This window comes from Bradyrhizobium sp. WSM4874, assembly GCF_055811835.1.
The window spans coordinates 180,233-234,650 of the sequence record NZ_JBVVPR010000006.1; the positions used below are offsets into that span (position 1 = coordinate 180,233).

Annotated in this window: 59 protein-coding genes (2 of these 59 cut by a window edge); 27 read left to right on the top strand and 32 right to left on the bottom strand. The window is 63.8% G+C overall.

Going from position 1 to position 54,418, the window contains the following annotated elements; genetic code table 11:
- Positions 1-41, bottom strand: partial view of a hypothetical protein gene (locus AC0L3P_RS08930; RefSeq protein ID WP_354208469.1) — the beginning only. It extends 214 nt beyond the left edge of the window; the window shows 41 of its 255 coding nt (coding positions 1-41); the start codon lies at positions 39-41; its stop codon lies beyond the left edge, outside the window.
- A gap of 104 nt (positions 42-145) precedes the next feature.
- On the bottom strand, positions 146-457 hold the full coding sequence (locus AC0L3P_RS08935; protein WP_473301634.1) for a hypothetical protein: 312 nt from the start codon (positions 455-457) through the stop codon (positions 146-148).
- 361 nt (positions 458-818) lie between these two features.
- On the opposite strand from AC0L3P_RS08935, the gene AC0L3P_RS08940 reads away from it, so the two are divergent.
- Entirely contained in the window at positions 819-1,283 is a 465-nt protein-coding gene (locus AC0L3P_RS08940) for a PaaI family thioesterase (RefSeq protein WP_007612196.1), read from the top strand.
- Positions 1,284-1,395: 112 nt separating this feature from the next.
- On the opposite strand, the gene AC0L3P_RS08945 is transcribed toward AC0L3P_RS08940, so the two are convergent.
- Positions 1,396-1,689 carry an HdeA/HdeB family chaperone gene (locus AC0L3P_RS08945; RefSeq protein ID WP_354058200.1) on the bottom strand — a complete coding sequence of 98 codons (294 nt, stop codon included), beginning with the start codon at positions 1,687-1,689 and terminating at the stop codon, positions 1,396-1,398.
- A 180-nt stretch (positions 1,690-1,869) separates the two neighbouring features.
- Here AC0L3P_RS08945 and AC0L3P_RS08950 point away from each other — a divergent pair, with 180 nt between their 5' ends.
- On the top strand, positions 1,870-2,112 hold the full coding sequence (locus tag AC0L3P_RS08950) for a PilZ domain-containing protein (RefSeq protein ID WP_354058198.1): 243 nt from the start codon (positions 1,870-1,872) through the stop codon (positions 2,110-2,112).
- A gap of 46 nt (positions 2,113-2,158) precedes the next feature.
- Here the strand turns inward: AC0L3P_RS08950 and AC0L3P_RS08955 are convergent, their stop codons facing one another.
- Both AC0L3P_RS08955 and AC0L3P_RS08960 read right to left on the bottom strand, forming a co-directional pair.
- The gene (locus tag AC0L3P_RS08955; protein WP_473301635.1) at positions 2,159-4,207 is read right to left on the bottom strand and encodes a pyrroloquinoline quinone-dependent dehydrogenase; all 2,049 of its coding nucleotides are present in this window, start codon (positions 4,205-4,207) and stop codon (positions 2,159-2,161) included.
- Positions 4,208-4,441: a hypothetical protein gene (locus AC0L3P_RS08960; protein ID WP_007602200.1), complete on the bottom strand. Its 234-nt coding sequence runs from the start codon at positions 4,439-4,441 to the stop codon at positions 4,208-4,210.
- Positions 4,442-4,656: 215 nt separating this feature from the next.
- Between AC0L3P_RS08960 and AC0L3P_RS08965 the strand changes: the two genes are divergently transcribed.
- Together AC0L3P_RS08965 and AC0L3P_RS08970 are read left to right on the top strand one after the other, a co-directional pair.
- On the top strand, positions 4,657-5,061 hold the full coding sequence (locus tag AC0L3P_RS08965) for a hypothetical protein (protein ID WP_275170040.1): 405 nt from the start codon (positions 4,657-4,659) through the stop codon (positions 5,059-5,061).
- A gap of 110 nt (positions 5,062-5,171) precedes the next feature.
- Complete coding sequence (locus tag AC0L3P_RS08970; RefSeq protein ID WP_275170039.1) at positions 5,172-5,501, top strand: hypothetical protein; 330 nt, start codon at positions 5,172-5,174, stop codon at positions 5,499-5,501.
- A 57-nt stretch (positions 5,502-5,558) separates the two neighbouring features.
- On the opposite strand, the gene AC0L3P_RS08975 is transcribed toward AC0L3P_RS08970, so the two are convergent.
- The gene (locus tag AC0L3P_RS08975; protein WP_473301636.1) at positions 5,559-6,026 is read right to left on the bottom strand and encodes a DUF6691 family protein; all 468 of its coding nucleotides are present in this window, start codon (positions 6,024-6,026) and stop codon (positions 5,559-5,561) included.
- A 5-nt stretch (positions 6,027-6,031) separates the two neighbouring features.
- A complete protein-coding gene (locus tag AC0L3P_RS08980; RefSeq protein WP_275170037.1) occupies positions 6,032-6,460 on the bottom strand; it encodes a YeeE/YedE family protein in 429 nt (142 codons plus the stop codon).
- Positions 6,461-6,630: 170 nt separating this feature from the next.
- Between AC0L3P_RS08980 and AC0L3P_RS08985 the strand changes: the two genes are divergently transcribed.
- Positions 6,631-7,794 (top strand): GNAT family N-acetyltransferase, encoded by a 1,164-nt coding sequence (locus AC0L3P_RS08985; protein ID WP_473301637.1) that lies wholly within the window; start codon positions 6,631-6,633, stop codon positions 7,792-7,794.
- Between the two features lie 7 nt (positions 7,795-7,801).
- On the opposite strand, the gene AC0L3P_RS08990 is transcribed toward AC0L3P_RS08985, so the two are convergent.
- A complete protein-coding gene (locus AC0L3P_RS08990; RefSeq protein WP_275170035.1) occupies positions 7,802-8,467 on the bottom strand; it encodes a DsbA family oxidoreductase in 666 nt (221 codons plus the stop codon).
- Between the two features lie 67 nt (positions 8,468-8,534).
- The gene (locus tag AC0L3P_RS08995) at positions 8,535-9,356 is read right to left on the bottom strand and encodes a helix-turn-helix domain-containing protein (RefSeq protein WP_275170034.1); all 822 of its coding nucleotides are present in this window, start codon (positions 9,354-9,356) and stop codon (positions 8,535-8,537) included.
- Between the two features lie 101 nt (positions 9,357-9,457).
- Here AC0L3P_RS08995 and AC0L3P_RS09000 point away from each other — a divergent pair, with 101 nt between their 5' ends.
- Both AC0L3P_RS09000 and AC0L3P_RS09005 read left to right on the top strand, forming a co-directional pair.
- Positions 9,458-9,688, top strand: a complete 231-nt coding sequence (locus AC0L3P_RS09000; protein WP_473301638.1) for a hypothetical protein — start codon at positions 9,458-9,460, stop codon at positions 9,686-9,688.
- A 37-nt stretch (positions 9,689-9,725) separates the two neighbouring features.
- Positions 9,726-10,124, top strand: a complete 399-nt coding sequence (locus tag AC0L3P_RS09005) for a hypothetical protein (protein ID WP_473301639.1) — start codon at positions 9,726-9,728, stop codon at positions 10,122-10,124.
- A gap of 143 nt (positions 10,125-10,267) precedes the next feature.
- On the opposite strand, the gene AC0L3P_RS09010 is transcribed toward AC0L3P_RS09005, so the two are convergent.
- Complete coding sequence (locus AC0L3P_RS09010) at positions 10,268-10,828, bottom strand: SET domain-containing protein (RefSeq protein ID WP_275170201.1); 561 nt, start codon at positions 10,826-10,828, stop codon at positions 10,268-10,270.
- A gap of 164 nt (positions 10,829-10,992) precedes the next feature.
- On the opposite strand from AC0L3P_RS09010, the gene AC0L3P_RS09015 reads away from it, so the two are divergent.
- Positions 10,993-11,613 carry a hypothetical protein gene (locus tag AC0L3P_RS09015; protein ID WP_275170033.1) on the top strand — a complete coding sequence of 207 codons (621 nt, stop codon included), beginning with the start codon at positions 10,993-10,995 and terminating at the stop codon, positions 11,611-11,613.
- A 15-nt stretch (positions 11,614-11,628) separates the two neighbouring features.
- Here the strand turns inward: AC0L3P_RS09015 and AC0L3P_RS09020 are convergent, their stop codons facing one another.
- Together AC0L3P_RS09020 and AC0L3P_RS09025 are read right to left on the bottom strand one after the other, a co-directional pair.
- Positions 11,629-11,904 (bottom strand): hypothetical protein, encoded by a 276-nt coding sequence (locus AC0L3P_RS09020; RefSeq protein WP_275170032.1) that lies wholly within the window; start codon positions 11,902-11,904, stop codon positions 11,629-11,631.
- Positions 11,905-11,953: 49 nt separating this feature from the next.
- Positions 11,954-12,679: a TetR/AcrR family transcriptional regulator gene (locus tag AC0L3P_RS09025; RefSeq protein ID WP_473301640.1), complete on the bottom strand. Its 726-nt coding sequence runs from the start codon at positions 12,677-12,679 to the stop codon at positions 11,954-11,956.
- Between the two features lie 106 nt (positions 12,680-12,785).
- Here AC0L3P_RS09025 and AC0L3P_RS09030 point away from each other — a divergent pair, with 106 nt between their 5' ends.
- The 6 genes from AC0L3P_RS09030 (at position 12,786) to AC0L3P_RS09055 (ending at position 17,042) form a co-directional block, all read left to right on the top strand.
- The gene (locus tag AC0L3P_RS09030; protein ID WP_473301641.1) at positions 12,786-14,183 is read left to right on the top strand and encodes a carotenoid oxygenase family protein; all 1,398 of its coding nucleotides are present in this window, start codon (positions 12,786-12,788) and stop codon (positions 14,181-14,183) included.
- Between the two features lie 39 nt (positions 14,184-14,222).
- Positions 14,223-14,486 (top strand): hypothetical protein, encoded by a 264-nt coding sequence (locus AC0L3P_RS09035; RefSeq protein ID WP_473301642.1) that lies wholly within the window; start codon positions 14,223-14,225, stop codon positions 14,484-14,486.
- A gap of 77 nt (positions 14,487-14,563) precedes the next feature.
- Entirely contained in the window at positions 14,564-15,139 is a 576-nt protein-coding gene (locus AC0L3P_RS09040; protein ID WP_473301643.1) for a hypothetical protein, read from the top strand.
- A gap of 12 nt (positions 15,140-15,151) precedes the next feature.
- Positions 15,152-15,706 (top strand): inner membrane-spanning protein YciB, encoded by a 555-nt coding sequence (locus tag AC0L3P_RS09045; RefSeq protein WP_354208455.1) that lies wholly within the window; start codon positions 15,152-15,154, stop codon positions 15,704-15,706.
- A gap of 103 nt (positions 15,707-15,809) precedes the next feature.
- Positions 15,810-16,106, top strand: coding sequence for a hypothetical protein (locus tag AC0L3P_RS09050; protein WP_247497827.1), 297 nt, complete (start codon positions 15,810-15,812; stop codon positions 16,104-16,106).
- Positions 16,107-16,121: 15 nt separating this feature from the next.
- Positions 16,122-17,042, top strand: coding sequence for an SH3 domain-containing protein (locus tag AC0L3P_RS09055; RefSeq protein WP_275170026.1), 921 nt, complete (start codon positions 16,122-16,124; stop codon positions 17,040-17,042).
- Between the two features lie 157 nt (positions 17,043-17,199).
- Here AC0L3P_RS09055 and AC0L3P_RS09060 read toward each other — a convergent pair whose 3' ends face one another.
- Positions 17,200-18,855 (bottom strand): fumarate hydratase, encoded by a 1,656-nt coding sequence (locus AC0L3P_RS09060; RefSeq protein WP_275170025.1) that lies wholly within the window; start codon positions 18,853-18,855, stop codon positions 17,200-17,202.
- A gap of 247 nt (positions 18,856-19,102) precedes the next feature.
- On the opposite strand from AC0L3P_RS09060, the gene AC0L3P_RS09065 reads away from it, so the two are divergent.
- From AC0L3P_RS09065 to AC0L3P_RS09075, 3 genes are all read left to right on the top strand, one after another.
- Entirely contained in the window at positions 19,103-19,576 is a 474-nt protein-coding gene (locus tag AC0L3P_RS09065) for a hypothetical protein (RefSeq protein ID WP_275170024.1), read from the top strand.
- 234 nt (positions 19,577-19,810) lie between these two features.
- Positions 19,811-19,984 (top strand): hypothetical protein, encoded by a 174-nt coding sequence (locus AC0L3P_RS09070; protein WP_007612258.1) that lies wholly within the window; start codon positions 19,811-19,813, stop codon positions 19,982-19,984.
- 115 nt (positions 19,985-20,099) lie between these two features.
- Positions 20,100-20,774, top strand: a complete 675-nt coding sequence (locus AC0L3P_RS09075) for a methyltransferase family protein (protein WP_473301644.1) — start codon at positions 20,100-20,102, stop codon at positions 20,772-20,774.
- A 40-nt stretch (positions 20,775-20,814) separates the two neighbouring features.
- On the opposite strand, the gene AC0L3P_RS09080 is transcribed toward AC0L3P_RS09075, so the two are convergent.
- Both AC0L3P_RS09080 and AC0L3P_RS09085 read right to left on the bottom strand, forming a co-directional pair.
- Positions 20,815-21,522: a glutathione S-transferase gene (locus AC0L3P_RS09080; protein WP_473301645.1), complete on the bottom strand. Its 708-nt coding sequence runs from the start codon at positions 21,520-21,522 to the stop codon at positions 20,815-20,817.
- A 185-nt stretch (positions 21,523-21,707) separates the two neighbouring features.
- A complete protein-coding gene (locus tag AC0L3P_RS09085; protein ID WP_275170021.1) occupies positions 21,708-22,385 on the bottom strand; it encodes a lectin in 678 nt (225 codons plus the stop codon).
- On the opposite strand from AC0L3P_RS09085, the gene AC0L3P_RS09090 reads away from it, so the two are divergent.
- From AC0L3P_RS09090 to AC0L3P_RS09105, 4 genes are all read left to right on the top strand, one after another.
- Positions 22,375-23,763 (top strand): NrtA/SsuA/CpmA family ABC transporter substrate-binding protein, encoded by a 1,389-nt coding sequence (locus AC0L3P_RS09090; RefSeq protein ID WP_473301646.1) that lies wholly within the window; start codon positions 22,375-22,377, stop codon positions 23,761-23,763. The two genes, AC0L3P_RS09085 and AC0L3P_RS09090, sit on opposite strands and share 11 nt — an antisense overlap.
- On the top strand, positions 23,754-24,602 hold the full coding sequence (locus AC0L3P_RS09095; protein ID WP_473301647.1) for an ABC transporter permease: 849 nt from the start codon (positions 23,754-23,756) through the stop codon (positions 24,600-24,602). Before AC0L3P_RS09090 ends, AC0L3P_RS09095 begins: the two co-directional genes overlap by 10 nt.
- Positions 24,603-24,622: 20 nt before the next feature.
- The gene (locus AC0L3P_RS09100; RefSeq protein WP_473301674.1) at positions 24,623-25,462 is read left to right on the top strand and encodes an ABC transporter ATP-binding protein; all 840 of its coding nucleotides are present in this window, start codon (positions 24,623-24,625) and stop codon (positions 25,460-25,462) included.
- Between the two features lie 90 nt (positions 25,463-25,552).
- Positions 25,553-26,278 carry a Crp/Fnr family transcriptional regulator gene (locus tag AC0L3P_RS09105; RefSeq protein ID WP_473301648.1) on the top strand — a complete coding sequence of 242 codons (726 nt, stop codon included), beginning with the start codon at positions 25,553-25,555 and terminating at the stop codon, positions 26,276-26,278.
- 24 nt (positions 26,279-26,302) lie between these two features.
- On the opposite strand, the gene atzF is transcribed toward AC0L3P_RS09105, so the two are convergent.
- The 9 genes from atzF to flgB all read right to left on the bottom strand — a co-directional run bounded on the left by atzF (position 26,303) and on the right by flgB (position 35,256).
- The gene (gene atzF, locus AC0L3P_RS09110; RefSeq protein ID WP_473301649.1) at positions 26,303-27,790 is read right to left on the bottom strand and encodes an allophanate hydrolase; all 1,488 of its coding nucleotides are present in this window, start codon (positions 27,788-27,790) and stop codon (positions 26,303-26,305) included.
- Positions 27,791-27,841: 51 nt separating this feature from the next.
- On the bottom strand, positions 27,842-28,846 hold the full coding sequence (locus AC0L3P_RS09115) for a Tim44 domain-containing protein (RefSeq protein WP_275170016.1): 1,005 nt from the start codon (positions 28,844-28,846) through the stop codon (positions 27,842-27,844).
- Between the two features lie 205 nt (positions 28,847-29,051).
- Positions 29,052-31,634 (bottom strand): cell cycle histidine kinase CckA, encoded by a 2,583-nt coding sequence (gene cckA / locus AC0L3P_RS09120; protein WP_275170015.1) that lies wholly within the window; start codon positions 31,632-31,634, stop codon positions 29,052-29,054.
- Between the two features lie 154 nt (positions 31,635-31,788).
- On the bottom strand, positions 31,789-32,868 hold the full coding sequence (gene flhB, locus AC0L3P_RS09125) for a flagellar biosynthesis protein FlhB (RefSeq protein WP_473301650.1): 1,080 nt from the start codon (positions 32,866-32,868) through the stop codon (positions 31,789-31,791).
- A gap of 11 nt (positions 32,869-32,879) precedes the next feature.
- On the bottom strand, positions 32,880-33,650 hold the full coding sequence (gene fliR / locus AC0L3P_RS09130) for a flagellar biosynthetic protein FliR (RefSeq protein WP_275170013.1): 771 nt from the start codon (positions 33,648-33,650) through the stop codon (positions 32,880-32,882).
- A 17-nt stretch (positions 33,651-33,667) separates the two neighbouring features.
- Positions 33,668-33,931 (bottom strand): flagellar biosynthesis protein FliQ, encoded by a 264-nt coding sequence (gene fliQ / locus AC0L3P_RS09135; RefSeq protein ID WP_007612284.1) that lies wholly within the window; start codon positions 33,929-33,931, stop codon positions 33,668-33,670.
- A 151-nt stretch (positions 33,932-34,082) separates the two neighbouring features.
- A complete protein-coding gene (gene fliE / locus AC0L3P_RS09140; protein ID WP_007612285.1) occupies positions 34,083-34,391 on the bottom strand; it encodes a flagellar hook-basal body complex protein FliE in 309 nt (102 codons plus the stop codon).
- Positions 34,392-34,407: 16 nt separating this feature from the next.
- A complete protein-coding gene (flgC, locus tag AC0L3P_RS09145) occupies positions 34,408-34,833 on the bottom strand; it encodes a flagellar basal body rod protein FlgC (protein ID WP_027567607.1) in 426 nt (141 codons plus the stop codon).
- An 18-nt stretch (positions 34,834-34,851) separates the two neighbouring features.
- Positions 34,852-35,256 carry a flagellar basal body rod protein FlgB gene (gene flgB / locus AC0L3P_RS09150; protein ID WP_354058150.1) on the bottom strand — a complete coding sequence of 135 codons (405 nt, stop codon included), beginning with the start codon at positions 35,254-35,256 and terminating at the stop codon, positions 34,852-34,854.
- 349 nt (positions 35,257-35,605) lie between these two features.
- Here flgB and AC0L3P_RS09155 point away from each other — a divergent pair, with 349 nt between their 5' ends.
- The 3 genes from AC0L3P_RS09155 to AC0L3P_RS09165 all read left to right on the top strand — a co-directional run bounded on the left by AC0L3P_RS09155 (position 35,606) and on the right by AC0L3P_RS09165 (position 38,730).
- A complete protein-coding gene (locus AC0L3P_RS09155; RefSeq protein WP_473301651.1) occupies positions 35,606-36,577 on the top strand; it encodes a flagellar biosynthetic protein FliO in 972 nt (323 codons plus the stop codon).
- A complete protein-coding gene (fliP, locus tag AC0L3P_RS09160; protein WP_035994574.1) occupies positions 36,574-37,335 on the top strand; it encodes a flagellar type III secretion system pore protein FliP in 762 nt (253 codons plus the stop codon). The genes AC0L3P_RS09155 and fliP overlap by 4 nt, the downstream gene beginning before the upstream one ends.
- A gap of 189 nt (positions 37,336-37,524) precedes the next feature.
- The gene (locus tag AC0L3P_RS09165; protein WP_473301652.1) at positions 37,525-38,730 is read left to right on the top strand and encodes a multidrug effflux MFS transporter; all 1,206 of its coding nucleotides are present in this window, start codon (positions 37,525-37,527) and stop codon (positions 38,728-38,730) included.
- A gap of 268 nt (positions 38,731-38,998) precedes the next feature.
- Here AC0L3P_RS09165 and AC0L3P_RS09170 read toward each other — a convergent pair whose 3' ends face one another.
- From AC0L3P_RS09170 to AC0L3P_RS09180, 3 genes are all read right to left on the bottom strand, one after another.
- On the bottom strand, positions 38,999-42,745 hold the full coding sequence (locus AC0L3P_RS09170) for a tetratricopeptide repeat protein (RefSeq protein WP_473301653.1): 3,747 nt from the start codon (positions 42,743-42,745) through the stop codon (positions 38,999-39,001).
- A gap of 216 nt (positions 42,746-42,961) precedes the next feature.
- On the bottom strand, positions 42,962-43,825 hold the full coding sequence (locus tag AC0L3P_RS09175) for a tetratricopeptide repeat protein (protein WP_473301675.1): 864 nt from the start codon (positions 43,823-43,825) through the stop codon (positions 42,962-42,964).
- Between the two features lie 102 nt (positions 43,826-43,927).
- Entirely contained in the window at positions 43,928-44,689 is a 762-nt protein-coding gene (locus tag AC0L3P_RS09180) for a FecR family protein (RefSeq protein WP_473301654.1), read from the bottom strand.
- Positions 44,690-44,968: 279 nt separating this feature from the next.
- Between AC0L3P_RS09180 and AC0L3P_RS09185 the strand changes: the two genes are divergently transcribed.
- On the top strand, positions 44,969-49,111 hold the full coding sequence (locus tag AC0L3P_RS09185) for a VCBS domain-containing protein (protein ID WP_473301655.1): 4,143 nt from the start codon (positions 44,969-44,971) through the stop codon (positions 49,109-49,111).
- A gap of 21 nt (positions 49,112-49,132) precedes the next feature.
- Here the strand turns inward: AC0L3P_RS09185 and AC0L3P_RS09190 are convergent, their stop codons facing one another.
- The 5 genes from AC0L3P_RS09190 to fliL form a co-directional block, all read right to left on the bottom strand.
- Positions 49,133-49,330: a hypothetical protein gene (locus AC0L3P_RS09190; protein WP_473301656.1), complete on the bottom strand. Its 198-nt coding sequence runs from the start codon at positions 49,328-49,330 to the stop codon at positions 49,133-49,135.
- A gap of 598 nt (positions 49,331-49,928) precedes the next feature.
- The gene (locus AC0L3P_RS09195) at positions 49,929-50,687 is read right to left on the bottom strand and encodes a MotE family protein (protein WP_473301658.1); all 759 of its coding nucleotides are present in this window, start codon (positions 50,685-50,687) and stop codon (positions 49,929-49,931) included.
- Between the two features lie 9 nt (positions 50,688-50,696).
- On the bottom strand, positions 50,697-51,143 hold the full coding sequence (locus AC0L3P_RS09200; RefSeq protein ID WP_473301659.1) for a DUF6468 domain-containing protein: 447 nt from the start codon (positions 51,141-51,143) through the stop codon (positions 50,697-50,699).
- Positions 51,140-52,342, bottom strand: coding sequence for a flagellar motor switch protein FliM (gene fliM / locus AC0L3P_RS09205; protein WP_027567600.1), 1,203 nt, complete (start codon positions 52,340-52,342; stop codon positions 51,140-51,142). Before fliM ends, AC0L3P_RS09200 begins: the two co-directional genes overlap by 4 nt.
- A gap of 19 nt (positions 52,343-52,361) precedes the next feature.
- Positions 52,362-52,853 carry a flagellar basal body-associated protein FliL gene (fliL, locus tag AC0L3P_RS09210; RefSeq protein ID WP_354208435.1) on the bottom strand — a complete coding sequence of 164 codons (492 nt, stop codon included), beginning with the start codon at positions 52,851-52,853 and terminating at the stop codon, positions 52,362-52,364.
- A gap of 379 nt (positions 52,854-53,232) precedes the next feature.
- On the opposite strand from fliL, the gene flgF reads away from it, so the two are divergent.
- Together flgF and flgG are read left to right on the top strand one after the other, a co-directional pair.
- On the top strand, positions 53,233-53,994 hold the full coding sequence (flgF, locus tag AC0L3P_RS09215) for a flagellar basal-body rod protein FlgF (RefSeq protein ID WP_247437369.1): 762 nt from the start codon (positions 53,233-53,235) through the stop codon (positions 53,992-53,994).
- Between the two features lie 16 nt (positions 53,995-54,010).
- Positions 54,011-54,418, top strand: partial view of a flagellar basal-body rod protein FlgG gene (gene flgG / locus AC0L3P_RS09220; protein WP_007602131.1) — the 5' portion only. It continues 381 nt past the right edge of the window; only the first 408 of its 789 coding nucleotides appear in the window; the start codon lies at positions 54,011-54,013; its stop codon lies off the right edge, out of view.

The following is a 54,418-nucleotide window of genomic DNA, read 5'->3' on the forward strand; positions in this document are numbered from 1 at the left end:
CGCGCCATCCGCTCGGCGAGATCCCGCGGACGATCGGCCATGTTCTGCCCTCCTCGACGCAATACGCTCCCGCGCAATGTAGGAAGCAGGCCGATCAAAGAGGAGTCCCGGCCGGAGGCATCAGCGGCCTCCGACGAGGAGAAGGTCAATTGGCAGTCGTGCCGGATTTCTTCTTCGGCGCACCAGTTGCGGCCGACGCCTTTGGCGCCGTCGGCTGTTTCGGCGGGTCGGAGCGCATGCCGCCCCAGGGATCGTTGGAGGCCTTGGAGTCCGGAATCTTCTTCAGCGTTTCCTTGTAGGCCTTCTCACGCTCGGCTTCCGCGGCCTTCTCCTCTGGAGTCTTGCTCGGACCGTCCTGCAGCAAGTTGATATTGGGCATTTGCGCATAGGCCGGTCCCGCCAGCACGGTCGGTCCGGCCAGGACAGCCAGCACCGCGGCCATACGGAAAAGCTTCATCATTGACTCCTTGATTATCCATGGCGGCGCGGATCGTCCGCGCCTTGTCACCCCTGTCATTACCGCAAGGGCCGCTCGACCCGCTAGAGCCGGTCCGATCTGCACGATTTCGGCGCGTGGAGCCAGTCGTCCCAGATCGGGCCGCACCTGGTGCACCCGTTCAGCAACAGGCCGAGCCCGGCCAGACAAAACACGAGGACATACCGACGCAACATCACCCACCCATACCCGCTCCATGGCATCATACCGGGCGAAGTCAGGCATTTTCAAGCCGACGGGACCCGCGGCAGACCGGGTGACTTTGCCGCGCCGGTCTGCTCGCAATGCCGAACATCCGGCAATACAGGAGGGAACGACAGCAATGCCATCGCAGCCAGAAGCCGAGTTCGGCATCACGGAAGCCCGACGCATCCTCGGCGAGGTCTTTGCGCCCTGGGTCCAGGATCTCAACCTCTCGGTCGAGCGCATCGAGCACCTGCCGCCGCCGGACGTGCCGGACTGGCAGCCCGCAGCGCTCCTGCGCATGCCGTTCTCGGAACGGCTGTGCCGCAACGGCGGCGTGGTCTGCGGCCAGGCGCTGATGGCGCTCGCCGACACCGCGATGGTGATCGCGAACCTCGCCGCCAACCGCGGCTATCGTCCGATGACGACGGTCGACCAGACCACGCATTTCATGCGCGCCGTCTCCTCGTCGGACGTGCTGGCCGACGCCCGCGTGGTGCGGCTCGGACGCACCATGAGCTTTGGCCGGGTCACGCTGCTCTCGGCCACCGACAACAAGCCGGTGGCGATGGTGTCCAGCGCGTTCGCGATGCTGCCCGGGTGAGCATCATCCGAAAACAAAAAAGCCGCGGGAGCGCAAAGCGCACCGCGGCTCTCGATGGCGTCATGTCGAGGAAACGCGATGGCGATCGCGCTTCGCACGGCCACGCGGGAAATTACTTGCCGAGCACTTCGTCGGCCGCGGTGACGATGCTGACGTTCGGATTTTTTCCGCAATAGCTGCCGAACTTCTTGGCGTTCTCTACGAACACGTCGGTGTCGAAGATCGCGTTGTCCTCGTCGCCCTTGTACCAGCCGTCCATCCAGGTCAGCACCATCTTGATGGTGTCGTCGCCACTATCGAGGAACTGCTTGCAGCTCATGGTCGCGAGATCGAGCTTGGTGGCGTGGGCGGGCATGGACGACAGCGAGAGCGCTGCGGCGAACAGAAGCGAAAACGTGGTCTTCATCAATATCTCCATCGGCGCGTAGCGCCACAAAAAGAAGGGCTCGGGGAAAGTCGGCGGACTGACCTCCGCTTCGACGTCGTAAACGAAGTCTGAAGCGCTATGCAAGTAGCGCCAGTATTGAGTTTAGTTCAACGTAATTTCTATGCACTACTTCACAAACATCATTATGGATTAACGCGGATGATCGAGAAGCGTGCGGCGCAGCGTTACCGTGTTTTCAAGGGTGGAAAGATCACCTTTGAGAATTGCGGCATCACATGCACGGTGCGAAACATGTCGGCGAACGGTGCCGCAATCGACCTCGACGCCCTCGTCACATTACCGCAATCGTTCACGCTCGCGATCGCGCGCGACAATTTCGTGCGGAAATGCCGCACCGTCTGGCGCACCGAGCGGCGCATCGGCCTCGCTTTCGTACAGTAGTGCATATGATGTGAATGATCGTTCGCATCGCGCGCGCGATGCCGTGTTATGTTCGCGCGATACGACGTCGGCGACGCCAGCGCAGGCTTGCGATCACAAGCGAGACGATCGCGAGCGCGATCATTGAAGATGCCGCAAAAAATCGTCCACCGGGGCGATCGATGGTACGCGACCACAGCGACGGCGCTTCGCCCGGCCGTGCGAGGCGAAACGCAACGACACTGTCGCCAATCGAGGTGCCTGCCTCGGAGTGGCCGCCGGCGCCGATGGCGACATACTGCTCGCCCTTCCAGAAATAGGTCATGGGATTGGCGACTCCGGGCACCGGCAGCCGGCCTTGCCACAGCTCCCTTCCGCTTCGTGCATCGAAGGCGCGCAAATAGGCGTCCATGGCTCCGGTGAAGACGAGACCGCCTGCCGTGACCGCGAGCCCGTTGACGAGCGGCGCACCCCACGGCAGCGGCACGCCGAGCGGGGCGAGATCCTCGGTGGTGCCCACTGTCGAACGCCAGAGGATCTTGCCGGCCTTCAGATCGACCGCGACCATCTCGCCCCAGGGCGGTTTGTTGCAAAGAAAACCAAGCGGCGATGTTGCCACCGCACGCGACATCGCAAACGGCGCACCATTCTGCTGGCCGAAATCATGACCGGGCGGAGGATCGAATCCGGCCGCCTCCGCCCGCGGAATCAGCTTGATGAGATGAACGGCCCGGCTGGTGTTGGCATAGAGAACCTGGTTGACGGGATCGAAGGCTGCGCTGCCCCAGTTGACGCCGCCGCCGGTGAAGGGAAACTCCAGCGTGCCTTGCGTTGAGGGTGGCGTGTACAGGCCCTCGTTACGTGCCTCCGCGAACTGCGTCTCGCAAGCTGAGCGGCGCAGGCCAGGAACAAGCGAGAGCGCATCCTCAGTCGAGATTTTTTGGGAAACCAGCGGCGGCACATGCGTCGGGAATGGCTGCGTGGGCGACAGCCGTTCACCTTCCGCTGCCGCCTGCGGAACGCTGCGCTCCTCGACCGGCCACACCGGCTTGCCGGTATCGCGATCGAGCACGAAGACAAAGCCCTGCTTGGTCGGCTGGATCACGACATCGCGCTGACCTTCGCCGGTGTCGATGCGCGTGAGCGTCGGTTGCGCCGGCAGATCGTAATCCCAGACGTCGTGGTGCACGGTCTGGAATGCCCATACGAGTTCTCCGGTCTCGATGCGCAGCGCGACCACCGAATTGGCATGTTCGTTGTTGCCCGGCCGCTTGCCGCCCCAGAAATCCGGCGACGGCGAGGACGTCGGCAGGAACACCAACCCGCGCGCGGCGTCGACCGACATCGGCGCCCAGACGTTGGCGTGACCGGCTTCGATGCCGTCGCGCTTGAGCGGCTCGAAGGTCCAGCGCGGCTGACCGCTGCGCGCATCGAACGCGCGCACCACACCGCTCGGCGCGTCGACGCGGCGGTTGTCGCCGATCGCGGAGCCGACCACGACGACCCCGCGGCCGATCGCCGGCGGCGAGGTGATCTGGAATTCGCCGGGCCATTCCAGCTTCATGCCGACGTCGGGCCTGACCTCACCGCTCTCGCCGAAGCCGGCACAGGGCATTCCCGTCTTCGCATCGAGCGCGATCAGGCGAACATCGTTCGTGCCCATGAAGATGCGCGATCGACATGCGGCATCTACAGGCGCCTCATCGTCGATCCAGTAGGTGACACCACGGCAGACGTAGCGGTTGGCGGGACGCTGGTTGATCGCGATCTTGGGATCGTAGCGCCATTTCTGCGCGCCCGTGCCGGGATCGAGCGCGATCACCTCGTTGAAAGGCGAGCAGAAGACCAGGCTGTTCTCGACGAACAACGGCGTCGCCTGGAATTTGGTTCGCCGCATCACCCCGGGCGGCCGCGCCGCGAGATCACCCGTGTGGAATTCGAAGGCCCGAACCAGGTTGCCGACATTGTCGGGCGTGATCTCCCGCAATGACGAGAACCGCGAGCCTCCGGGATCGCCACCCCAGCTCTCCCAGGCGAGGCCTGGCCGCGACGAAAACAACAGGAGCGTGATGAGAGCGGTCAAATAGCAGGAGCGGGTCGCCAACGCCCGCCTCACCTATTTCGGCTTCTTGGCAGGTTCAGGCGGACGCGCCCCGCTCCACGGATCGTACTTCTCCTTGGACTCGGGAATGCGCTCGAGTGCGGCCTTGTAGGCCTTCTCGTCGACCTTGGGCTTGTTGTCCGCCTTCTGGCCGCCCTCGTTAGGCTGACGCCTGCCGCCGCCCATCTGCGCCTGCGCGGAGGCAACCGCCAGCGCCAGCACGGCGGCCGCTATGACCAAAATCCTCATGGGCGCAATCCCCCTCGTCTGGGGTACAAACTAGCCGGCAATGATGGAATAGCCAATGCCGCGAGCTCCAAGACTTCAGGAATCCTGACTTCAGGAAATCCTGGCTCCAAGAAATTCTGGCTCCAAGAAATTCTGGCTTCAGCAAATCTTGATCGGCCGGGTCTTCGTCGGATCGCATTCGTGCCTATGTTTTGGCCCGCAGGGGACCTTCACGGATGTTACGAATTATTGCTCATGCCGCGCTGCTGGCCAGCGCGCTCGCGCTCGGGGCCTGCGGTTTTGCCGACAGCCGCGCACCGGTGCCGGAGTTCATGCGCATGAAGGAGGCCGAGCAGCCGCCGCCCGAATCGCCTCCCGACGTCAAACGCGTCGTGCGCGAGCAGATCGAATTCGTCTTCCTCAGCACCTCCTATCCGCGTGAGGTGCATGTCGCCTCACCCCATCGCGAGGTGCGGGGACCGGGCTGGACAGCTTGCGTCCGCGCCCAGCTCACCTCGGCGACCGGCTCGCCGCTCGGGCCACAGACCTACATCGTGACCATATCAAGCGGAAAGGTGGTCGATCGCCGCCGCGCAGAAGCGGACGACATCTGCGGGTCTGAAAGCTACGAGCCGATCTAGGGAACGGATCAAGCCGACATCCGATCCGGTTCCGGGAAAAACGTGTAATTTTGCCGGAACGATCATGGCCTCCCCTTCTTGTTACCGCCGAGGGCAGTTTCGAGGAGGACATGATGAGGACATTCACGATTGCGTTGCTGACTGGCGTCGGAGCCTTGGCAGCGGTGAGCGGCGCGAAGGCCGCCGACGTCTATACGACCAGCGAATACACCAGCCCCGATCTCGTCCAGGAAGTGCGGCTGGTCTGCGACGATTCCGGCAATTGCTATCGCACCCGCGGCGGCTCGCGCGTGATCGTGCGCGACTCCTACGCGACCATGCCGCGTGATCGCTACTATGAGCGCCGCACCTATCGCGACTGGGACGATGGTCCGCGCGGCGGCGTCGGCATTCGCGCGCCCGGCGTCAGTGTTGGCGTCGGTGTCGGCGATCGCTGGTAATCGATGAAGCCATGACAGGCGGACCGGACGAGACAACTCGCCCGGTCCTGTTCCATGTCAGATCTCGAGCGGCTCTCCCGGCGTGACGCTACGCGTTGCCGACGGGAGTTGCGCGATGAAGCGGGCGACCACCATGCCGGCACACATCGCGGCAACGAAGATGAAGGCGGAGGCCGAGCCAAATCCGAGCGCGGTCAACGCCGGGCCTGGACAAAAGCCTACGAGGCCCCAGCCGATACCAAAGATGGCGGGACCGGCGATAATTCTCGGATCGATATCGTTTCGCGTTGGGACGTAGAAGCGGTCGGCGAAGACAGGTCGTGCGAGTTTCAAGACGCGGCTGAAGCCGATGAAGGTCACCGCGACCGCGCCGGCCATCACGAAAGCGAGGCTTGCGTCCCACGTTCCTGCCGGGATGCCGCCAACGTCCAGGAAATTCAGGACCTTTGCCGGGTTCGACATACCTGAGACGATGAGGCCGAGGCCAAAGACCAGACCGATCCCGAATTGAATGAGAAGTGTCATCGCGGTCAGCTCCAGTGCCGCATCACGAAGACGGTCGCCATGCCTGCCGCCATGAAGGTCATCGTCGCGATCAGCGATCGCACCGACAACCGCGACAAGCCACAGACGCCGTGGCCCGAGGTGCAGCCGCTGCCCCACACCGCGCCGAAGCCGGTGAGCAATCCCGCGACGATCAGAAGCGGCGTTCCGGCGGCGATCGTTTGCGCCGGCAGGCTTCCGGTGACAAGGCGCACCAGGACGGGCGCGACGATAAGGCCCGCGACGAAGGCGAGCCGGCCGGCGAATTGCCGATCCTCGTAAGGCGGAAACAGCCGCGCCGCGATACCGCTGACCCCGGCGATCCGTCCCGTCGTCCACATCAGCAGGACGGCGGACAGGCCAATCATCGCGCCGCCAAGGAGCGACGCAATCGGCGTAAAAGGTGTGGCGACCATGATGATCCTCCGGGTCGAGAGCATTCTGGCTTATCCATCGAGACATCCGGCCGGCTCGCGGCCGGATGCTCAACGAGACGTTAATATTACCACTCGAATTGAAGCGGTGTCCCAACGGTATTTTCCAATCTTTGCGCTAAGCATGGCCTCCTGAACGGGGACGACGGGACGTGGTCGATATCGCGCACCAAGCTGCGATCAACCCGGCATCGGCAGAGCATGCCGCGGCCTCGCGCGCGCGTGTTCCGCTTACGGCGATCGAACCCGGCCAGTGGCGCGCACTCGCGCAGCGCGCCATCGAGCCGAACGGATATTACTTGCCTGGCTGGGAGCTCGCCGTCAGTGCAACCGCGCGCGGCCGCACGGATGCCTCGGCGCTTCCCGCATACGATGGATCGCGGCTGATCGGGCTGATGCCGGTGATCTCGCTCTGGCGGGCATGGAAGATTCCCCTGCCCGCGCTGGTGAGCGCGCATCCCTACGGCACGCTGTGCAGCCCCCTGATCGACCGCGATGCCCCGATCGAGGCAGCGGCGCGCCTGTTGCAGCAGGCCCGCGCGGCCGGAGCGCATGCGCTCGTGCTGAAGGACGTCGCGCTCGAGGGGGCGGCAATGACCGCCGTCAACCAGGTTCTGAATCGCGACGGCTTGAAGCCGCGCCTCCTGAGCTCCTACAGCCGCGCCAGCCTCGACGCGACGCAGGACGGCGAGGCGCTGCTTCGCGACGCGCTCGGTACCAAAAAGGTGAAGGAGCTGCGCCGCCAGCGCCATCGCCTCGAGGAACACGGCGCCGTCGTGTTCGATGTCGCGCACAGCCCCGACGAGATCGGGCCGGCGCTCGAAACATTCTTGCGGCTCGAAGCCAGTGGCTGGAAAGGCAAGCGCGGCACCGCGCTGGTCCAGCATGCCGGCGATGCAACCTTCATCCGCCGCGCCGTTCCCGCGCTGGCAGGAACCGCGCAATGCGAGATCGTCACCCTTCGCGCCGGCGCGACGCCGGTGGCCGCCGGCATCGTGCTGCGGCATCAGGACCGCGCCTTCTTCTTCAAGCTCGGCATCGACGAGCGCTTTGCAAGATATTCGCCGGGCGTGCAGCTCACGCTCGAGCTCACCCGCCGCCTCTGCGCCGATCCCGCCATCGCCAGCGCGGATTCCACCGCGAGCGCCGATCACCCCATGATCAACCCGATCTGGCGCGGGCGCTTCGCCGTCGGCGACGTGCTGATACCGCTGCGGCGGAACGACCCCATCGTGGCGCTCGTGCACGGAGCGCTCGCGGCGCACGGCATCGCCTACGCGGCGGCGCGCCGCGCAGTTCGCCTGCTTCGCAAATAGATAGCTCCTACTCCGCCGCCTGGGCGTTGATCTCCGCTGAGACCTCGCGGATGGCGCGCGCGAGCATGTTGGGATCCTGCGCGCCTGAGACGGCGTATTTTTGCGCGAACACGTAGGTCGGCACGCCGGAGATGCCCTTCTCGGCGGCTTCCTGCGCGTCCGCCGATACCCGCGCGACGTCCTCGTCGGTGGCGAGGCGCCTGCGCACGTCGTCGGCATCGAGGCCGACATCGGCAGCCGCCTGCACCAGCACGTTCACATCAGTGAGGTCGCCGCCGTCGCGGAAGTAGAGCTCCATCAGGCGCTGCTTCATCTCGGGCGCCTTGCCGATCGCCTCGGCCCAGAGGATCAGGCGGTGGCAGTCGGTGGTGTTGGGCTGACGCGCGACAAGCTCGGGCCGGTAGACGAGCCCCTCCTCGCCCGCGGCCGCAACGACGCGCCCCGCAATACCCTTGTAGGCCTCGACCGAGCCGAACTTCTTGGTGAGATACTCTTCCCGGCTGATGCCCTCGGACGGCACCCAGGGATTGAGGAAGAAGGGACGGAAATTGAGCTTGACCGGAACGTCCGGCACCAGCGCCAGCGCGCTCTCGATCCGGTGCTTGCCAATATAGCACCAGGGGCATACCACGTCGGAAACGACGTCGATCTGGAGCGGCTTTAGGGTGCTCATGAGCGCCTCCTTCGGGCATTGCGGGTTGTGCCCAAAGATAAGCCGAACCCATGCCGAGGCAAGGCCGCTAGCTCATGGCTGCTGCCATTTGTCGGAGCCGCTCGGCAGTGCGGTCGTCGGCCGGGAAGAAGGTTTCCAGAGCCAGCTCCGACAGCGTGATGTCGACGGGCGTGCCGAACACCATGGTGGTGGAGAAGAAACTGAGGATCTCCCCGTCGTGTCGCAGCTTGAAGGGGATCGCGACATTGTCGCTCGACAGCGGCGCCGCGCGCGCCGGGATCGGATAGCTCTTCAGGTCGTTGTACAGCTTGATCAGCTCGGGATCGGCGGTCGCCTCGCATTGCCGGTGCAGCCGCTCCAGGAGATGTCCGCACCATTCCGCGAGATTGACCGTTCGCGGCGCCAGCGCCTCGGGATGGAAGGCGAGCCGCAGCACGTTGAGGGGCTGGCCGAGCAGCCGCTGCGGAATGCCGGCAAGCAGCGGCGCCAGCATGCGATTGGCCGAGACCAGATTCCAGTGCCGGTCATAGGCCAGCGCCGGATTGGGCTCGTGCGCCCTGAGGACGAGGTCGATCGCCTGGCGAGCTGATTTCAAGGCGGGATCCTCCAGCGGGCGCTGCGGAAAGGCCGGGGCATAGCCGGCGGCGACCAGCAGCACGTTGCGTTCGCGCAACGGCACGTCGAGGCGCTCGGCGAGTCTGAGCACCATGTCGCGCGAGGGTGCGGCGCGGCCAGTCTCGACGAAGCTCAAATGTCGCGCCGAGATTTCGGCCTCGCCGGCGAGATCGAGCTGGCTCATGCGGCGGCGCTGCCGCCATTCGCGCAAATGGTCGCCGATATGGACCGGTTGGCTGCGTTCGGCCTGTGCCGTAGATGCATGTGCGTTCATGGTCGAAAACCTAGCACGCAGATTTCGGCGCTTCCATTACGTCAGAGGTAATCGAATTGGGCCTCGGGCCGGCGCATCTTCGGTCGTAACAGGAGACGACCATGATCGCACTGCTGCTCTACCGGACCGTCACAGACCACCTTGTCCCCTGGGCCATGGCGCTCGCAACCCGGATGCTGGCGCGCAGCCTCAACATGCCGGAGCCGCTGGTGCAATCGACCGGCGACTATGTCGTCGCACAGGTCACGGCCTTCGAGCACAGCGTCGGCAGGAGCCTCTGCCCGTTCCGCATCGCCCGCCTGCTCCGCGTCTGGTGGCGCGGATGGCACTGAGTTTATTCCCGAGCCCACCCCAACCATGGAGACCACGATGATCGACGCATCCACCTTCCTTCGCCGCGCGCTTCTTGCCGACGCGATCTTCAGCGGTATCGCCGCTCTCGGTTTCACTTTCGCCGCCAGCGCATTCGCGTCGCTGTTCAACCTGCCCGAGGCGCTGCTGCGCGAGACCGGCCTGTTCCTGATCGCCTACACCGCACTCGTCGGCTGGCTCGCTTCACGCGCCTCCGTGGCAAAGCCGCTCGTGCTGCTGGTCGTGGTCGGCAACGCGGCCTGGACGGTCGGCAGCATCGCGCTGCTGCTCTCGGGCGTGGTGTCGCCGAATCTTGCCGGCGAGCTCATGGTCGTGGCACAGGCGATCGCGACCGGCGTGTTTGCCGAACTGCAATATGTGGGCTTGCGCAGGAGCGGGAGTGTGCTGGCCGCGTGAGGCCACATCACTCGCTGTGGTCGCCCGGCTTGACCGGGCGACCCAATATTCCAGAGGCAGTCGTCGCATACGGAGAGGCCGCTGCGTACTGGATGCCCCGCTTTCGCGGAGCATGACAGTTGTGCCAGAAGCTCGAACTCAGGCTACGCCCGCGCGCGCCCGTTGGCTTTGCCAACAGCGACGCCGTTGAGCTTCTTCTTTTTGACGGGCTTCGCCCCCGCCTTCTGCGCCTTGCGCTCCGTGCGCGCCTTCACCTTGGCGCGTTCGGTCCGCGCCTCGGCGCGCAGCTTCTTGCGCTTCTTCTCGCAAGATTCGCACTTGCAGCCGATCGGCTTCAGGTAGGCTTTGAAATAATCGGTGCCGTAGTCGTAATTGATCTCGTCGCCCGGCTCGATGTTCTTGATGGCACGGATGAAGACCTTCCGCTCGCGCGGCCGGACGTCGGATTCGGCGTTGGGCCGACACGAATGGTTGATGTAGCGCGCGAGGTTCTTGCGCACCGAGCCGTCGATGGTCCAGCGGCCGTTGAGCTCGAACAGGTATTTGTTCTCGATGTCGTCGTGCTCGGGAATCCGGGAGTCCAGGATCGGTCCGTAATAACGGATGATCCGGGTGCCCTTCTTGATCGGCTTGGTTGCGAAGAGGCCGAGCCCGGTTTTCGAGCGGCCGACGCGATAAGGTTTGTTCGAAGAGGTGGCTGGCATGATCACGAAAAACGAGGACGCGGACGAGGCTGAAAGAGCCAAGCGAAGCCGCTCTTCTAGAACGATTCCGCGCCGCTGTCAGGTGTCTGTCGACCCTGTTTGAACCTTGCCCACAATCAAGACGTCTGATGGTACGGAGTTCCCGTTCGATCAAAGCCGTCGTCATGTTCCGCATCACCACCGCAGGCTTGGCCATATTGCTGTTGGCCATGTTGCTGATGTGCAGCGGTCTCGACCGCGCCGACGCCCAATCCGTGGGCAGCCAATATACCTCGACGGCGCCGAAGGATTGTCGCCAGATCGGCAAGCCCAGCGAGCTCGACGGCAGCACCGCGCGGGTATGCAAGGGCAAAGATGGCCTCGTGGTCCTGATCGCCGAGGACGATCTTCGTGAGGTCGTCTCCGTTGGCCGCAATCGCAAGGCCGCGGCCGAGGAACCGGCGGCAAAAGTCTGGTTCGCTCCGTTCAACTCGTCCGAGACCACCGTCGAATGGCGCACCGCGGCCGCCAAGCCGTTTGCGATGATCCAGCGCTGGCACATCGCCGATGGCACCGACCCCGACAAGCAGGGTCGGCCGAACACCAAGGCCATGCTCATCGTGACCCGGCTGCCACCCGGCCCCGTCTGCCACGTCGCCTATGTCGACGCGATCGCCAACCCGAACGCCAATGAGCTGGCGCGCAACGCCGCAGACGACCTTGCCCGCAGCTTCACGTGCGGCAAAGACGAGGTGAAGATCATCGGCGCACGGGGCCGTGCGGTCGAGCTGGCGACGATGCGCTAGGCTTCCGGTGCGGTGTTAGCGCGACGTCTTTGCAGCCTTCTTCGTTGCGGCCTTCTTTGTAACCTTGCGCTTGGGCGATTTCTTCGCGGATTTTTTCTTTGAAGCTTTGGCCTTGGACGTTTTCTTCGCTGCCATGCGCATGTTGTCCACGAGGTTGGGATAGCGGCGCCCGGCGCGGCGGGCACGCGCCTTGGCCGCCGATTTCTGCGCGGGCGTGAGATGCTTGGACGCCCTGCCGGCGCGCTTGCGCGGATTTTGACGTTTCCAGGGGGCGCGGGGTGCTCTTGCCATGCGGCGTCAACGCCGCATCATGGCTGGGGTTGCGTTGAGCCCGACTGAATCAGGGACCCGGCGGCTTCCCCGTCACGGGCGACATCAGCATCGCTTCGAGCAGGCGTTCGGGAGTCGTCCCCTCGGGCAGGCGGCCCAGAATATCCTCAAGCCGCCCATCGAGCAGCAGCATGGTAAAACCGTGCACCATCGACCAGGCGCGCGCGATCGCGGCGCCCTGTTGGAGCGTCAGCGCGTCGCCGCGGATCTGCTCCTGCCGCATCATGCCGACGGCATTGGCAAGCCCCGCGAAGGACGCCTCGGCGGCCTCGTGCAGCGACGGCCTGGAATAGTCGAGCCGCTCGGTGCGGAACATGATGCCGTACATGCCGGGATGAGCCTGGGCGTAGGCGACATAGGCTTTCGGCCGCGCCAGCGCGTGCTCGAGCGGGGTGGTGGCGGCGTTGGAGGACGACGCCATCGCCGCATTGAACTGGCGGAAGCCGACCGCCGCGAGCTCACTGAGAAGCCCGGTGAGGTCGCCGAAATGATGGGTGGGCGCGGCATGCGAGACGCCCGCCTCGCGCGCCACCGCGCGCAATGTCAGGCCGGCGAGCCCGTCACGCTCCAGTACCCGTTCGGCGGCCTGAAGCAGCGCCTCGCGCAGCGCGCCGTGATGATAGGGCGCCTCGGCCTTGACGCGCGCCGGCCGTGGCGCGGGACGCGCTGGCGCGCTCGCCTTCTTTGGGGTGCGCCCACCGCGCGCGGTTGCTGTCCTGATTTCGCTCTTGCCCATGGGGCAGCTATAGGACGCAATATTGACAGTGTAAAGATTTCACTTGACCAGCGCCCCTCGTACGGCTAATTGATCTTTACGATGTAAAGATAAAGAGGGACACGCTGTGCAGCAGGACGCCGTTGCCGAACGCCGCCATAACCTCGGTCCGATTCCATTCGAGGCCGACGCGCCCTTCCTGAAAATCATCGGTGAATTGCCACGCGAGCTGAACGGCACGCTGTATCGCAATGGTCCCAACCCGCAGTTCGACTCGCCTGGCGCGCACTGGTTCGTCGGCGACGGCATGCTGCACGCCTTTCATCTCGAGAACGGCCGCGCCAGCTATCGCAACCGCTGGATCCGCACGCCGAAATGGATGGCCGAGCACGATGCCGGCCGCGCGCTGTTCGGCGGCTTTGGCCGCAAGCTGCCGGATGCGCCGCAAGACCTCACCGACAGCGGCGTCGCGAATACCAACATCATCTTCCATGCCGGCAAGCTGCTGGCGCTGGAAGAAGCCCATCTGCCGACCGAGATCGAGCCGGGCACGCTCGCAACGCGCGGCTATCACAATTATCAGAGCCGCGTCGCCGGCAGTTTTACCGCGCATCCCAAGATCGATCCCGTGACGGGCGAGCTGGTGTTCTTCGGCTACAATGCCGCGGGACCGCTAACGCCCGCCCTCTCCTACGGCTCGATCGACGCGTCCGGCAAGGCGACACGCTTCGAACGTTTCGAGGCGCCCTATGCCAGCATGGTGCACGACTTCATCGTCACCGAGAACCATGTGCTGTTTCCGATCCTGCCCATCACCGGCAGCATGGAGCGCGCGATGAGCGGGCGGCCGCCCTATGCCTGGGAGCCGGACAAGGGCGCCTATGTCGGCGTGATGAAACGCAACGGCACGGCGAAGGACATCGTCTGGTTTCGCGCTGAAGCCTGTTACGTCTTCCACGTCATGAATGCGTGGGAGGACGGCAACCGCATCATCGCCGACGTCATGCAGTTCGAGGAAGCACCATTATTTACGCATCCCGACGGCCGGCCGACCGATCCGGAGAAGTCGCGCGCCCGCCATTGCCGCTGGACGTTTGATCTCTCAGGCGACACCGACCGCTTCCAACAGACCTATCTCGACGATCTCACCGGCGAATTCCCGCGCATCGACGACCGCCGCGCCGGCTTGATGAACCGTCACGGCTGGTACGCCTGCGCCAATCCGAAGCTGCCGATGTTCGGTGCGCTATCCGGCGTCGTCCATGTCGACGGCAATGGCAAGCGCCTCGGCCATTATCTGCTGCCGGCCGGCGACACCATCTCCGAGCCCGTGTTCGTCGAGCGGTCGAAGGATGCGGCGGAAGGCGATGGCTGGCTGCTGGCGGTGGTCTGGCGCGCGCGGGAGAACCGCAGCGACCTCGCCGTGTTCAACGCTGGAGATGTCGAGGCCGGCCCCGTCGCGCTGGTGCAGCTCGGCCATCGGGTGCCCGACGGCTTTCACGGCAATTGGGTCGACGCGCAGTAGCTGTTCCTCGTCATCGAGGATGTCATCAAAGGGTCTCTCATGCATATGTCTTCGCTCATCGCGGACTATCTCGTCGTCCTCGTCCTGATCTGCGCCGCGCTCACACTTCAGATGATCCGGCCGCGGCGGAGCGGCCAAACCATCTTCAACGGCGGCATCCTGCTCGCCTTCGTCCTCTCGGCCGCCTGCGCGTTACCTGTCCTCTCGCACCTGCCCTGGGCCGGATTCATCGACGAGATGGCCGCCCAAGCCCTTGCAGTCACTGAATTTTTGGAAGTCGCCTACGTCATTTTGACACTGTAAAGATTTTGCTTGACCCCGCCTTGCTCCTGACTTACTGATCTTTACACCGTAAAGATAAGGCCTGACCGAGGCGGACTATGGCGATTTTCCTGATCCTCGCGCCCTACGGCGCCTTCACCTTCCTGATGCTGATGACATCAGCCACGATCAGCGTGTTCGCGGCGTCGGCAATCTGTCTCGCGACCGTCGCGATCGATGTCGTGCGCGGCCGCTCGGTGAAGATCCTGGCCGTGGGCTCGGCGCTGCTATTCGCCGCAATCGGCCTCCACCTCGCACTGTTCAACCCCGCGCTCGGGACGCTCGGTGTCAAGCTATCGATCGACATCGGCATCTTCGTCATCTCGCTCGGCTCGATGCTGGTCCGCCGCCCCTTCACGCTGCAATACGCGCTCGAATCCGTGCCGGCCGAGACCGCGGCAATGCCCGGTTTTCTCTATGCCAACTACGTCATCACCGGCGCATGGACTGCGGCTGCGCTGCTGATGGCGGCCGCCAATCTCGTGCTGCTCTACGTCCCCGGCCTGCCGCTCTGGTCGAGCCTAGCGGTCGCCTTCGCCGCCCGCAACAGCGCGATCTACTTCACAAAATGGTATCCCGAATATCGGCAGATCAAGTACGGTGCGCCGGCCAGCGCAATGCCCAACTCCCGCTGAACAGGATCGACGATGAAGGACGTATTCGCCCGCCTCGCCTCCGACCTCTTCTCCGCCATCGTCTTCCTGGTCATCTACCTCGTTACCGACAACGTCGTCCTGGCAACGTCGGTGGCGATTGCCGGAGCGATCGCGCAGGTGATCTACGCGCGCGTCAAGGGGCAGCAGCTCAATTACATGACCTATGCGAGCGTCGCACTCGTCGTCGTGCTCGGCACGGTCACGCTGCTCACCAACGATGCCCGCTTCATGCTCGCAAAGCCCTCGATCGCGCATTTCGCGATCGGCGCCATCATGCTCAAGCGCGGCTGGATGCTGCGCTACATGCCGCCGATCGTCGTCGAGACCGTTCCGGAATATGTGACGGCAGCGGGCTATGCCTGGGCGGCGCTGATGTTCGTGATCGGCGCCGGAATGATCGCCGTCGCCTCCACAGGCGATCTGAAACTGTGGGCGTTCTATCTCACGGTGGTCGCGGGCGGCGGCAAGATCCTCGCCTTCGCCGTGCAATATGTCGTGCTCCGCCTCATCGTCACCAGCCGACGGCGCGCCGCCGCCCGCGCCTAAATGCCTCCTACGGAGCGTTAGGCGCGAGCGGCGAGTTGCGCTATACGCTCGGCCGGGACTGGTCCGCGGATCGTCGCGGTCCACCGGGATATGGGAGACGCGAATGGCCGTGGACGGCAACTGGACTCTGACCATGACGACGCCCATGGGCGAGCGCAAGGCGACGCTGAGCCTGACTGCCGCGGGCGGCACGCTTACGGGTACGCAGGGTGCGGAAGGCAATACCGCCGAGATTTTCGACGGCACCGTCAGCGGCGATGCCGTCAACTGGAAGGTCTCGATCACCAATCCGATGCCGTTGACGCTCGAGTTCATCGGAACCGTTTCCGGCGACAGCATGAGCGGGGAGATGGGCATCGGCCCGATGGGCAGCTTCCCGTTCACCGGCACGCGCGCGTAAGCCCGCGCCGCACCGATGCGAGCGCTCCGTCTCATCGCGGCGACGATCCTGTGTGTCGCGACACAAGCGGCGCGCGCGGACGATGCCGAACCGCCGTGGCGGGCGAGCGCGCTCGCCATGATACCGGCAGGTTATGTCGCCGGCACGGCCTATCGAACCGAAGGGTCGACGGGCTACCTCGCCGTTTATCCGACCTCGTCGAACGATCCCAAGTCACCTGCAAGCGTGTTCGCTGCGCGCCAGGCTCTCGTGGTCGCCCTGACGCCGGATGCGACACGCGCAGTCTCAGCCGAATTGAAGCCGCGTAATGGGCCGGATCCTGACAACGACGACACTGAGTTCGCAAAGCTGCACGCCGAACTCGTCGCCAAGCGGTCAACGCTCCCCGACGGCACCGAGCCCTGCGATCTCGGCGCCTGGTCCGTGGACAAGGATCCCAACGGCCTCAACGTGCGTGCCGAACCATCGGTCAAGGCGCGTGTGCTCGGCACGCTTCCGCCACCCTACCGCCTCAAGCTCGGCGGCAGCGAGAACACGCCCGATGGCGGCTGGCTCACCGAATTCCGCATCATCGGCTTCAAGAACGGCTGGTTTCTGATCGAAGGCGCCAAGCCGCCGGGCAAGGACTACGAGGACGACAAGAAATATCCGCGTAGCGCGCCAAAGCCCTATGCCGGACGCGGCTGGGTCGCCTCCAACAAGGTCGGCGCGTCCTACGCCAATGGCGCGACACGCATGGGCGGCCTATTCCAGGCGCCTTTCGTCGATGCGAAGTGGATGCCGGCCCAGCGCGAGCTCGGCGGCCCCATCGACACCGACGGCGGGCCGAAGCACATCTTTGCTTGCAGCGGCCTCTGGGGCCTCGTCGAAAGCGCGGACGGCGTCCGCGGCTGGTGGCGCGGCCTGTGCTCCAACCAGGTCACGAATTGCAGTTGAGCGAATGAGTGCGCGCTTCGAAATATGGGCGCTGGCTCGCCTCGCACACAGGCGTCATCACCGGGCTCGTCCCGGTGATCCACGCCTCTTCGCGATCCCGGAAGGCCGTGGATGGCCGGGACAAGCCCGGCCATGACGAGTCGAGAGATGAACTCTCTCAGCCCAAGTTCAACTCCTTGAAGAAGTCGTTGCCCTTGTCGTCGATGATGATGAACGCCGGGAAGTCGACGACCTCGATGCGCCAGATCGCTTCCATGCCGAGCTCGGGATATTCGAGCACCTCGACCTTCTTGATGCAGTGCTCGGCAAGGTTCGCCGCGGCACCGCCGATCGAGCCGAGATAGAAGCCCCCATATTTCTTGCAGGCCTCGCGCACGGCCGGCGCGCGGTTGCCCTTGGCGACCATCACCATCGAGCCGCCGGCGGCCTGGAACTGATCGACAAAGGAATCCATGCGGCCCGCGGTGGTCGGGCCGAACGCACCGGAGGCGTAGCCCTCGGGCGTCTTGGCGGGGCCCGCGTAATAGACGGGATGGTTCTTGAAATAGTCCGGCAGCGGCTCGCCCTTGTCGAGCCGCTCGCGCAGCTTGGCATGCGCGGAATCGCGCGCAACGATCATGGTGCCGGTCATCGAGACCCGCGTCTTGGTCGGATATTTCGCGAACGTCGCCAGGATATCCTTCATCGGCTGGTTGAGGTCGATCTTGACGACCTCGCCGCCCAGCGACTGCTCGACCTCAGGCAGGTACTGCGCCGGGTTGTGCTCGAGCTCTTCGAGATAGACGCCCTCCTTGGTGATCTTGCCGAGCACCTGGCGATCGGCCGAGCAGGAGACGCCGAGCCCGATCGGGAGCGAGGCGCCATGACGCGGCATGCGGATCACGCGCACGTCGTGGCAGAAATATTTTCCGCCGAACTGCGCGCCGACGCCGAGCGACTGCGTCATCCTTAGAATTTCCTGCTCCATCTCGACGTCGCGGAAGGCGTTGCCGTCGGGCGAGCCGTGTGTCGGCAGCGCATCGAGATAGCGGGCAGACGCCAGCTTCACCGTCTTCATGCAGAGCTCGGCCGAGGTGCCACCGATCACGATCGCGAGGTGATAAGGCGGGCACGCTGCAGTGCCCAGCGTCAACACTTTCTCCTTGAGGAAGGCGAGCAGCCGGTCCTTGGTCAGCACCGAAGGTGTGGCCTGGAACAGAAAACTCTTGTTGGCACTGCCGCCGCCCTTGGCCATGAACATGAACTTGTAGGCATCATCACCTTCGGCATAGATCTCGCACTGCGCCGGCATGTTGTTGGCGGTGTTCTTCTCCTCGTACATAGACAAGGGCGCGACCTGCGAGTAGCGCAAATTGCGGCGCAGGTAAGCATCGCGCGCGCCTTCCGACAGCGCCGCCTCGTCGTCACCGTCGGTGATGACGTTGCAGCCTTTCTTGCCCATGATAATCGCGGTGCCGGTGTCCTGGCACATCGGCAGCACGCCGCCGGCAGCGATGTTGGCGTTCTTCAGAAAGTCCAGCGCGACGAACTTGTCGTTGGGGCTCGCCTCGCCGTCCTCCAGGATCGCGCGGAGCTGCTTCAGATGACCGGGGCGCAGATAGTGGTTGATGTCGCCAAAGGCCGCTTCCGACAGGGCCCGCAGCGCCTCCCGCGACACGACCAGCATGTCTTTCCCCAGGACCTTCTCGACCCGCACGCCCTCGGCCGTGATCTTCTTGTAGGGTGTTTCGTCCTTGCCCAGCGGAAACAGCGGGGTGTGCTTGTAGGGCGGAACGGGCTTTGCGGGGTCGGGGAAGGCGGTGGGAGCGTTCATGGGCTGGAATCTCGGGGTTTTGGAGCCCTCGCATGGGCCCCTTTCATAGAAGCGTTCTAAGCTTTTTTGCCGCAAAGGGAAGGCGCTCTGGTGCGGTCGGGGCATCCCGATTCGGCGACACGGCGAGCTATCTTCGGCGGTTGTCGGCGGACACGAGGCCCTCATGATGCCAGTGAAGACCCTGGGTGCACCCCTTGCGCTACGCGCGGGACGACGGTTGAATGCGCCCGCTAAGGGGCTCTTCATCATGACATTGAACTTGCACGTCCGCGGCGCGATCCTGGTCGCCGCCGCCATCACCGGCCTTGTGACCCTCGCCTCGCCCGCCCGCGCGGACCGCTGCGACGACAGCGCCAAGGAACTGGCGAACCAGGTCGATAGACTCAAGGTGAATTTTCGCGCCGCCAACGTGGTCTACCTCACCCACCCCGCGGCCAAGGAATTGTCCGTGGCTTGCCGTGGCGACAAATATTCGATCGAGCTCTATGCCAAGGGCGATCGCAAGCCCAAGCCGGAGTTCCTGGCGCTGGTGGGGTCGACGGCAGCGATCGTCTTCACCGTGACCAAGGACGATACGACGACGGGCGCGACACGCTGCCTGAAGCGGATGGGGCTCTTGCGCGGCGACAAGATCAGCATGCGTTACCGGCGTCTGAACATGGAATGCACCCGCACCAAGACGGATGCGTCCATCGCGATCACGCGCGGCAAGGACGAATAGGCGGGGCGCCCCTCTTTCCACACATTCCGTCATTGCGAGCGTAGCGAAGCAATCCAGACTGTCTCTGCGGTGACAGACTGGATTGCTTCGTCGCAAGGGCTCCTCGCAATGACGAGGAGAGGTCCGAGAGCACATTCCACCGCACCGGATCCCTCGCATTTTAACGATTGGCTTGAAGGAAATTTCGCGTCTCGCGGCGCAGGGTCAATTGTTTCCATATGTGAGGATTTGTGGATGAGCGTTTCTACCGTTTCGCCGCCGCCGATCGCGATCGTGGTGCCCAGCTACGACACGACCAAGCAGCAGGACGATCAGATCAAGACCAAGGACAACGACCCGACCTATAAGCCGCCGCCGCCCGCGCCGCTGCCGCCGGGTCAGGGTACGCGGATCGATCAGCTCGCCTGATCAGCCGCGTCGAAGATGAAATGCCCGATCCGGTCGATCGGGCTTTCGCGTGTCCGGCCGCATCTTTGCCGGATACGGGGACCAATATCGTGCGCGGCTACCCTGAGACCTGCGCATGATCGCAAGACTCCTGTTGCAGAGCACGATCACCACCGCCGCCATGGGCGCGCTGCTGTTCGCGTCCGCCGGGACCCTGCATTGGCCTTCGGCCTGGGTGTTCCTCGCGACCTCCGCCCTGCTCGGCCCGCTCTGCGGCTGGTGGCTTTACCGGGTCGACCCCGCACTGCTCGCCGAACGCCTGCGGCCGGTCCTGCAAAAGGACCAGCCCGCTGCCGACAAGGTGTTCATGACCATCTTCGTCGTCGCGATGCTGGTCTGGCTGGCGGCGATGGGGCTCGACCGGCGTACGCTGTCCTCCGACATGCCGATGGCGCTGCAGATGCTCGGCCTCGCCCTGTTCCTGCTTTCGACGCTGTTCATCCTCTGGGTTTTCCGCGAGAACTCGTTCGCGGCGCCCGTGGTGAAGCTGCAAGCCGAGCGCGCGCAGCGCGTGATCTCGACGGGACCTTATGCCCATGTACGCCATCCCATGTACAGCGGCATGATCCTGTTCTTCGCCGGCGTACCGCTGCTTCTGGGCTCATGGTGGGGAATTCTGATGGCGCCCTTGTTCCTCGTCTTGTTTGCGGTCCGCATTCGCATCGAGGAGCGCACGCTACGCGAGGGCCTCCCGGGCTATGCCGACTATGTGTCGCGCGTGCGCTATCGCCTGCTGCCTGGCGTGTGGTGAGCGCGCGCATCACTCTGCTGTGCACTTCCCTTCGGACCGGCTAGCCATCCAACTCGCGGTAGCGGCGGAAGATGCCCTGCTCGTTGAACGGAATGCGGCGCTCGCTTTCAAGATAGGTCTTGATGTTCGGCCGCGCGGCAACGCGGTCGTGCAGGCCGACGAGACCCGGGATATCGGTCTCGAACGCCTTCATCCGCTTCGGAAACGCATAGCGCAGCCCCGCGACGATCTGGAACAGCGAGAGATCGACATAGGTCAACCTGCGGCCAGTGAGATAGGCGCCGCCATTGTCCTGAAGAAGCTGCTCGAAATAGCCGAGATATTTCGGCACGCGCTCGCCCCAGAAGTCGGCCGTGCGCTTCTTCGCCGGCGGCTTCTGATCTTCGTAGTAGAGCGAGGGTCCGAGCGGATGATGGGTGTCGTGAATCTCGACCACGAAATCGGTGATCGTCAGCTGGAGCTGATGTACCCAGAGTTGACCGACCTCCGACTTCGGGGCGAGGGCGTGGCGGCCGCCGAGATAGAGCAAGATGTTCGCGGTCTGGCCGACGACGAGCTTGCCGGCTTTGAGGAACGGCGGCGCAAAGGGCGGCGTGCCCTTGTGCGCATCCATCATCTTCATCATCGCAGCTGTGCCGCGTGGGCCACGCGCCACGTCGACGTAAGCCGCGCCCGCCTCCTCCAGCGCCAGCCGCACATATTCACCGCGGCCCTGGATCTCGGGCCAATAATAGAGCTCGTATTTCATGGAAGGGTCCGTGAGCGTGGAAGCGACAGGACCAATCTATCACGCGCGACAAGGTTCCGTCAGGATGGGGCGGAAGGGCGGCACCACACGCTCCGTCATTGCGAGCGCAGCGAAGCAATCCAGACTGTCACCCTGGAGGGACTCTGGATTGCTTCGTCGCTGCGCTCCTCGCAATGACGGAAGCCTCAATTCGATGCGAAGCAATAGAGCAAGCCGTCGCCGCCGGTGCTCTTCAGATCGGCCTGCGAGCAGCCGCCATCGGGTCCGCGCGAGGGGTGTGCGGTGTTCCAGGATTTGACCGTCGGGTTGGTCGCAGGGCCGTTGATGTCGGAGTGGCCGAGCATCGCCGCGCCTTGCGTACTCGACGTCCAGTTTTTGCAGGTGCGGTCGTCGGGACCCGCAAACGCGGTGCCGTCGGACTGCGATCCCGTGAGAATGTCGTGCCGGTTAGGCTGGTCGCCATAGCCGTTTACAATCTCGCCCTTCTCGGTCAGCGCTGTCTCCTTGCTGATCTTGTTGGCGCTGTGCAAATCGGCCACGTCCTTGGCGATTTCCACGCCCTTGGCGTTCTGCCACGGTCCCTTGCCGATGCGGTCGCGCGCGTTGACGGCCGGCTTGCCGTCGGCGGCCTGCGTGGAGAGATAGGCGCGCCAGGTCTTACTGCCGGCGCCGCCGGCCAGGGCCAGCTTCTGGCACTGCGCATCGGCCCCCTCCAGACCGCCGAGATCAGCGCCTTTGCCAGGACCGCTGGAAGTCACGAAGAACGTCATGTTCGCCGACTGCGCCTGCGCCGATGGCGCCGCAAGCAAGGCCGCAGCGAGCGCGAGGCCTGAAATCGTCACGGTTCTCTCAATGCGGATCATCCTGTCCTCCATTTGTGTTGTCGTTGGCCGCCAGATTTCAACCCGACGCAGGCCCGCTTATTCCGATGCCGCGATGCGAGACGCCCAAAAGAAAAAGGCCCCGTGCAAGAAGCACGATGCCCTGGTTTTTTCATGTCGTCTGCGATCAGTTGGCCGGCGGGATCGCCGACGATTCCCAGCCGCTTCCCGACTGCCATGTCGATTAATTGCTTCCCGGGACAATGGTGCCGGGCGAGCATACCAAATGGGCCGATCCTCAAGTGATCGTCCAGGGGAGGACGCGGGGGACTGTGGCGGGACCGTTCAGGGCGGTATCCGCGATCACATCGGGGCTGCGCAGGGCGCGGCGCAAGGGGAGATCGTCATGCACCGGACCACAATCCGCCCAATCACGACAATTGCCGGCCGCGCCACCCTTTGCTGTCTTGCCGTCGGTCTTGCCATCGGTCCGAACTGCGCCTTGGCCGCGGAACTGCTCAAAGCCCGGCTGGCACAAAATCTCGCACCGATCTCCGGCCTTGCGATCGTCGCCAAGTCGAAGGGAATATTCGAAAAGCACGGACTGGACATCACGGTTTCGAACTTCACGTCCGGCAAGCAGTGCCTGGACACCGTGATCGGGGGCGGTGCTGACATCGCGACCACGGCGGAGGCGCCGGTCACCGCTTCGACGATGGCAAACCAGCCCATCGCCTTCGTCGCCGGGATGGAATATTCCGATCTCAAGACGCTCGTCGCGGCCAAGGCCGGCGTCAAGACCAGGGCAGATCTTCGCGGCAAGCGAATCGCCTTCACTGCCGGCACTGGTAGCGAGGTTTACACGGCGACCTTGCTGAAGTCGGCGGGATTGACGCCCAAGGATGTCACCCTCGTCAATCTGCGGCCGCAGGAGATGCTGCCGGCACTTGCCGCCGGAAGCATCGACGCGATCGACACCTGGGAGCCCCACGTGGCCAACGCGAAGAAGGCCCTGGGCGAAGCCGTCGCTGAGGTGGATACAAAAGGCACCTACTCCGAGACGTTCAATATCGTCGTCATGAAGCCCTATCTGGACGCCAACCCAGTGCTGGTCGAGAAATTCATCGCCGCACTGATCGATGCCGAGATCTGGATGAAAGCACAGCCGGATGAAGCAATCACGACAGTGGCGGACGCGGTTGGAATGAAGCGGGATGAACTCGCCCCCATCTGGGCCGACTATGTTTACCGGGTGCGTCTCGACGACCGGTTGATCGAGATTCTGAAGACCCATTCCGCATGGCGCCTTGAGAGCGGCAACCATCCTCCGGGAGCGGCGATGCCCGACTTCAGCAAGGTCGTCGTCACCGAGCCACTGAAAAAGCTCGATCCCGCACGCGTCACCCTGTCATGGAAATAGCCACCCGCGCGGCCATGCAGGAAGCCACTTCAGCGGGACGCGATATTGCCATCCACACTGGCGGTCGCGCTCGGCGGCCGAATTCGGTTCGGCTTCGCCGCCTCAATATTCTGGTCGGGGCGCTTTCGCTTCCCTTGTTCATTGGGCTCTGGGAACTGGTCTCCCGTTCCGGGACCGTCAACATGGTGCTGTTTCCGCCGCCGACGGTGGTTGCTGCGGCGGTGCTTGAATGGATACGAAGCGGACAGTTCTTTAGCGATCTGTTGGCCAGCCTCTTTCGCGTCACCACGGGATTCATCATAGGCGGCGCGCTCGGCATCCTCCTCGGTGTCCTCACCGGTCAATTCCCCCTTATCTCGAGCTTGCTGTCCCCGCTATTCCATATCTTGCGACCTATTCCGCCGATTGCGTTCGTGCCGATCGTCATTCTCTGGTTCGGCCTGTCGGAGGCGGGAAAATTGTTCCTCGTCGTATGGGGCGTATTCTTCACGGTATGGCTTTCGACTCACATCGGCGTGCAGAAGGTCGACCGTGGCCTGATTCGGGCGGCGTTGATGCTCGGCACGCCCCGACGGCAGATGCTGCAGGAGATCGTGCTGTTGGGCGCGCTTCCCTACATTGTGGTCGGGTTGCGCACCGCCGTCAGCATCTCGTTCTACACGCTTGTCGCGGCTGAACTGGCTGGCGCTTTCGCCGGCATTGTCTACAGGATCGAAATTGCGCAGCAGAATTTGCAAACGGGCCAGGTCATGGGCGGGCTCGCAGCGCTCGGGTTGATTTCGTTCATCGCCGACCGGCTGTTTGCGGCTCTTGCCGAACGTATCGTCTGGTGGCGCTGATGTCGGGATCCCGATCGAGCATGAACCTGGCGCTGGCAAGTTCGCCTGCCTCCGTCGAATCGGCGCGGAAACAACCGGCCATTCAAGTCTCGAACCTGAGCATCGTTTTCGACACCAAGCGCGCGCAGATCATCGCGGTCGATCGCGTTTCGTTTGACGTGGCGCCTGGCGAGTTCGTTTGCATCGCCGGTCCCTCCGGCTGCGGCAAGTCGACGGTGCTCAATACGATCGCCGGGCTGGAAGTGCCGTTCGAAGGCGAGATCCTGGTCGAGGGCGCGCCCGTCTACAGTCCGCGTCCCGATGTCGGCATGGTGTTCCAGCAGCCGCATCTCTTCCCCTGGAAGTCCGTCCGCAGCAACATCGCCCACGGTCCCAGGATGCTCGGGAAGTCCACGACGGAAGCGTATGCCATCGCCGACGATTTGATCGCGATGGTCGGCCTCAAGCGTTTCGCCGACGCTTATCCGAACACGCTGTCCGGCGGCATGCAACAGCGCGTGGCGATCGCGCGAGCGTTGGCCAATCAGCCCCGTGTGCTGCTGATGGACGAGCCCTTCGGGGCGCTCGACGCACAGACCCGTGCGGTGATGCAGGACAATCTGCTGGCGTTGCGCGACCGGATCAAGGCGACAATCGTATTCGTGACGCATGACATCGATGAAGCCATCGTGCTGGCCGACCGCGTTCTCATCATGAGCGCGGGACCCGGCCGCATCCTGCGCGAAGTCGCGGTCAAGCTGCCGCGCCCACGGTCGAGTTCTGTCATGGTCGAGCCAGCTTATCTTTCGCTCAAGAAGGATTGTCTCGACGTCATCCGCGCAGAAGGGTTGCGGGCGTTCAATCAGTCGGACGCGGACTGATGACCCGGAGCCCTCGGGTCTGAGGCGGACCGCAGCGGGCTGGCATGGTTCTTGAATAGTCGATGCCGGGTCTCACATGCGGAGCCGGCCATGCACAGGGCGAACAGCGCGATTGCGGCAGGTGTGATGCTCGCGGAGTCGGACGATCTCGTCAGACCGCTGCCCGGCTTGCTGGATGGTCTCAACCGGGCTGATTGCAACCGGTTGCGTGCGATCGGACGCGAAAAGATCCTGGAAGCCGGCCAACTGGTTTGGTCTCAGGGCGACGCGCAGGCCGGAATTTACCTGATCAGCGAGGGCCGCATACGCAGCTACTATGCGGCACCGTCGGGGCGCGAAGTCACGCTCGCCTATTGGTTTCCCGGCAACTTCGTCGGAGGGCCCGACATATTCGGGACGGGCCCGCACATGTGGACATCGGTTGCGGCCGAGCGCAGCCGGTTGACCTTCATGCCCGGACCGGCGCTGCGGCGGCTTGCGCTGGAATCGCCGACGATTGCCGTCGCCTTGCTGGATGCCCTGGCATTCAAGGCGCGATGCTATTCGGCGATGGCCCAGATGCTGGGGACGCGCTCGGTGACCGAGCGGCTGCACAGCTTGCTGATCTTCCTGTCTCACGTCTACGGCGTAAAGCGCGACGGTGAGATCGTCGTCGGCATACCGTTTACCCACGGGGATCTCGCCAACCTCATCGGATCCACCCGCCAATGGGTGACCGTGCAACTCGCGCGGCTCCAGGACGAAGGCGTGATCAGATACGAAAGATCCGTGATTTCGATTCTGGATGTTTCTACGCTCGGGCAGGCGATGGGATAATGTCCGCCCTTTAGCCGCCAGACTTTAATTCGAATGCCGATCCGTCTGCCCCGCCTCGAACCGCCGCGCCAGTCCGATCAGCGCGCGATCGTGCCAGGCCGGCGCCAGCAGGGTCACGCCCATGGGCATGCCGTTTGGCAATTTCGCATTCGGAACGGCGACGCCGCAGAGATCGAGTAGATTGGCAAAGTACGAGTAGTAGCCCAGACGATTGTTGAGGGTGATCGGATCACGATGCATCTCCTCCAGTGTGAACGGCCGCGGTGCAGTCGGAACCACCAGGGCATCGATGCCGGCAAAGATTGCTTCGGCGTCGCGGCGAAGCCGGTGCAGCCGGTGAATGGCACCAAACGTGTCGATCGCCGAATAGCCGGCGGCTGAGTCCAGCACGGTCCTCGTGACATCAAGCAAGGAGCCGGATTGCACGTCGATGAGCGAAGCGATGGCAGAGTGCCTCTCCGCGACCCAGGGACCGCTGAACATCAACTCCCCGGCCTGGCGGAATGGGGCGAAGTCCACCTCGATCGCCGTTCCTCCGATATGAGAAAAAAGCTCGCAGGCGCTCTCGTAAAGTTCGCCGCATTCCGACATGCCGAAGCATTCGAGATCCGCGGGCGCAACGCGGCCGAACCGGAATGATGCCGCCGCCCCGTTGGCGGGGAAAAAGGTTCTGGGCAGGCGACTGTAGGGATCTTCGAAATCAAACCCTTCGATGACGTCGAGGATTGCCTCGCCGTCGCTGACGGTATTGCAGAATACCGAAACGCAATCGATCGTCGGACAGTTCGGCACCAGGCCACGTGATGACACCAGCCCAACGGTCGGCTTGATTCCGACGATGTTGTTGAACCCGGCAGGTATGCGCCCCGAGCCGCCGGTATCGGTGCCGAGCGCAAAGGCGACGTGCCCGGCCGCCACGGCGACGGCGGACCCGGAACTGGAGCCGCCCGCAACATAGCGCGCATCGGCAACCGACGCGCAGGGGCCATGGGGCGACCGCACGCCGGATAGGCCTGTGGCGAACTGATCGAGATTGGTCTTTCCGAGGCAAATTGCGCCGGCCGCGATGAGGCGTTCGACGCTATGCGCGGAATGCCAGGGCGTATAGCTGAACGCCGGACATGCGGCAGTGGTCGGCATTCCCGCGACGTCGATATTGTCCTTCACACCAAATGGAATGCCGAGCAGCGGAAGATTTTCGCCCGTCCGCGCGCGCGCCACCAGCTTATGACATTCTTCGAGTGCCTCCTGCCGCGGGCGAAGATAGATCCAGCAATTGCGGTCGCGCTCCGCCTCGATCCGGTCATACGCCGTTCCGATCGCCTCCAGCAGCAGGGACGAACTCCTGGCAATGCCTTCGTAGTTTGTCCTGAGGCGCGCGACACACTGGCTCACGGAATATCTCCTCATCCGACCCGGCAGGCGCGAAATTGCGGCAGCTCTGCGCGGCCAACAAGCAATTAAGTGCTTCGCCCAAATGGCCGCCTGACCGGAAACGCGCCGCTCAAACAAAAAGGGCGCCGTGCCGAAGCACGACGCCCTCGTTTGTCGCTATACGCGCGATCAGTTGGTCTGCTGGATCGCCGACAGTTCCCAGGCGCCGCCCGGACGTCGGGCAAAGGTCCAGACTTCGGTGGCCTCGCCCGGCTGCTCGCTGCCGGCGACAATTGCGCCGGTATTGCGGTCGAGCGTCTTGTCGGTGAGCGCGAAGCGCAGCGCCACCGTCGCGTAATCGGTCTCGCCTTCGCGCCAGGATTCCGCGAGGTCGCCCTGCATCAGCTTCACATCGCTGACCTTGTTGACGACGTTCCGCGCACGGTTCTGGCCGAGGTCCTGCTCGAAATAGGAGACCATTTCCGGCGTCGCCAGCGTGTGCAGCTTGGCCACGTCCTCGTTGGACCAGGCGGACTGGACGTCGCCGAGCAGGCGCTCGAACGCCTCATAGTCGTCCGGCTTGATCTCGAGCGGTGCGTTGTTGGCGCCGAAGCCGAAGCCGCCGCCAAGACCGCCACCAAGGCCACTACGGTTGTTCGCCTGCGGTCCCGGACCGGCACCGGCTTCAGCGTTGGCATAGGCCGCCTGCGGGGTGTGGCGGCGCTGCCACCAGGACATCGCCAAGCGAACCACGAGCACCACGAGCACGATCTGGATGATCAGGCCGATGATCGACGACATGCCGCCGAGGCCGCCGAACAGGCCACCGCCGAACAGCATGCCGAGCAGGCCTGCGCCGAGGAAGCCGGCCGCAAGGCCGCCCATGAAGCCGCCGGCCCGGCCGAACAGGCCGCCGCGCGCGGGTGCGGCGGCAGCCGAATTCATGCCTGCGCCCGGCTGGGTGTAGGTCCGATTGAACTGCGAGGTCGAGCCCGGCGCGGTCGTGGTCGACGGCGGGGCCGAATAGGTGCGTGAACCGCGCGAACCCGACGACATGCCGCCACCGACGCGCGCGTCGGCGGACGAGATCGCCAGCGCAGTCGGCAGCGCAAGCGCCAGCACGACGGCAATCGTCTTGAAGATGCTGCGGGAGCGTTGCGAGAAATTCATGTTCGTTTCCCAGATCCCCGGCATGGGGACGTGTCCCTAACATGGGCAGCCTTCCGTAAAAAGGAAGCCACTATCGGAACTTATGGCTGCGGCCCTCAGTCGCGGGGATGTGGCAAAAGCCCATATTTGGCGGCGGCTTGGCCGGGTGTGCAAAGGAGCCGCGGTCGCGGGTTACCGGTCGCTTTGGCGACGGGAATTCCGCTTTGCCGTCATCATTGCGTTGAGGCCCTCACCCCGCCTTCGCCATCGTCTCCTTCACGGCCGCCACGAGCTGGCTGAGCGTGAACGGCTTGGGCAGGAAGTCGAACTGCTGGCCTTCGGGCAGGCTCTTCTCGAACGCGTCTTCGGCGTAACCGGAGACGAAGATGAACTTGATGTCGGGGTTCTTCTCGCGCATCGCCTTGAGCAGTGTCGGGCCGTCCATCTCCGGCATCACGACGTCGGACACGACGAGATCGATTCCGCCGCTCTGTTCTTCCAGCACCTCCAACGCCTCGACGCCATTCTCGGCCTCGACCACGGTGTAGCCGCGAGAGCGCAGACCGCGTGCGTTGAGCGCGCGCAGGCCCTCTTCGTCCTCGACCAGGAGGATGGTGCCCTGTCCGGTGAGATCGGTGCGGGGCTTGGCGTCCGCCGCAGGCCCGGCGTCCTTCGCGGCACCATTGCTGGCGCCAACGACCGGCGCCGGCTGCTCGACCTGCACCTCCGGCTCGGCATGATGGCGCGGCAGGAAGATGTGGAACGAGGTGCCCTGCCCCGGCTCCGAGTCCACGTAAATGAATCCGCCGGTCTGCTTGACGATGCCGTAGACAGTGGAGAGCCCGAGGCCGGTGCCCTTGCCGACTTCCTTGGTCGAGAAGAACGGCTCGAAGATCTTGTCGCGGATATCGGCGGGGATGCCGGTACCGGTGTCGGCGACCTCGATCCGCACGTAGTCCGCGGCCGGCATGCCCTTGTAGGCCAGCCTGGCCGCTTCCTCGGTGGTGACGTTGGCGGTGCGGATGATCAGCTTGCCGCCGTCGGGCATGGCGTCGCGCGCGTTGACCGCGAGGTTGACGATGACCTGCTCGAACTGGGAGACGTCGACCTTGACCGGCCAGAGATCGCGGCCGTGGATGGTCTCATGCTTCACCTTCTCGCCGATCAGGCGGCGCAGCAGCATGGCGAGGTCGGAGAGCGCATCGCCGAGGTCGAGCACCTGCGGCCGCAGCGTCTGCCGCCGCGAGAACGCCAGCAACTGCCGCACCAGCGTGGCGGCCCGCGTCGCGTTCTGCTTGATCTGCATGATATCCTGGAACGACGGGTCGGTCGGCTTGTGCGCGTTCAGCAGGAAGTCGTTCGCCATCATGATGGCGGAGAGCACGTTGTTGAAGTCGTGGGCGATGCCGCCGGCGAGCTGGCCGACCGTCTCCATCTTTTGCGACTGGTTGATCTGGTTTTCCAGCGCGCGCCGCTCGGTGGTCTCGAGCATGTGCACGATGGCGACTTCCGCATCGTTCTCGGCCGCGTCCACCGGCGTAACGAAGAACTGGCCCCAGCGCTCTTTGGTTCCTTCGAGCGCCACTTCGACCGGCGCGACGTCGGCTTGGCCCTCCGCGGCCTGATTGATGGCCGCGATCAAAAGGTGCCGGTCGCGCGAATTGACCGCGCGGAAGATCGACTTGCTGGCGCTATCGAGCCCCAGCGCCTGCCCGAGCTTGGCGTAGCGCGCATTGGCGCGCACGACGTTGCCGCCGCGGTCGACGGTGGCGATCGCCATCGGGGTATGGTCGAAGAAGCGCATGAAGCGCACTTCGGCGGCGCGATCCGGATCGCTGCGCTCGTCGCGGGCACGGCTGATCACCAGCGTTCGCGACGGGCCCGGCGCGCCGTCGGCGCCGAAGGCGAGCTTGTGATAGAGCCGCACCGGCATGGTCTTGCCGGTGCGCATGCGCAGGTCGATGTCGAAGACTTCCGTCTTGACTTCGCCCGGCACCGCCACGATCGCCGTGAGCAGCGAAGCGCCATCGCCGGAGACGATGTCGGTGAGCTTCAGCCCGCCCGAGCCGATCTCGGCGAGGTCGTAGTCGAGCCAGTTCGCCAGCGTCGCGTTGACGTAAGCGAGCTCCCCGGCCGGATTGACCGAGAAGAAACCGCAGGGCGCGTGATCGAGATATTCGATCGCGTGCTGGAGTTCCTGGAACACGTCCTCCTGGCGCTCGCGGTCGCGGGTGATGTCGGCGATCGACCACACTGCGTATCTCGTCTCGCGCTTGCCGGTGCCGAGGGGCCGCACCCGCATGCGCAGCCAGCGGCCCTGGCTGCCGTCATTGCCGGAGATGCGCACCTCTTCCTGCTGCCGCTTGCCTTCGCGCGCGGCTTTCAACAGGCGGAACACCGCCTCGGAGACGTCGGGGTTGCCGATGAAGACGCGCTCCACGGGGCGCACGTCCTGCGGGCCGGCGGCGCCGGTCAGCGTCAGATAGGCCGCATTGGAATAGACCACATGGCCGCGCGGGTCGGTCACGGCGAGGCCGTCGAAGGCGTGGTCGGCGATGCGCCCCATCACGGGATCGTCGAGATTGCGATCGACGAAGCGGATGATGCCGGCGGCGAAGGCAAACAGGTTGAACAGGCCGACCATCGCCAGCACGGCGAGGATGCCGAGAATATAGGGCTGGGCCTGCGCGCGCCCGAGCGTCATCAGCCCGACGGCGACGGCGACGAGGCCGGCAGCCACCAGCAGCACCAGCGCAATGCTGCCCGAGCGCGGCGACGGCTCGTGCGCCGCAACGGGCTCGCGTGTGAGGTCGTGGTCGGTCTCGGCAGTCATCTCAAGCTGGCACAGCCTGTCGGCAGAGAATCAACGCGCTACAGGGCGCGCAGGGTCCTCCCTGCCTGAATCGGACCCGCAGGCGCAAGGGCAGCAGGGGCGAAAGGTACGCTGATTCCCAGATTACGGCCATTTCCAGTACTTTTCAGGGGTTTTATTGCCGGCTGGCGCCAAATCCGCTCTTCAGACGCATGACGTAGCCGATGACTTCGGCCACCGCATGGTAGTGCTCGGTCGGGATTTCCTCGTCGATCTCGACGGTGGCGTAGAGCGCGCGGGCGAGCGGCACGTTCTCGACGATCGGGATGTCGTGCTCGCGCGCGATCTCCCGGATCTTGAAAGCGAGGTTGTCGACGCCCTTGGCGACGCAGATCGGCGCAGACATGCCGCGCTGGTAGGACAGCGCGATCGAATAGTGGGTCGGGTTGGTGATGATCACAGAGGCCTTGGGAACCGCCGCCATCATGCGCTTCTTGGAGCGCTGCTGGCGCAGTTGCCTGAGCTTGCCCTTGATGTGCGGATCGCCTTCGGACTGCTTGTACTCTTCCTTGATCTCCTGGAGCGACATCTTCTGCCGCTGGAACCAGCTGCGATACTGGAAGAAGTAGTCGCCGATGGCGATGATCGCGAGCGCCGCAACCACCGCGCCGAGCAGGTGAATGGTCAGGCTGGTGGTGGCGCCGAGCATGGCGGCCGGATCGAGCCTGACCATCGCCTCCATGCGATGCCGTTCCGGCCACAGGATCGTGGTCATGACCGCGCCGAGCACGATCAGCTTGCCGAGACCCTTGAGGAAGTTTGCCGCCGCTTGCTTGCCGAAGATGCGCTTGAGGCCTTCGGCAGGCGACAGCTTGCTGAACTTGGGCTTGAGGGATTCGGCCGACCAGACCAGGCGGTGCTGCAGCATGTTGCCGGCAATTGCCGCCAGCACCAGCATCAGCAGCGGCACGCCCATCGCCGCCAGCACCGCGACTTCGATCTGCTGCATCAGGGCGAGCAGCGCCCTGCCGTCGGTCTTGATCATCCAGGAATTGGCGATCAGGTTGCGCATCGGCGCCAACAGCCCGCTGCCGACCGATCCGGAGAAGCTCGAGACCACGAGCGTGGCGCCCGCGATCATGAACCAGGTGTTGATCTCCTGGCTCTTGGCGACGTCACCGCGTTCGAGCGCCTCTTCGAGACGTTTTTGCGTCGGGTCTTCTGTTTGACTCTCTGGATCGTTGTCTTCCGCCATCGATCACCCGGTCACTTGAGTGGCATCATCTGGTGCATGACACCGATGAAATAGTCGAGATAGGTGCCCATCATCGCCGTGAGCACGACGGCGAGCACCAGGAAGCCGGCGAAGATCGAGAGCGGCACGCCTACGAAATAGACCTGCATCTGCGGCATCAGCCGCGCCAGCACGCCGAGCCCGATGTTGAAGACGAGGCCGAACACCAGGAACGGGCCGGAAAGTTGCAAGCCGAGGCGGAACGCGGCGGCAAAGGCGCGCGTCGCCAGCGCGGCGATATCGCCGCTCGACACCGTCTCGCCCGGCGCGAAGATCGTGTAGCTGTCATTCAGTGCCGCGATCACCAGATGATGGCTGTCGGTGGCGAACAGCAGCGTGACCCCCAGTATCGTCAGGAAGTTACCGACCAGCACGCCCTGCTGCCCTTGCGTCGGATCGACCGAGGTGACGAAACCTAGCCCCATCTGCTGTGCGATCACGGAACCGGCAACCTGGAGCGCCGACAACGTCACCCGCGCGGTCGCCCCCAGCACGATGCCGATCACAATCTCATGCAGCATCAGCACCAGCAGCGGCGCGATCGAGCCCATGTCGACCTGATAGGCGTTGCGATGCAGCGGCAGGATGATCAGCGTGAGCAGCAGCGCGATCGACAGTTTGATCCGTGTCGGGATATTGGTCTCGCCCAGCCCCGGCAACAGCATCACCATCGCGCCGACCCGGGCAAAGGCGAGCATGAAGGAGGCGGCAAGCGCCGGCAGCAGCGAGACGTCGATGCGCATGACGGGCGCATTGTGCCTCAGCCGCCGATGATTCGCGACGATATCCGCAGCATGTGGGAATGCAGCGCGTCGGCCATGAACGGCAAGGCCAACAGCATGGTGGCAAAGATGGCCAGGATCTTCGGCACGTAGATCAGCGTCTGCTCCTGGATCTGCGTCAACGCCTGGAACAGCGACACGACGACGCCGACCACGAGGCCGACCACCATCAGTGGCGACGACACGATCACGATGGTCCAGATCGCATCGCGCGCGACGTCGAGGGTTTCCGGTCCGGTCATTCGCAGTTCCTTTATTCAAGTCTCATCCGCACCGCTCGGTGAGGACGACACGAAGCTCTCCTCGTCATTGCGAGCGAAGCGAAGCAATCCAGACTGCCACCGCGGAAGATTTTGGATTGCTTCGCTACGCTCGCAAGGACGACCGAGAAAATCAGATCGGCATCTTCATGATGTCTTCATAGGCCGCGATCACGCGGTCGCGGACCGAGACCAGCGTGGACACGGCGACGTCGGTGTCTGCGACCGCCGTCACCACGTCCATCACGTTGGCCTTGCCGGCGGCCATCGCCACCGTCTGCGCATCGGATTTGCGGCCGGACTCCAGGACGCTGCCGACAGTGTCTTTCAGAAGAGAGGCGAAGGACTGCCCGCTCGGTTCGCTGCCCTTGCCGGCACCGCTGTTCTCCAGCACGCGGGCGAGGTTTGCATAGGCGTTGGCGGCAATTGTCGGTGTTGCCATGGTTCAAATGTCCTGTTCAGCTCTTGAGGATGTCGAGGGTGCGCTGGATCATCCGGCGCGTCGCGCTGATGATGTTGAGATTGGCCTCGTAGGACCGCTGCGCGTCGCGCATGTCGGTCATCTCGACCACCGAGTTCACGTTGGGATATTTGACGTTGCCGGTCGCATCCGCCGCCGGATTGTTCGGCTCGTATTTGGTGCGGAAATTGGACTGGTCGGGTTTGATCCTGCCGAGGGTGACGACCTGCGCGTCGAGTGTGCGGTCGAGCGCGGAGGAGAAGGTCGGCACCTTGCGCCGGTAAGGATCGCCGCCAGCGCTTTGTGAGGTCGAATCCGCGTTTGCGATGTTCTCCGAGATCACCCGCATGCGCCCGGCCTGCGCCCGCAGACCGGAGGTCGCGATCGCCATCGAACGGGCAAAGTCGCTGCTGTCATTCGCCATGATGCGCTTCCTCTAGCTCTAGCCTTTGCCGATCGCGGTCTTGAGCAGGTGCAGGCTCTTCGAATAGAGCGAGGTCGCCGCCGCATAATCCATCTGGTTGCTGGCGGCCTTCATCATCTCCTCTTCGAGATTGACGGCGTTGCCCGCGGGGCGGGTCTCAAAACCCGCATTCTTGTTCTGGTCGAATCCGGAAGCCGCGCCTGACGGCGCCATGTGGGAACCGCTGGTGCGGGTGAGCGTCAGGGGGCCCATCGAACCCGTGACGGCCCCGCTCTTGTCCAGCTTCGGCTCGACCAGGTCGCGCGGCCGGAATTTGGGCGTGTCGGAATTGGAGACGTTCTCGGACAGGACGCGCTGGCGCTCCTGGTGCCATTGCATCTTGGTGCGAAGCGCCGATAGCACCGGAAGATCGTTGATGGACATCGTTGCGGCTCCTTCCGCCTCGCAGGACCCATGGTCCGAAGCTAGGCAGAATTTGCCGCCTGTATGGTTAACAGCTGGTTAAGGAGTCGTAGGCAGTTGTCCCCCGCCGGGACACGAATGCGCCCACCCCGTGATTCTACGCCTCCAAAAGCGGCATTAACCCAACCGCTTGGCGGTGCGTACACAGGCCAAGAAGTCGTTTTGGATCGAGCGATTCATGGGTTATTAAGAGTTGGGGACGGCAAAACTTGCCGTGGGACGTTAAGAAATCGCAGTTTGGGCAACGTAAGCCGGTGGTTGGCGCATCTGACCACGGGCCCGAGAAAAGCGCCATTTGTCGGGGACAAGTATGCAAGGCAGCCCTATCACCTTCATCGTCGCGTTCATCGTCGTTCTGGCGTTGATCGGCGTCGCTGCATGGCTGGTTCGCCGATTCGCCACCAGCCGGCTCGGCGCCAACACCCAGCGCGGCCGGATGCCCCGGCTCGCCGTGATCGATGCCGCCGCGGTCGACGGCCGCCGCCGTCTGGTGCTGGTCCGGCGTGACAATGTCGAGCATCTTCTGATGATCGGCGGCCCCACCGACATCGTCGTCGAACCCAACATCGTGCGTGCAGCGCCCGGCCGCGACCAGCTCCCGCAGCGTCCCAATGCCGCCGAGCCGCCGCGTCTTGCACCGATGCATGATTCCAGCAGCTGGGCCGACGAAGCACCGCGGCCCGAACTGCTCGATCATCCCGAGCAGCAAATGCCCGAGCCGCCACCGCGGCCCGCGCGCCCCTCCTTTGCCGACGAGGTGCGCCGGCCCGCTCCCGGGCTGGCCGAACGCCGCAACGAGCCGCCACTGGCCGGCTTCGGCTCCGAGCCGATCGCGCCGCGCCCCGAGCGCGAGCTGCGTCCCGAACCTATTCCGCCGCGCGTTGGGCGCAACGAACCCCCGCTGATGCCGCGTCCGCCGCGCCAGAGCGAGCCGGTGAAAGCGCCTCCAGTGCGCGCCGAGCGCGTAGCCGCGCCTCCTCCTCCGCCTGTGCCGCAGGCTCCGCCCGTTCCGCCGCCGGCACCCGCTCCTGCGGCGCCATCGAGCGCCGAGCAGAATCTCGCCGAGATGGCGCAGCGGCTCGAAGCTGCGCTGCGCCGCCCCGCCGGCGAGACGCTTGCCCCTCCGGTCGCCCCGGAGCCCCCGGCCGCTCCTCCGCGTGTGGCCCGTAGCGAGCCGGCACCAGCGGCCCCTCCCGCAAAGCCGGCTCCGGAAAAGACCAGCTTTGAAAATCTCGAAGACGAGATGGCCTCGTTGCTCGGCCGTCCGAAGCCGTCTTCGTGAGGCTGCCGGCCCTCCCGCGTAGAGTTTTTCTTCTTTCTGTCCTGATCGGCGCGGCTTCGCTCGCGATGCCGGCGCATGCGCAGGACATCAGCATCAATCTCGGCGGCGGAGGCGCTGGCGGGGGCGGCGTCACCGAGCGCGCGATCCAGCTGATCGCGCTGCTGACGGTGCTGTCGATCGCACCGTCGATCCTGATCATGATGACGTCGTTCACGCGCATCGTGGTCGTGCTGTCGCTGCTGCGCACCGCGATGGGCACAGCGACCGCCCCGCCGAACTCGGTGATCATCGCGCTGGCGATGTTCCTCACCTTCTTCGTGATGGGACCGGTCCTGCAGAAATCCTACGACGAAGGCATCCGTCCGCTGGTCGCCAATCAGCTCGGCGTCGAGGACGCGCTTCAGCGCGCCTCCGTCCCCTTGCGCGGCTTCATGCAAAAGAACGTGCGCGAGAAGGACCTCAAGCTGTTCCTGGATCTCTCCGGCGAGCCGCCGCCCGCGACCCCCGACGAGCTCGGCTTACGCATCCTCGTCCCCGCTTTCATGATCTCGGAGCTGAAGCGTGCTTTCGAGATCGGTTTTCTGCTGTTCCTTCCCTTCCTGATCATCGACCTCGTCGTCGCTTCCGTGCTGATGTCGATGGGCATGATGATGCTGCCGCCCGCGACCATCTCGCTGCCGTTCAAGCTGATCTTCTTCGTGCTGGTCGACGGCTGGTCGTTGGTGGCGGGGAGCCTGGTGCAGAGTTACGGGGGCTAGCGGGCCTGGGGAGCGGTCACAGACCCCATCCCCTCTGGCCCGAGGTTTGTAGGCGTGCACTTCAGCTTACCAGCGCAAGGCGGACCGTGAGCGCCTTCGGCGGTTCGTGACATACCGGAATATGCTCAGGTTGCGCAATTCAATGGGTCGTTGATATGATGGTTATCATTCATTGATCCGAAGCGGCTTATGACCAGCAACGTCGAAAACCGTCCGCTCGCTCGAGCCGTGCCGCTTGGTCTTCAGGTCGCCGTTCTTGCTGCGTTGTCTGCGAGTGGCACGTTGGCCACCAACATCCTGTTGCCTTCGCTACCGAGTATCGCCGTCGCGGTAGGCGTCTCCAGCGCTCAGGTAACGTCAGCTATCACCATATTCCTCGCCATGTTCGCGGTCGGACAACTTGTTGTCGGCCCGTTGTCGGACCGTTTCGGCCGGCGCGTACCCGTGATGATCGGGTTTGCTGTATTTTTCGCAGGTAGCATATGGTGCGCGTTAGCCAATGATTTGGCGGCACTATTGATTGGTCGCGTTGTGCAGGCCGGTGGCGCATGTGCCACGTCTGTCCTTTCGCGAGCTATCGCAAGAGATCTTTTCCAGGGCGAAAAGCTCGCGCGCGTGCTCACCTTTGTTATGGTTGCGATGGCAGCGGCGCCCGGATTCTCGCCCCTGGTCGGTGGCGCGCTGGATCATTTTTTTGGCTGGCGTTCAGCATTTGTGTTCGTCGGAATCTTCGCCGTCGTCGCCGCTTCAGCATTTCTTGCGGCTTTCGGAGAAACGCACCACGCGCCACGCGCCGAGTTCAATTCCTCGACGATCGCCAAGAATTACTGGTCGCTATCGACTGACCGCCGTTTCTTGGTTCCTGCCGCAACTGTTAGCCTCATCTTAGGTGCGCTGTTTGCAATGTTTTCGGCGTTGCCGCGTGTCTTGATAGAAGGCCTCGACTTCACGCCCATGCAACTCGGCCTGTTCTTCGCAGGCACTGTCATGATCGTCTTTAGCGCTGGCATTATCGCTACAAAAATTGTTCCGCATCTTGGTCTCGACCGATCGATTTGCATCGGCCTCGCGCTGGCCTGTGTCGGTGGCGGCATGGTGTTGCTATTCGCGCTTTTCGACGGGCGCTTTTTGCCATTTCTTGTCGGCGCATGCGTATTCCTGCTAGGCATGGGCATGGTCAATCCGCTCTGCAGTGCGCAAGCTCTTTCGCCATTCGGCGATCGCGCCGGTGCTGCCTCGGCCCTGTTGGGTTTCTGGCAGATGTTGGCCGCGGCGCTGGGGGTATCGCTTGCGGCGGTGATCGCAAGGAACCCCATGATCGGGCTTGGTCTCGTGCTAGTGCTTGCCTCGACCTTGGCCTCGGCAATCTATCAGGTGCGGGTAAAGCTCAACTAAGCCCGTTAAGATCGCTTCCTGGCCCTTAGCTGCTTCCCTGTTTCTACGCCCTAAGGTCTTTCTCACAATGGACCTGGAGCCCTCAGCCGACTAGCAAAGGCAAACGGGCCATGTCCGGTCTCAAAGACTGAATGGACGTGGCCTAGGTCCGCGGGGCTGATCGGGTTGATGAGTACGCGCCCCTGGGCGATAGTCTTCGGACCCTGCCCGTCACTCCGAGGAGTTTGCTCACGGGCACCTGTCGCGAGGCCCAGAAGGAGCAGCGATCCTACCGCGTCATCTTGATCTGCCGCACCACCGGGATCGTGGGCAGCGAGCCGGTGTGGTCGGACTGGTCCTTGGCCTGCGGCGAGGCCGGCGCCCGGGCGGTGGCATCGGGGAAACGCTGCTTCATCTCGCGCAGGAAGCCGTCGAGCGTGTCGACGCTGGCAGCCAGCTTGGCGATATCGGCGAATTCAGCGCTGGAGGCGCCGGTCGGTTTGCTCGCGATGTCGAAGGCGAGCCGATCGGCGCTCTCGCTCATCAGCGGCGCATATTTCTCGCGGAAGCGCGACATGCCGATCGAGTCGTCGGCGAGCGCATAACCGACGGCGGCGCGGATGATATCGCTTTTCTCCACCGCATTGAGCGGCTTGAAGTCGCGGAAGCGCTCGCCGTAATAGAGCTCGATCTGCTCGGCGGACTCGCGCCAGCGCCGCGCCGCCCAGAAGATGTCCGAGCGCAAACGCAGCACCTCGCGCCCTGTAACGTTGGAGACGATGTCGAGCGCAAGATCGTGACGGCCGACGTCGCTCTGCGCACGCCCCTCCAGCAGCAGGCGTTGCTGCCTGAGCTCGCCTGAGAGGTCGCTGATGCGGCTCGCGCGCAACGCCGTGATCGCCATGTCGGGTCTGCGGTTGGCGAGATAGATCATGGAGAGGCGCGCGGCGACTTGTGCACGCGCCGCGCCTTCGAGGCGGTGGTCGACCTGGTACTGCAGGAGCTCGGCGGCCTGGTCGAGCAGATCGATCGAGGCGAGACGGTCGGAGAGGCGCCGGATCAGTTCGTCGCCGCGGCGGCCGATCGGCGTCAGCTCGCGGAACTCGTAGAACATCCCCAGCGCTTCGATCGGCGGCAGCTCGTCGCCCTTGGGGCCCAGGAAGATCTGCGTGAACAGGTCGGAGGCGAGGTCCTGCGCCTGGCGCGAGGCTTCTGCGTTCGGCTGCAGCTTTGTCGCGGTACGCGCCGCGGTGAGCGCGTCCCGGTAGCGTCCGTTCTCCGCGAACATCTGCGACAGCATCTGGAGCGTCTTGACCTCGATCGAATCGCCGCGCCAGGTCATCGAGAGCGTTTCGAGCTCGCGCAGCGCGTCTTCCTTGCCGATCTCGTCGCGCTTCTGCCGCAGCGCGACCTCGAGCTGCTTGGCCTCGGCCGCAGCCGGCCGGTCCGACGAGCCGACCGCGAACTTGTAGTCGTCGAGCGCGTCCTTGTCGTGGCCGAGCGCCTCGGCGAGCCGGCCGCGCAGCACGGCGAAGCCGGGCGCGGCCTCGGGCGAAACGCCGACCACCTCGAGCTCGCTGCGGCGCTTGGAGGCGCCGGCATAGTCCTTCACCTCGAGCGACGCGCGCATCGCCTCCATCGTCACGATGCGCTGGATGTCGAGCGGCAGCGAGGCGATGGCGAATTCGACGTTCTTGAACTTCTCGCGCGCGTCCGCCCATTTGCCCTGGCGCGCATAGGCGAGCGCCTTCCAGAGCTGGGAATCGTGGCTGTTGCCGATCACGGGATTGGCGAGGTCCTTCAGGCCCTGTGCCGGCCGGCCGATCAGGATGCTCGCGATCGCATGCATGATCAGCGCACCGCTCTCCTCCTTGTTGAGGGGGTCGGCCAGCATCAATTCGGTGACGGCCTTGGCCTCGTGATACATCGCGCGCGACATGTAGAATTGCGCGAGGTCGAGCCGCGGCAGCGAACGCATCGCCGGTTCGACGCTGGAGATCGCGGTGATCAGGTCGTTCTGGCGCGCGATGAAATTTTCCGACTGGCCCTTGCGCCAGCCTTCCGGGCTGAAGACCGGCCGCACTGCGGTCGGCGCGCGCTCGGCCGAGATGTCGACTGGCGACAGCGTCAGCCCGCCCTTCTTGCCAAGGATGACCTTGTCGGCCCCGACCTCGACGCCGACCTCGTCGGAATTCGGCCGGATCGCGATGCCATGCGCGGATTCCAGCAGCGCGAGATCGACAAGGTCCTGCCGCTTGATGAAGCCGCGCACCGGCCGCTGCGCGGTGACGACATAAAGCGTGTCGCCTGCATCGGGATCGGTGAGCTTGTGCAGGAGCCCCGGATTGGCGAAGGGGATCGCGATGTTGGCGAGCGCTGGGTCGGTGATGTTGCGCGAGATCATCAGCGGCAGCGGCGTCGCCTGGATTTTGTCGGCGAGGGTCAAGAGCCAGTTGGTCTGCTTGCCGACCTCCTCGCTTGTCAGCGAATAGACCAGCGGACGGGTGAGACGGATGCGCACCGCCTGTCCCTTCTCGAGCGGGACGCGGCCGACCTCGCCGATCATCGCACCGCCCCTGGTGCGGATCGCCTCGAGGTCGATCGGCTTCGCCGTGTCGAACACCAGCCAGACGGTGTCGCCACGGCGGAAAGCCGCCGCAGGCGTTGCGACCTGAAGCGGGAAGGTCACGCGCAGGCCGTCGCTGTCGCGGCGGACATCGACGCTGGCACCAGTCGGCTGCGGCGCGGCGGGCGCCTCTGCTGGCGCGGCCTTGACCGGCTCCTTGACGGGCTCCTGGGCAGCTTCCTTCACGGCCTCTTGAGGCGCTTCGGCCATGACCGGCTTTGCAGGCGCGACCTCAGTTTCTGCAACTGGCGCGACAGTCTTTGAAACTTCCTTGGGCGCTTCCTTGAGCGCTTGCGCAGCGTGCGCGGCTTCGGACGCAGGAGCCGGCATCGGCTTCGGCGCTTCAGCAGGCTGCATGGCGGCGGGTGCTTCCGGCTTCACCTCGGGCTTGACGTCGATCCTGGCTTCGCGCGCGATCGTCTCGGACGTCGGTGGCGCGATCTCGCGCTGCGCCTCCTTCGGCTTCTCGACCGCCGGCTTCTCGGGCGCAGGCGCCGGTCCATGAGCGGCGGGCTTGGCCTGCGCGATCGCAGCCTCCGCCGACGCGGCCATCTTGCCCTTGTCCGGCTGGAAGGAGATGTCGACGACGTAGTTCTTCTCGTCGCGGAACGAATGCACGTCGGAATCGCCGATCAGCGCAATCTCGACACTGGTCTGGTCGATATCGGCCTTCTGCTTGATCGAGGCGACGTTCGGCGGCGCCGCGACGACCGCGTCCGCCAGATCGAAATTGAGGTTGGCGTTGAAGGCGAGCGTGAGCTTCTGCTCGTTGAGCACGGAGGATACCCCGACTCCGTCGGGCATCTCGAACACGAAGCGGACGAAGGTCGGCTGCACCGAGGCGCGCACGCGGATCTGCGGACGCTTCTTGCTCTCCGCCGCGGCGCGCTGGGCGCGCAGCGCGCGTTCGGCGACGCGCGCGCGCTCGGCGAGTTCCTTGACCACGTCCATCGGCAGGCTCGGCGGCGGCCCCTTCCAACCCTCCGGCAAGAGGTCGATGAAGGTGCGTTCGCCGGCATTCATGGTGTTGACCGTGACGCGCCGCGCCAGCGACAGGCGGATGGCGCCGCCATCGGGATCGCGGCGGGCGGAGTTGACGTAGTCGGGCGCGCCTTCCGGGACGCGGTCGACGGGAACGTCGACCGGCCGGTCGAAACGGATGACGAGAATGGAGCCGGCCGTCGTCACCTCGGAGGGGACGTCCTCTCCGAGCTTGATCACGAGACGGGCAAAGCCGCCGCCGGCCGAGAAAGTCGCCTCGCCCCGGATAGCATCGGCCGCCGGGACAGGCGCCGTGAAGCCGATCAGCAGGCCGGCTGCCAGCAGCGGCGCCGCGCAGACATGACGCGACAGGCCCTGCGCCAAAGCGCGGGCTCGCGACCACAATCCATCGGCAGCCTTCTGCGCCATTGGCAGCATTTCTTCCGGTCTGACAATCCAAGCCGGCCATCGCGCCGGCCGGTGCCATTGACTGTAGGTCTCGCCAATTAAGGACTTGTTAATGCTATATTTTGATTGGGGCCGCACGCCCTGCCGGATCGAGCGTGGTCGGCCCCCAGCTTTGGAGTTGAGACGCAGGCGGTTAAGGAGTTGTTAACACCCACGCAACAGCGCCGCCGCGATTTGTCAATCGTTAGACGGCACTCCATAGCGGGCAAAGTCCTCGCCAATTCCAGCGTCGATTCTTCTTGCCGCGCTAATATCGCTATCGCCGCCAGCTCTGTCGCCGAGCTTAAGTCTGGCAACTCCGCGGCCATAGAGCGCATGTGCCAGCTTGGGCGCGAACCGCAGCGCAAAATTGTAGTCGTCGATAGCCGCGGAGAATTGCCCCATTTTCAGGTTTATCAGAGCTCGCGAATCGTATGTTGCGGCGTTTTTTGATCCCGATTCAAGCGCCCTATCGCAGTCTACCAGCGCGGCCCGCAAGGCGCCGAGGACGGCTCGGGCCCAACAGCGTCCGCTCCACACCGCCTCCAGATTCGGATCGAGGCGAATTGCTTCATCATAGTCCTGCGTTGCACGGTCGTACGCATTCCTCTTCAGGTAGGCTGCCGCACGGTTGGCAAAAGCAGCGCCATAGTTTGGGTTGAGCTTGAGCGCCTCCCCAAAAGCGACAAGGGCCAGGTCGTGCGCGCCTTTCCTCAGATAAGCCACGCCGAGGTTGTTGAAAGCTTTCGCATAATCTGGATTGAGCCTGGTCGCTTCAACCAAATCACTGATCGCGCGTTCATAGTCGGTTTTGGCGCTGTAGGCATTGCCCCTGTTGTTGTGAGCGACAGCGAAGCCGTTCGCCGTCCCCTCGCCCGCATCGATGAACGCCGTGCAGCCATCGATCCGAGCTTCGGGCAATACGCGATCTGAGCCGTTACACAGTTCAACATTCTTGAGCGAACTGACCTTCTTCGGCTTCTGCGCTAAAGCCGACGGACCGGACAGCACAATGACGAAAATGAGCATCACCGTCTTGATGACACTGGCTCTTGCGATCATTTTCAAACCAAGCGTCTGACTGCGTGAACGAAGGGCTAACCCTGGGGCTCTCTGCCCGGCCGGCATTGCGGGTATCACGGCGCTTCGGAACGAGCAAAGTTCTCAACATCCCCGACAGATGTTGAGTCTGCGGTTGCTGCTTCGATCGGGCTCCGCTGCTGCGGATGCCGGCGGCTTCTTCAGGAGCTTGCTTTTGCCCTCTTCGATCAGGGTCGAGAATTTGACTGACCCATCATCCGAAATCTCGATATGCGGCGTCGTGCCTCGGATTCCTAGCGTGGCGACGGGAGTATCGACCTTCATGTCGCCGGTCTTTGCGACACTGCCAGCGACAAACGTGAACGTTCCCCTGGTGAGATTGAACAGCGTCGCATTAGACTTGCCGTCCGGCTCGTACACATAATGATCCAACACCATACGGGCATTGCTCGACAGATTGAACGAGGTGCCGTCCGTAAAGTTGATGCCGATTCGGCCGTCGGCCCCGGTCCGCACCACGTCACCGAGATATACGGGATCACCCGTGTTGGCCCGGCCGGGCTCACCCGAGACATTCGCCTGAACGATCACTGCGCCCGCATGCTCGATCGAGACCGAGCCTGTGGCCGCCACTACCTTACCAATGGGTTTCGATGACGAGCTAACGACGGCGGGCTTGGCGGAATCGATTTGCGCTCGAGCCGCACTCGGCAGGAAACCGACAAGCGCCAAAACAAAGCTGGTCGCCAATGCGGCTATCATAGATCTGCACATGATCCACCCTTTCTGAGAAGATCTGTCGCTGTCGTCGGCCCATTTTTTGAACCGCGAAGCCAAGCTGCCACAAAATATAATATATAATTCTTGTTTAATTTGTTTTATCATTTTAATTTATCTCCAGGGTGACGGAAACGCCACAAATTAAATTCTCCGCGTTTGTAAATTTAATCACTTTTTGGGAGGGCAGGGCACGGCGGGGATCGGAAGTACGCGTCGCTGTTCGCTGCGCAATGCGCCTCTCTCTAGAGCAGACTTGATTAGTTTGACGGGCAAGCCTTGGGCTGCTGGCGCCCAGGATATTTGTTGTCCCTAGGCGAGGACGGAGCCGAGCAAGACCATGGCAGCGCGCCGAGCCTGAATCGATCACCCAAGCGAGGTCGAGCCATGTCAGTTGCGTCCGGCATCCAGGTTGGGAACGAGGCCGCCATAGCCCTGCCCGTCCCAATCATCGGCCACATTCATACAGTGATCGGTTGCGGTACGCTCAGGCGAGCCAGCGGCGTTGCCACACAAGCCGTAGCTGGTGCGCCGGTCGACCGGGCTGACGTGATAGAAACCGGTGCCGACGGACAGATTACAATTCGCTTCATCGACGGTACTCTTTTCAACCTGGCCTGCGGCACTCACGTCGCTCTGAGCGAATTTGTCTTCGAAGCCGAAGGCATATCACATTCGGCCTTGCTCGACGTGAGCCGAGGGAGCTTCGGTTTCGTGCCAGGCCGGCTGGCAGAAGCCGGGTCGCTCCGGCTGAATACGCCAGTTGCAGGCATTCGCGCCCGGGGCCACGCGGGCGGTTTCGGGATCCTGACGCTTGCAGCCTTGACTTTCTCCGCCGCTAAAAATGGCGAGGCCGCGGACCCGGATGTGACAATTCTGGATGACGATTCCATCACTTACAAGGACCTTGCCCACGGCGCATTCGAGCTCGTGACGAAGGAGCCGATCCCACGGCACATCATCGTCGAGGATCCCGGCGAGACGATCGTGCTCAAAAAGGTGGGGTCCTCGGTCAGCGTAAACCAGGTCACGAACACTGCTGCTCACATGGAGGAGTTGAGGGCCGCGCAACAGGACGCGCTCACCAATCTTCAAGGGCAAGGACCCCACGGGTCGGGCACACCCCCCTTCGTCAAATCCCAGCCGCTACAGCCGATCAATTTCATTCCGCCCGAGGCTCCCGCACTGCAAGATCCGCTTGAGCATGCCCCGCCGTTCATCATCCCTGTGCCCCTGATCATACATGCACCGCCGACGCTGAGCATCGGAGCCGGCCCGGCCGAACTCGATACCGTGGTGTTTGACACATTCACGGCGACGAGCGGGACGTTCACCGCGAGCAGCAACGATAGTGATGCCAAGCTGACCTTCGGCGTCATCGGGGCGAGCGCCGGCAACACGGTCATCGGCGGAGTGACATACGATCTGTCGAAGACAGATCCCTACGGGACGCTCTACGTCAACAGCGCGAGCGGCGCCTATACGTTCGTGCCCAACAGCGCCGCGATCAACGCGCTGACGGCGCCCACGACCGAGAGCTTCGTGGTGACTGTTTCCGACGGATCCGCCTCTGTCAGCCAGACCTTCACGATCGCCATTAACGGCGTCAACGACACCGCATTCATCTCCGGAACCACGACCGGCTCAGTTGTCGAGGCTGGCGGCATCACCAACGGAACAGCCGGCACGCCGATTGCGAGCGGTACCCTCACCGACACCGACGTCGACGATCCGCCCAATATCTTTAAGGCAGTAAGTTCGCCAGCAACGAGCGCCAGTGGCTATGGCACCTTCACGATGACCGCAGCCGGCGTGTGGACCTACACGCTCGACAACACCAATAGGACAGTGCAAGCGCTCGATTCCGGCGAGACGCTGACCGACAGCTTTACGGTGACCACGATCGGAGGCACGGCCCAAGTGGTGACGATCACGATCCACGGCGCCAGTGACGCGGCGATCATCTCCGGCGCGGCAACCGGTGCTGTGATCGAGGCTGGCGGCATCGCCAATGCAAACCCCGGCACCTCCACCGCGACCGGCACGCTCACCGACACTGATGTCGACACGACCGCAAATGTTTTCACGGCAGTCGGCACGGCAACGGCGAGCGCGGCCGGCTACGGCACCTTCACCATGACGGCGGCGGGCGTGTGGACCTATAGCCTCGACAACGCCAACCCTGCAGTGCAGGCGCTCAATGCCGGCGAGACACTGATCGATACGTTCACAGTGACCACTCTGGACGGAACTGCCCAGGTGGTGACGGTTACCATCCACGGCAGCAACGATGCCGCCATCATTTCCGGCGCCACGGCCGGCTCGCTGACCGAGGCCGGAGGCGTTGCCAACGCGACACCAGGCACGCCGAGCGCAACGGGCACGCTCGTTGCCGCCGACGTTGACAATACGTCCAATACTTTCACACCCGTGAGTTCGCCCAAGGCAAGCACGAGCGGTTATGGCACTTTCGCGATAAGCGCCGCCGGCGTGTGGACCTACACGCTCGACAACGCCAACGGCGCGGTACAGGCGCTCAATGTCGGCGGCACACTCATCGACAGTTTCACTGTAACAACCCTCGATGGAACGCCCCAGGTGGTGACGATCACCATCCAAGGCACCAACGACGCGGCCGTCATTTCCGGCACTACGACCGGCTCGGTGACCGAGGCAGGTACTTTCTCGCCCGGGCTTCCCCTCGCGACCGGCACGCTCACCGATACAGACGTCGACAACCCGCCGAACACCTTTACCGCGGTCTCTTCGGCTACCGCGAGCGACGACGGCTACGGCACCTTCGCCATGACGGCAGCCGGCGTATGGACTTACACCCTCGACAACAACAATAGTGTGGTTCAGTCGCTTGAGGTCGGCGACACGTTGACCGACACCTTCGCGGTCACTGCCATCGATGGTACGACGCAGGTGGTGACCATCGCCATCCATGGCGCCAGTGACGCAGACCCCAACGATTTTGATTACTTGGCCACCGGATCTGTCGTGATCTCGGATCCCCCCAACGTGTATGGAACGCCGGGGGGCGAAACCATCGCGGGCGGCGGCGACACAGGTCAGATCATCTACGCCGGGGCCAGCAGTGATACCGTCAACGGCACCGGCAAAGCGGACGTTCTCTACGGCGGCTCCGGCAATGACACAATCAAAGGCAACGATGGGGATGATACCATCTACGGGGGCTCGGGCAACGATACAATCAACGGCAACAACGGCAGCGACACCATTACCGGTGGATTTGGTGCGGACCAACTCACCGGCAGCAATGGGAACGACCGCTTCGCTTACTTGTTCGTAGCCGATTCCAAAGCAAGCCAGTACGACACCATCACCGACTTCGCATCGGGGGCCGACAAGATCGACTTGACCGCTTTTGGCGCGCTTGGGTTCGTCATCTTGGCCTTGAGCTCAACCAGCACGGCCGTGCCGGCACATGCGATCGCCTGGCTCTATGACAGCGCTGCTAACGAAACCATCGTATACGTCAATCCAACGGACCAGACCCTGCACATCGGCGATTCCAGTCTGCTCGAAATCCATTTGCAGGGGATCGCAACCATCGACGCGGCGGACTTCATCCAGGCACCGGCGGCGGTACCTGTGATGGCGAATGCCGGCGAGCTGCTCGACCTCACCGCGGCGGCGCAGAGTGACGCGCTTGTCGTGACGGCAACCTCTTCCGGGGGCTGGTCCGATTCCACGAGCGGCGACGGCACGCTCCTCGCCGACGGGAGTTCGACAATCCAGTCGACCTACAGCCTCGATTCGAGCTGGGTCCAGATCGGACGGACCGACCATTCCAGCCTCTCCCGTTCAGACGGGGAGCAAACGTACGCAACCGAAACGCCCTACAGTGACGCGTTAGCGCCCGCAGCCCTCGGAATGTCCACGATCTTGCAACACGTGGCCACACCGACGGACAGCAGCTTTGTCTTCGATCACTGGGCAAAGCTCGACACGGACACGACTGGCAACCATGGCATGACCGCCGGAACCGGCCAGATGCCTGACATCGCTGTCGCCGCGCTGAATTTTGCTCACAACGCTGCCGACCAGCAGACCGGCCTCGGCCTTCAGCCAGGGAGTAATGCCCGGGATCATAGCGACTTGTACCCGGAACACGCCGCCAATGCCCACGGCCATAGCAGCAATGACGAGGCAAACATTACGCTCAACCCGGGCGCTCCGAAGTCGTCGACCGGCGGAGTCGACCATTCGCCCTCAAGCAAGGCGGCCGAGCAGCACGAGCAGCCCCATGCAGCGGCCGGGTCAATACCTGCCGATTCCCCGCAGCTCGGCGACTCATTCCAGTTCAAGGATGACACTTCGCAGGGTTCACAGCACGGTGCAGTGCTGGATCATCTTTCAGACCTCGCCCGTCATCACGACCACACTGGAGGCACCCACGGGTCCGAGCTGGAGTCCTTGTCTGAAGCATCCCTGCTCGATGTTGATCCACCTTACGGGGCAAGTGCAGTTCACGGCCATATGTTACACGATCTGGTCGTGTGACGCCGTAAGCCGACCGCGTCTTCAGTGTCGCTTGCCGGCGCCATCCGGCGCGGAGGAATTCTTTCCATCGAGACAAGATTCGTCATCGTTGCTTTCGCCCTCTTCGGGCGGCGCTGTATGCTGGTGACTTAGGGTGGATGTCCAGGCGGACGTCATCGCCGCTATGAGGAGACGGTTGACGGCCTCAATGACGCGTTCTCCCGCGGACGAGTAGTTCATGGCCTCCTCCTGCGCTGCTGATTGCGAATGGTGGAAGCCTAGGACGAAGTCTTAACGCGTCACTGTACGCCACTTCACATCTGCGCGCGTCAACTCATCGCAGTCTCAGAAGGTGCCGCCTGCTGCGTCTGCATCCGCGGCGGGAGCTTGGATCCGCGGCTTCGATGAGTTGCTGAGCGCGCGCACTCACAACCTCCGAGGAGTTGCGGTTCGCGAGCGACTCTGAATCAGATGCGATCTCGGCGAAGAATCGATTGGTTAGCTTGGGGGGTAATCAATGAGCGGAGAAGCCGGTTGCATTGTATGTAGCAGGGCGAGAGCGGTCGTCGCAGTCGTTCCGATCGCCAGAGGATATGCCCTGAAAGTATATGAATGTTCCTGTTGCCATAGCACGCTGCAGCTCGTGACTCGTATCACGAAGGCCGCGCTGACCAAGCAACAGTCTCGGATTCTTCCTCGTGGGGAGAAGCAGTTGCGCCTCGCTGGCCGCAGGGTGCAACCGGCGCTCGTGAACTAGACACGCGAGCCTCTCGCTCGGCCTCGCTGAAGCACCGCGGAATAGCGCGCGGGTTGCCGAAGCACGCTTCGACTTGAGCCCTCAATTCGGCTTTTGGGTCGGCTTGCCGTCGATCTTGGGCAGCTCGCCGGCCGAGGCGGACTGATCGCCGCCGCCATTGGCCCGGCGGGCCATCTCGACCGTCAGCCGCTCGGCGGCCTCCGCGGACATCAATCCCATGATGTCCGACATTTTTCGCGGCGCTATCTGCGAGGCGATCTCGATCAGTACGCCCATCTCGAGCCGGTCAAAGACCCGTGCGGCGTCCTTCGGCTTCATGCCCTCATACATGGTCACGAGGCCCTTCATGCGCTGGGCTTCGGCGGCCTTCTGCTCGGCCTGCGTCGCGGAGATACGGGTTTCCACCGCCTTCATCTCCTCGACCTTGTTTTCGATGCGCTTCTCGGCGGATTTCAACAGGCTCTCGCGGATGTCGATCTCACGCTGCCGGGCCTCGATCTCCTGGCGGCGCGACTGCAGGCGTTCCAGGATCGCGCGCTCCGAGGCGGAGATCTGCGGCTGGGCTTCCTCCTTGACCGCGGCGCCTTCGGACTTGGTGTCGGGTGCGGCCGGCTTCGGCGCCTCCTTCGGCGCGCCATGGGTCGAGCCGGTGATGTCGGGATCCTCGCGGCTGGCCGGGAAGTTCAGATTCTCCTGCGCCCAGGACTTCTTGGTTGGGCTCGGCTTGTAGTCGAAGACATAGCCGCCATTGATCACAAGTCCCGTGACCTTCAGCGTGGCGAGGCCCGCGACGGCAACCAGCACGATCGGAATGACGCGGATGTTGCGAAAGGACTTCATACCCTGACTTTATGCGGCAAGACCGTTGGAGCGTCGGCGCTCGGAGAAGGCTTCGGCCGCAGCCGCCACCGCCTTCGCCGACGAGGGCTTGGCTGCGGGCGCGGCGACCATTTCCGGGTTCGTCACGGGGCGTGCGGCGATTGCGATCTTGGACAGGCGCCGCACCACGTTGTCGGCTTCGCCGAGCTGCTTGTAGAGCTGCTCGGACATCTGGGTCGCCGACGCGAGCTGGCTGCCGAGGTTCTCGTTGACGTCGCGCACGGCGAGCTTCAGCCCGCCGATCGCGCGCTCGGCGATCTCGGTTGCGGTGATCAGCTCGCCGATGACCGCCTTCAGCGAATGCTCGTCCGCCTTCAGCCGCGTCAGTCGCTTGTTGAGCGCGACGCAGTAGACGATGGTCAGCATCAACAGGATAGCCACCAGCGTCTCGATCGCCATTCCTAGGGAGTGGTTCATGGGGCCTCCATCATCTTGTTCTGCTCGTCGACCTTTTCGAACATCGCAAGTGTCGTACTTGGCTTGCGCAAGGGTTTCGTCACCCGTATCGCGACGCGGTCGCCGACCCGGCCCATGCGTCCTTCGGTGATGGTGACGTCGCCGCAGCGAACGGTGACGTTGGCATCCGCACGCATGTCAAGCGGCAGCGTGTCGCCGACCTTCAGCCGCATCAGCTGCTTGAGCGGAATGTCGGCTTCGTAGAGCACGGCGTCGACGGAGATCTCGGCCTGCACGATCTCCGTGGCGAAATGGCCTTCCCAGATCTGGTCGCGGCCGAACTTTTCGCCCATGAACATCTGGAGCAGGACGCCCCGGATCGGCTCGATGGTCGCGTAAGGCAGCAGCAGCTCGATGTTGCCGCCGCGATCTTCCATGTCGATGCGCAGGCGCACCAGGATCGCGGCGTTGGCAGGACGGCTGATCGCGGCGAAACGCGGGTTGGTCTCGAGCCGGTCGATGGTGAAGGTCACCGGCGACAGCGGCCGGAACGCCTGTTCGGCATCGGCCATGACGACTTCGACCAGCCGCTTGACCAATTCCGTCTCGATTGTGGTGTAGGGCCGGCCCTCGATGCGGAGCTGGCTCGAGCCGCGGCGGCCGCCGAGCAGCACATCGATCATCGAGTAGATCAGGCTGGAATCGACCACGGCCATGCCGAAATTGTCCCACTCTTCGGCCTTGAAGACGGTGAGGACGGCGGGCAGCGGGATGGAGTTCATGTAGTCGCCGAAGCGCACCGAGGTGATGCGGTCGAGCGAGACTTCGACGTTGTCGGAGGTGAAATTGCGCAAGGAGGTCGTCAGCAATCGCACCAGGCGGTCGAAGACGATTTCGAGCATCGGCAGACGCTCGTAGGAGACCATCGCCGAATCGATGATGGCACGAATGCCGGAGTGATCGTCGAGCGTGACGTCGCCGACGGCGAAGCCGAGGAGGTTGTCGATCTCCTCCTGCGACAGCACCCGTTCGCCGGAATTCTTGCCGGCGCCGAGATCGCGGCTGCCATCCTCGACCATGGCCGCCCATTGCAGGGCCATGGTCTCGGATAGTTCGTTTTCGGCAGCAGCCTTCGCGGCCTCGGCGGGATCCTCAGAATCGAGCGAGGCCTCCCATTGGGCGGCAATTGCATCCTGGTCTGGTTGGTCGGTGCCTGCCATGATCCCTAGCCCGTCATGCTCACTGGATCACGACTTCCTTGAACAGCACCGCGCTGACCTGGACCGGAGCGACCGCCGCGTTGACGCGCTTGGTCAGCTCTTCCTTGAGGCGGAAGATGCCGGCGGAACCGTTGAGGTCGGAGGAGCGGAGCTCGCGCGCATAGGTCTGGAAGATGTCGGTGATGCGCGGCATCGTCGGCTTGATCGCCTCGACCTGCTTCTCTTCCTTCAGCTCCAGCACGATCTTGAGCTTCAGATATTGGACGCGCTCGCCCGGCGCGCCGGCGAGGTTGACCATGATGTCGGGAACCTCGACGAAAGACGGCGGCTTCGGCGGGGGCGCCGCCTCGGCGTGATGCTCGTCATCGCCGTGACGGAAAAAGAAGAACCAGGTCGCGGCGCCGCCGCCGAGAACGGCGAGCAGGCCTACCGCCATGATCATCAGCTTGAACTTGTTCTTGGGCGGAGCGGCTTCCGCGCCTGCGCCGCCTTCCGCTTCATTCTCTGCCATGATCGCCGCGCTCGCTCATCTCTCAAAGGGGTCGAAAGAGCGAAGCTCCTGGCAGACAGTGACGCGATACAAATGCCCCAGCGCAGTGCTCCTCTTACCCGCAAACGCTACGGTAATAATGGTTAACGGAACCTTTCGATTGGGCCTTCGCTAGGAAAAATCTGCCGGGCAAACATGGCTAACAGTCCCTTTCTGCCGCCTCCCCGCACCCTCGAAAAATGAGCAATATATTGAAACTTCACGATTTTTCAGCTTGGCACGAGTTTCGCTGAGAAAGGACCGAGACCCAAGGTTTGGGAGAACCCGAGGTCTCGTTCACGGGATCGGCCAATGCGCTTGGGAGAGCGAGCTGGCAGGTCTCACTCAGGGGAGATTTCCGATGCAGAACGCGCTTCTGATCGGCTTGTCACGACAGATGACGTTGGAACGGCAGATGGATGTCATCGCCAACAACGTCGCCAACGCCAACACCAACGGCTTCAAGGCCGATCATTCGCTGTTCGAGGAGTACCTCAACTCGAACGCGCGTGAGGACAATTTCGTCGGCTCCGACCGCCGGGTCTCCTATGTGCAGGACCGCGGCACCTTCCGCGACGTCGGCCAGGGGCCGATGGAGCCGACCAAGAATCCGCTCGACATGGCGATCAGCGGCAACGCCTATTTCGCGGTTCAGGCCAATGGCGCCGAGCGCTACACCCGCGACGGCAAATTCTCGCTCAACAGCACCGGTCAGCTCGTCACCTCCGACGGCAACCTCGTGCTGGGCACCGGCGGCCCGATCACCTTCCAGCCGACCGACCACGACATCAACGTCGCGCCCGACGGCACCGTCACGGTGCTCGAGGGCACGGCCAAGAACGATTCGATCCGCGGCAAGATCCGCATGGCCTCGTTCGACGATCCAGCCAAGCTGACGAAGCTCGGCGCCAACCTTTACAACATCGGCTCCGCGGTCCCGCAGGCCGACACCAAGTCGACCGTGCAGCAGGGCTATGTCGAGAAGTCGAACGTGAACTCGGTCGGTGAGATGAGCCGCATGGTCGAAGTCATGCGCAGCTACACCGCCATCGCCAACCTGCTCCAGCAGCAGAGTGACATGCACAAATCGGCGATCGAGAAGCTCGCCGACGTTCCGGCCTGATTGAGGGAGAACTGACATGCAGGCGCTTCACACCGCAGCAACCGGAATGGCGGCACAGGAACTCAACGTTCAGGTGATCTCCAACAACATCGCGAACCTGCGCACCACCGGCTTCAAGAAGCAGACCGCGGCGTTCCAGGACCTGATCTACGAACACGTCCGCCGCGTCGGCGCCCAGTCATCCGACCAGGGCACCATCCTGCCGGTCGGCGTCGACATCGGCGGCGGCGTCAAGACCGTCGGCACGCCGCGCAGCATGACCCAGGGCACGCTGTCTCAGACCGGCAACGACCTCGACATGGCCATCACGGGCGAAGGCTTCTTCAAGATCCTGATGCCCGACGGCAGCTACCAGTACACCCGCGACGGCACCTTCCAGATGGACAATCAGGGGCGCATCGTCACCGCGCAGGGCAACCCGGTG

Excerpts from the sequence above, each read along its gene's own strand:
- AC0L3P_RS08935 (WP_473301634.1), bottom strand. The coding sequence starts at position 457 with ATGAAGCTTTTCCGTATGGCCGCGGTGCTGGCTGTCCTGGCCGGACCG.
- AC0L3P_RS08940 (WP_007612196.1), top strand. The coding sequence starts at position 819 with ATGCCATCGCAGCCAGAAGCCGAGTTCGGCATCACGGAAGCCCGACGC.
- AC0L3P_RS08945 (WP_354058200.1), bottom strand. The coding sequence starts at position 1,689 with ATGAAGACCACGTTTTCGCTTCTGTTCGCCGCAGCGCTCTCGCTGTCG.
- AC0L3P_RS08950 (WP_354058198.1), top strand. The coding sequence starts at position 1,870 with ATGATCGAGAAGCGTGCGGCGCAGCGTTACCGTGTTTTCAAGGGTGGA.
- AC0L3P_RS08960 (WP_007602200.1), bottom strand. The coding sequence starts at position 4,441 with ATGAGGATTTTGGTCATAGCGGCCGCCGTGCTGGCGCTGGCGGTTGCC.
- AC0L3P_RS08965 (WP_275170040.1), top strand. The coding sequence starts at position 4,657 with ATGTTACGAATTATTGCTCATGCCGCGCTGCTGGCCAGCGCGCTCGCG.
- AC0L3P_RS08970 (WP_275170039.1), top strand. The coding sequence starts at position 5,172 with ATGATGAGGACATTCACGATTGCGTTGCTGACTGGCGTCGGAGCCTTG.
- AC0L3P_RS08975 (WP_473301636.1), bottom strand. The coding sequence starts at position 6,026 with ATGACACTTCTCATTCAATTCGGGATCGGTCTGGTCTTTGGCCTCGGC.
- AC0L3P_RS08980 (WP_275170037.1), bottom strand. The coding sequence starts at position 6,460 with ATGGTCGCCACACCTTTTACGCCGATTGCGTCGCTCCTTGGCGGCGCG.
- AC0L3P_RS08990 (WP_275170035.1), bottom strand. The coding sequence starts at position 8,467 with ATGAGCACCCTAAAGCCGCTCCAGATCGACGTCGTTTCCGACGTGGTA.
- AC0L3P_RS08995 (WP_275170034.1), bottom strand. The coding sequence starts at position 9,356 with ATGAACGCACATGCATCTACGGCACAGGCCGAACGCAGCCAACCGGTC.
- AC0L3P_RS09000 (WP_473301638.1), top strand. The coding sequence starts at position 9,458 with ATGATCGCACTGCTGCTCTACCGGACCGTCACAGACCACCTTGTCCCC.
- AC0L3P_RS09005 (WP_473301639.1), top strand. The coding sequence starts at position 9,726 with ATGATCGACGCATCCACCTTCCTTCGCCGCGCGCTTCTTGCCGACGCG.
- AC0L3P_RS09010 (WP_275170201.1), bottom strand. The coding sequence starts at position 10,828 with ATGCCAGCCACCTCTTCGAACAAACCTTATCGCGTCGGCCGCTCGAAA.
- AC0L3P_RS09015 (WP_275170033.1), top strand. The coding sequence starts at position 10,993 with ATGTTCCGCATCACCACCGCAGGCTTGGCCATATTGCTGTTGGCCATG.
- AC0L3P_RS09020 (WP_275170032.1), bottom strand. The coding sequence starts at position 11,904 with ATGGCAAGAGCACCCCGCGCCCCCTGGAAACGTCAAAATCCGCGCAAG.
- AC0L3P_RS09025 (WP_473301640.1), bottom strand. The coding sequence starts at position 12,679 with ATGGGCAAGAGCGAAATCAGGACAGCAACCGCGCGCGGTGGGCGCACC.
- AC0L3P_RS09035 (WP_473301642.1), top strand. The coding sequence starts at position 14,223 with ATGCATATGTCTTCGCTCATCGCGGACTATCTCGTCGTCCTCGTCCTG.
- AC0L3P_RS09040 (WP_473301643.1), top strand. The coding sequence starts at position 14,564 with ATGGCGATTTTCCTGATCCTCGCGCCCTACGGCGCCTTCACCTTCCTG.
- AC0L3P_RS09045 (WP_354208455.1), top strand. The coding sequence starts at position 15,152 with ATGAAGGACGTATTCGCCCGCCTCGCCTCCGACCTCTTCTCCGCCATC.
- AC0L3P_RS09050 (WP_247497827.1), top strand. The coding sequence starts at position 15,810 with ATGGCCGTGGACGGCAACTGGACTCTGACCATGACGACGCCCATGGGC.
- AC0L3P_RS09055 (WP_275170026.1), top strand. The coding sequence starts at position 16,122 with ATGCGAGCGCTCCGTCTCATCGCGGCGACGATCCTGTGTGTCGCGACA.
- AC0L3P_RS09060 (WP_275170025.1), bottom strand. The coding sequence starts at position 18,855 with ATGAACGCTCCCACCGCCTTCCCCGACCCCGCAAAGCCCGTTCCGCCC.
- AC0L3P_RS09065 (WP_275170024.1), top strand. The coding sequence starts at position 19,103 with ATGACATTGAACTTGCACGTCCGCGGCGCGATCCTGGTCGCCGCCGCC.
- AC0L3P_RS09070 (WP_007612258.1), top strand. The coding sequence starts at position 19,811 with ATGAGCGTTTCTACCGTTTCGCCGCCGCCGATCGCGATCGTGGTGCCC.
- AC0L3P_RS09075 (WP_473301644.1), top strand. The coding sequence starts at position 20,100 with ATGATCGCAAGACTCCTGTTGCAGAGCACGATCACCACCGCCGCCATG.
- AC0L3P_RS09080 (WP_473301645.1), bottom strand. The coding sequence starts at position 21,522 with ATGAAATACGAGCTCTATTATTGGCCCGAGATCCAGGGCCGCGGTGAA.
- AC0L3P_RS09090 (WP_473301646.1), top strand. The coding sequence starts at position 22,375 with ATGCGGATCATCCTGTCCTCCATTTGTGTTGTCGTTGGCCGCCAGATT.
- AC0L3P_RS09085 (WP_275170021.1), bottom strand. The coding sequence starts at position 22,385 with ATGATCCGCATTGAGAGAACCGTGACGATTTCAGGCCTCGCGCTCGCT.
- AC0L3P_RS09095 (WP_473301647.1), top strand. The coding sequence starts at position 23,754 with ATGGAAATAGCCACCCGCGCGGCCATGCAGGAAGCCACTTCAGCGGGA.
- AC0L3P_RS09100 (WP_473301674.1), top strand. The coding sequence starts at position 24,623 with ATGAACCTGGCGCTGGCAAGTTCGCCTGCCTCCGTCGAATCGGCGCGG.
- AC0L3P_RS09105 (WP_473301648.1), top strand. The coding sequence starts at position 25,553 with ATGCACAGGGCGAACAGCGCGATTGCGGCAGGTGTGATGCTCGCGGAG.
- AC0L3P_RS09115 (WP_275170016.1), bottom strand. The coding sequence starts at position 28,846 with ATGCCGGGGATCTGGGAAACGAACATGAATTTCTCGCAACGCTCCCGC.
- cckA (WP_275170015.1), bottom strand. The coding sequence starts at position 31,634 with ATGACTGCCGAGACCGACCACGACCTCACACGCGAGCCCGTTGCGGCG.
- flhB (WP_473301650.1), bottom strand. The coding sequence starts at position 32,868 with ATGGCGGAAGACAACGATCCAGAGAGTCAAACAGAAGACCCGACGCAA.
- fliR (WP_275170013.1), bottom strand. The coding sequence starts at position 33,650 with ATGCGCATCGACGTCTCGCTGCTGCCGGCGCTTGCCGCCTCCTTCATG.
- fliQ (WP_007612284.1), bottom strand. The coding sequence starts at position 33,931 with ATGACCGGACCGGAAACCCTCGACGTCGCGCGCGATGCGATCTGGACC.
- fliE (WP_007612285.1), bottom strand. The coding sequence starts at position 34,391 with ATGGCAACACCGACAATTGCCGCCAACGCCTATGCAAACCTCGCCCGC.
- flgC (WP_027567607.1), bottom strand. The coding sequence starts at position 34,833 with ATGGCGAATGACAGCAGCGACTTTGCCCGTTCGATGGCGATCGCGACC.
- flgB (WP_354058150.1), bottom strand. The coding sequence starts at position 35,256 with ATGTCCATCAACGATCTTCCGGTGCTATCGGCGCTTCGCACCAAGATG.
- AC0L3P_RS09155 (WP_473301651.1), top strand. The coding sequence starts at position 35,606 with ATGCAAGGCAGCCCTATCACCTTCATCGTCGCGTTCATCGTCGTTCTG.
- AC0L3P_RS09165 (WP_473301652.1), top strand. The coding sequence starts at position 37,525 with ATGACCAGCAACGTCGAAAACCGTCCGCTCGCTCGAGCCGTGCCGCTT.
- AC0L3P_RS09170 (WP_473301653.1), bottom strand. The coding sequence starts at position 42,745 with ATGGCGCAGAAGGCTGCCGATGGATTGTGGTCGCGAGCCCGCGCTTTG.
- AC0L3P_RS09175 (WP_473301675.1), bottom strand. The coding sequence starts at position 43,825 with ATGATCGCAAGAGCCAGTGTCATCAAGACGGTGATGCTCATTTTCGTC.
- AC0L3P_RS09180 (WP_473301654.1), bottom strand. The coding sequence starts at position 44,689 with ATGATAAAACAAATTAAACAAGAATTATATATTATATTTTGTGGCAGC.
- AC0L3P_RS09185 (WP_473301655.1), top strand. The coding sequence starts at position 44,969 with ATGTCAGTTGCGTCCGGCATCCAGGTTGGGAACGAGGCCGCCATAGCC.
- AC0L3P_RS09190 (WP_473301656.1), bottom strand. The coding sequence starts at position 49,330 with ATGAACTACTCGTCCGCGGGAGAACGCGTCATTGAGGCCGTCAACCGT.
- AC0L3P_RS09195 (WP_473301658.1), bottom strand. The coding sequence starts at position 50,687 with ATGAAGTCCTTTCGCAACATCCGCGTCATTCCGATCGTGCTGGTTGCC.
- AC0L3P_RS09200 (WP_473301659.1), bottom strand. The coding sequence starts at position 51,143 with ATGAACCACTCCCTAGGAATGGCGATCGAGACGCTGGTGGCTATCCTG.
- fliM (WP_027567600.1), bottom strand. The coding sequence starts at position 52,342 with ATGGCAGGCACCGACCAACCAGACCAGGATGCAATTGCCGCCCAATGG.
- fliL (WP_354208435.1), bottom strand. The coding sequence starts at position 52,853 with ATGGCAGAGAATGAAGCGGAAGGCGGCGCAGGCGCGGAAGCCGCTCCG.
- flgF (WP_247437369.1), top strand. The coding sequence starts at position 53,233 with ATGCAGAACGCGCTTCTGATCGGCTTGTCACGACAGATGACGTTGGAA.